This window comes from Bellilinea sp. (genome assembly GCF_053501535.1).
This window is the reverse complement of the sequence record NZ_JBRCOK010000048.1, coordinates 1-57,671: the sequence shown is the minus strand read 5'-3', so window position 1 is coordinate 57,671 and position 57,671 is coordinate 1. Positions and strand designations below refer to the sequence as shown.

The following is a 57,671-nucleotide window of genomic DNA, read 5'->3' as shown; positions in this document are numbered from 1 at the left end:
AGTGACTGCCGGGGTTGTTCCGGCGGATATCGGCATACTTCGGAAGTATTCCACAGGCAAAACAACCCTGACGGCAATCGTTTTGGGTTTTTTCTATTAAAGATGCGTGGTACTCACTTAAGAGATAGGCCTTCCGTACACCGCTGAAAATGTGATCCCATGGGAAAATCTCGTCTTCGCTTCTTTGGCGATGCGTGTAAAAAGCCGGGTCAATTCCATGCATAGCAAAGGCCTGCTGCCAGACAGCGTAGTTAAACTGGTCTTGCCAGGCATCAAACTTTGCTCCCAATTGCCATGCAGTTTCGATAACCTTCGCCAAACGACGGTCACCGCGAGAAAGCCAGGCTTCCATCAAAGTTTCGTAGGGATTATTCCAGGTCAATTTCAACCCTGGACCGCGCAATTCCCGCTTTAAGAGAGCTTGCTTGGATTCAATCTGGTCGAGGGTGTCGCAGGCAACCCATTGAAACGGAGTATGCGGCTTTGGCACAAAGGTGCTGACTCCCGCGTGCAGGGTGGCACGTTTACCAATGACTTTTTTACCCTCTGCAAGTACGGCTTTACACAAATCGGCGATTGCCTGAACATCTTCGATGGTTTCGGATGGATGTCCGATCATGAAGTAGAGTTTTATGGTCGTCCAACCGCGGGCGTAAATTTCGCGTGCTGTATCCAGCAATTGCTGGGTGGAAATGGGTTTATTGATCATGTTTCGCATCCTCTCGGTAGCGGCTTCTGGCGCAAGGGTAAAGCCGCCTTGCCGGGAACCGCGCAGTTTTTCCATCAAATTGACCGAAAAGGATTCGATCCGGAGAGAGGGAAGCGAAATGGTCAGATAATGATCGCTGGTTTCGGCAGCAACGCGACTGACCAGATCAAGGATATGGGTATAATCGGATGAAGAGAGGGACAGTAGCGCGACTTCCTCAAAACCGGTTGCTTCCAAAGCTTCTCGCACAGCTGAGACGATTTCATCTACATTGCGCTCGCGCACCGGCCGAGTGACCATGCCGGCATGGCAAAAACGACATCCTCGTGTGCAGCCTCGCATGATTTCAATGGAAACGCGGTTATGCACCACACTGATTGAAGGTACTATGAAACGTGTTGGAGGTTTGGGGAGACGCGCAACCAGTCTTTTTTGCACTTGAGCCGGTGCGTTGGGATGCAGCCGATGAATAGTACGAATTGTGCCATCTTCTTTGTATTCAGGTTCGTAAAAGGAGGGGACATAAATACCCTCAATCCTGGCCAGCTCTGCCAGTAAATCCTGCCGGGAGGTTGGGTGTTCTTTCCAGGCTTGATAGGTATTTACAATGTCGTGGATAATTTCTTCGCCTTCACCAATCGCAAAGGCATCAAAAAATGGTGCAATGGGTTCAGGGTTAAATACGGCATGTCCGCCAGCAATTACCAATGGGTCACGAATGGTGCGCTGGCTGCTGTGGAGCGGAATTCGCGCCAGATCAAGCAGGTTGAGAACATTGGTGTAAAGGGTTTCATAGGGCAGTGTGATACCGAGAATATCAAATTCTGAAACAGGGGTTTTGGATTCAAGCGCGTAAAGCGGAATTCCGTTTTGGCGCATGGCGTTTTCCATGTCCACCCATGGAAGATATACTCGCTCTGCAAGTACATCTTGCCGTTCGTTGAGCAGATGATAGAGAATGGTCAAACCCAGATTGGGAACGCCAATATCATAAATGTCGGGAAAGGCAAGGGCTACATGTGTCTTAACGGAATCCCAGTCTTTATAAACCTGATTTAATTCACCACCAACATAACGACCGGGTTTTTCAACTGTCGGTAGAATTCGCTCTAACCGGCTGACCAAAGTGCGTTTATCCATGGATTTGTCTAATCCTCTCAAACCTGTAATATGGGGACAATGCTTATTTTAACCCATTTTGTCCAATTTACAGTGTGCCGCGATAAAAACCACCATCCACTGCGATCATGCTGCCGGTGACATAACTGGCGGCCGGTGAGACAAGAAAGGTTGCAACACGGGCAAATTCGCGAGGTTCGGCCATGCGCCCCAGCGCGGTTTGAGAGGCAATTTTTTGTCTTTCTTCTTCCACACTGGTGTTGTTGGAACGAGCGCGATGCTGTAATAACTGTTCCACACGCTCGGTGGCTGTCCAGCCGGGTAAAATGGAATTGAATCGAATCCCCTCTTTGCCTAATTCGAGCGCAAGGCTTTTTGTCAAACCAACGGTGGCGGCGCGCACGCTGTTGGAAAGCACCAGTCCATCTATAGGCTGTTTGACAGAAATGGATGTAATCGTTAAGACCGCCGGTGAGGAGGACTTGCGCAGGTACGGTAAAGCCGCTCGAATCAAAAACACTGCGGAGAAAAAGTTGAGATGGACTGCGTTTTGCCAAGCCTCAATGTCAAAGGTTTCAAATTTGCCTGCCGGTGGTCCACCTGCATTGGTGATGAGGATGTCCAAACCTCCCCATTCATCAACGACCTTTTTGACCAATGATTCGGCGATTTCAGGGTCAGACACATCGCCGGGAATTGGCAGGGTGGGAATACCGGTTAAACTTTCAATTTTTTTACAGGCTTTTTCCAAATATTCTGAATTTCGACTGTTCAGGGCTACTTTTGCCCCTTCATGTGCCAGCAATTCGGCTGTAGCATATCCTAAGCCGCGGCTTGCGCCGGTGATCAGAGCAATTTTGTTGTGCAGATTCAAATCCATAGAGAAAGTTCCTTTCTGCTAAAAACATTCAATGCGGTGATCCACAATGGGCATGTTGGGAAATTGATTTTCGACAAAGGTATGCACTTTTTGTAAAGATTGGGTTGCAAAAGTGCAGTCATTACACACCATTGCACAGGCAATCAGAGTTTCCTGCCAATGGTCATTCAATCCAATTTCGGCGACCGATATGTTGAATTCCTTATGCAGCCGAGTCAGAAGGGGTTTGAGCAGACCTCGTTTCTGCTTTAAGGAGAGAGCAACAGGCAGGTGAATATGGAGAATTAGTAATCCAATCGCAGGCATGGAGCAAACCCTGTTCTTATTGTAATCGGGCAAGTGTGGACGTCAAGCAAGTTAATCTAAATCTTGTGAAAAAGGTTTTGCTTGAGTACAATACAGTGAAGTCATTAAGAAATACTGGACAGCTGATGAACTTTGACCCGCAAGAATACCAAAAAACTCTGGATTTTCTATACAGTTTTGTTGATTATAGCCTTACTCGAAATTTGCAATTTTCAGCCGAAAAATTCGATCTCAGCCGAATGGCTGCGTTGTTAGCCTGGCTGGGAAACCCTCACCGGAAATATCCGGTTATCCATGTTGCCGGTACGAAGGGGAAAGGTTCGACGGCAGCAATGATTGCAGCCGGCTTGCAGGCTGCCGGCTATAAAACGGGCTTTTATATTTCGCCGCATTTGGAGGATTTTTGCGAAAGAATCCAAATCAACCGCCAGCATATACCTGGTTCGCGGCTGGTTCAGGTGGTAGAAAAACTTAAGCCTGCCGTCCGCCAAATTGAGCGGCTAACCACATTTGAATTAACCACTGCGGCAGGTTTTTTGTACTTTGCCGAAGAACAGGTTGATATTGCGGTTATTGAAGTTGGATTGGGTGGAAGACTGGATGCTACCAATCTGGTAACCCCTTTGGTTTCTGTGATTACTTCGATCTCATTGGATCATACGAAAGTGCTAGGAGATACACTGGATAAAATTGCTGCAGAGAAAGCCGGCATCATCAAACCAGGCCGGCCGGTGGTCAGTTCACCGCAAAAGCCAGAGGCGATGCAAGTCATTGAACGAATTGCTGCCGAAAAGGAAGCCCCACTGATCATTTCTGACCAGCCATATCATGTTGAGGTAATCGAACGGACATTAGCCCATCAAAAGTTGCGAATAATACCCCGAAAAACGCAAGATCACGACGATTTTGAAATCGTTTTGCCACTATTGGGTGACCATCAAATTGAAAATACTCTTACCGCACTTTGTGCCTTAGATGTCATAAAAAAGTACGGATGGAAACTTGAGCGTTCCGCTGTTCAACGCGGTTTGTCACAAGTCAAGTGGGAGGGCAGATTTGAGATTCTCAACTTACAACCGCCAATCGTTGTGGATGCTGCACATAACCGCTATTCAGCATTAAAATTAATTGAAACCATTAATCAATATTTTCCGAAGAACCGCTTGATTCTGGTTTTCGGCGCTTCGGACGATAAGGATATACCAGGAATGTTTGCCGAGTTGCTACCGCGGGCGGATGAAGTAATCTTTACTCAATCCATTCACCCTCGTTCTTATCATGCCGACCAACTGGTTGAGATTGCTTCGAATTATTCATTGCCCAAAATGGTATTTCTTCCGTTGGAAGCAGCAATTGAGCAAGCAATTAAACGCTTGACTTCGGACTCGATTTTACTGGTTACTGGAAGCATTTTTGTTGCAGCCGGTGCGCGAAAGTTCATCGGTGAAATCTCAAGAAAACCAGAGATTATTAGACGACTCGGCAACCGTTTGCCAATTTCATGAGTACAGGTGTATGAAAAAAGATAACTGGTTACCAAATGATTTTGAGGAGTTTTCCTCCTCTTTGCATCAGCGCACGGAGGAGCTGTATCAGGTTCCGGATGCGGAACCAGATAAAAATGGGCTGATTGAGTGCGCGGCATTAATCATGCGGGATATGGTGATTTATCCGCGCATGGTTTCCCCCATATTTATCATCCCGGGATCGAACTTACAGGCCATCGAAGACGCTCAATTTAATTTTGAGACGATGATTGCGTTAGTGTTGAAAGATTCTGAAATTGAAGACCCTAAACCGGAAGACTTTTTACCCATCGGGGTTGAAATTGCGGTGGGGCGATTGTTGAATATTCCGGATGGGAATAATTCGGCCTTGATCCAAGGCCGGCGCAGGGTGGAGATTGTCGAATTCGTTCAAACCGAGCCGTATTACCGGGTTCGCGCCCGCCCGATAGTTGAACCTTCCAAAATTGGGCGTCAAACCGAGGCGTTGATGCGCACAACTCGCGATTTGTTTGAGCGTTGTGTTCAACTGGATCGCAGCCTGCCGGAAGAAGCGCATTTGTTTTCTTTAAACATTCACGAACCGGGCTGGCTGGCCGATATGGTCGCGACGGCAATTTCATTACCCCAAAGCGAACGGCAAACACTGCTTTTACTGGTTGATCCGATTGACCGCCTGAAACGAGTCAACTGGCTGCTGGCACAGGAATTGGATGTGTTGCAGTTGGAAGATGAGATTCAAAATCGAGTTCAAAGTGAAGTAGATCGCAGTCAGCGTGAATTTTACTTGCGCGAGCAAATGAAAGCTATTCAGACAGAGCTGGGAGAGGGGGATATTTTCAGCCGCGAAGTAACCGAATTGCGCGACAAGATCCTAGCGACCCCAATGCCTGATGAAGTGCGGGCAGTGGCTTTAAAAGAAGTTGACCGCCTTTCCCAAATGCCTTCTATGGCTCCCGAGGTGGGAATTATCCGCACCTATCTGGACTGGATTTTAGAGTTACCATGGGTGCAAGAAACCGAGGATAATCTGGATGTTGCCAACGCTGCCAAGGTTTTGGAAAAATACCATTACGGTCTCGGTAAAGCCAAAGATCGAATTTTAGAATATATTGCTGTTCGCAGCCTGAAACCCAAACGGTTGAGACAACCAATTTTATGCTTTGTTGGAGCGCCGGGCACCGGTAAAACCTCACTGGGGCGGTCAATTGCGGAAGCACTTGGTCGTAAATTTGTGCGGGTTTCGTTAGGTGGAGTGCGGGATGAGGCTGAAATCCGCGGCCACCGGCGCACCTATATTGGGGCAATGCCGGGACGCATTTTACAAACGATGCGCCGGGCAGGAACCATTAATCCCCTGTTTATGCTGGACGAAATTGATAAACTGGGTTCAGATTTTCGCGGCGATCCATCTGCTGCCCTGTTAGAAGTGCTGGACCCGGAGCAGAATCACGCCTTTTCGGATCATTATCTGGAACTTCCTTACGATCTTTCCAAGGTCATGTTTATTACTACGGCGAATACACTGGCTACAATACCACCGGCTTTGATGGACCGTATGGAAATTATTGAGTTCCCTGGTTACATTGAAGAGGAAAAGTTGGAAATTGCCTATCGCTTTCTGATTCCCCGCCAACTGGAAGAAAGCGGATTGGAGGGGGAAGACATCAAATTTCAAGAAAAAACACTGCGAAAAATTATCCGAGAATATACCTATGAGGCTGGCGTCCGTAATTTAGAACGTGAAATTGGCAGAATGTGTAGAAAACTTGCAAGGTTAAAATCGGAAGGTAAATCCTTCCCGCACCGATTGCAGCCGGAACTTGTGGAAAAGTTTTTAGGTCCGCCTCAATTTTTTATGACCGAAGCGGAGAAAAAGGATGAAGTTGGAGTGGCAACCGCAATAGCGTGGACCGAAAACGGCGGAGAGATCATGCCGGTTGAGGTGGCTATATTGGAAGGGAAGGGTAATTTGCAAATTACCGGCCAGGTTGGAGAAGTGATGCAAGAATCGGCTCAGGCTGCTTTGTCCTATCTCAAGTCGCGCGCCAGAGATTTAGAAATTGACCCCGAAGCCTTTGAGAGATTGGACATTCACATTCATATTCCTGAAGGAGCGATTCCAAAAGATGGTCCGAGCGCAGGCATCACAATTGCCACGGCCTTAATCTCTGCCTTTACCGAACGCGGTGTTTCAAAAGATGTTGGAATGACCGGAGAAATCACCCTGCGGGGGCGTGTCCTGCCGGTAGGAGGGGTTCGCGAGAAGGTGCTGGCGGCTCACCGAGCGGGATTGAAAGTCGTCATTCTACCCGAAAGGAACTTAAAAGATTTGATAGATTTACCCAAGAAAGTTCGGCAGGATTTACAAATAAAACCGGTTACTCACATGGATGAAGTGCTGGATATAGCACTGGGACCCAAACCCCACAAAGAGGCTGTGCGGGTACGTAAACATGCTGCGAAGAAAGCGGAGAAAAGCGAAGAGGGAGAAGCAAAAGAAACTACCCAGACATAAAAAAATGCAGCCGCGAGGCTGCTTTTTTTGCTGTTTCAATCTTTTTCGGTTTGAATCGGGGTAGATGTCAGCGACTGTTGCCTTTCGCTTTGTAAGGCTCTTACCCCGTTGCGTACCTGATTAAGCATCTTTTCCAATTCAACTTCCAACCGCGAAAGAGACTCAAGCACGTATTCATCGGCGTCACGTTTGGTCGTTTCGGTTTCCAAACGCGCTTGTTGAATGATTTGCTCAGCCCGAGCATGGGCAGCCTGAATAATGGCATCCCGTTCAATCATTTGCTCGGCTTTTTCACGAGCCAACTGGATGGTACGATTGGCTTCTTCTTGAGCCTGAGCAAGAATCCGGTCGCGTTGAGCGAGGATTTGCTGGGCTTTTTTGATTTCTTCCGGAATGGATACCCGCATCTGGTCAATCAAGTCCAACATGCGGTCCTCATCCACCATTACTGAATGGGTGAACCAAATTGGACGGCTCTCATTGAATAATTCTTCCAAACGATCTACCAAATGCAGTATGTCCATTTTTTTCCTCCGCTTTCCAAGCCTGAGAAAGGGTGGTGCAATTTTCAAGCCAGTTAATTAAATATTATACGCATTTCAATCTCTTAGTGCTGTAATTGGCACCACAGATTGTCCATCCCCAAGTTCATTGAATTTTTTCTTCAAGGCTTCAGCAACATGAAGCGGCACCATGCTACTGATATCTCCTCCCAGTGATGCAATTTCGCGCACGGTTGATGATGAAAGGAAGGTGTGCTGCTCGCTGGTAATTAAGGCGATCATTTCGATATCCGGATAAAGGCGGTGATTGGCGAGCGCCATTCGGAACTCATGCTCAAAGTCTGAAAAAACACGTAATCCGCGAATAATTACCTGAGCGCCGACATTTTTACAAAATTCAACAGTCAAACCGCTGTAACCCACAACGGTAAATTTCGGTTCAGCGAAAAAAGTTTGTTGAACAAGCTTCAATCGTTCTTCGGGGGTAAAAAGCAGATTCTTAAGTGGTTTGTTATACACTGCAATGATAACTTCATCGAACAGGCGGGCAGCGCGGCGGGCAATATCCATGTGTCCGTAATGAATTGGATCGAAAGTTCCGGGGAATACGGCTCTGACCATGATGTTTTCCTTAGCTGATATCTCCTCGTCCTTCCCCCCAGAAAGCATTTAACTTTTCAAGAAGAGGCTGATAACGAGGGTCACTTAATTGCGGATCTTTTTCAAACAATTGCTGAGCAAGATTGCGGGCCTTTTCGATGGTGTGGACATCGGTGAGGTTGGCAATTCTTAAATCGGCAAAACCAGCCTGCCGAGTGCCTAAAAATTCTCCGGGGCCGCGTTGTTGTAAATCTCTTTCGGCAAGTACAAAACCGTCATTGGTTTCGACCATTGCAGAGAGACGTTCATTCTCTGCAGCGTCCTCATTGTCCGGAATGAGGATACAGTAGGATTTGGCATTGCCACGCCCTACGCGTCCGCGGAACTGATGCAATTGAGCTAACCCGAAGCGGTTGGCTCCTTCAATTAACATTACTGTTGCATTCGGTACATCCACACCCACTTCAATAACTGATGTAGATACCAGAATGTGGTATTCCCGATCCCGGAATTGGCGCATGACCAGTTCTTTTTCTTCGGGGCGCATTCTGCCATGCAACAGTCCAATTTTCAAGTCAGGAAAGACCTCTTTTTGAAGACGTTGTTGTTGTTGAACAGCTGCAAGAGCGTCTTCGGTTTCGGATTGCTCCTGGTCAACCAGGGGATAGATGATAAAAGCCTGATAACCCTGGCGAACCTGAGCACGGATGAAAGAATATGCCCGTTCGCGTTCTAAGGGGGTGAAGATGCGCGTTTCAATGGGTTGCCGTCCGGCTGGCATTTCATCCATCACAGAAAGATCCAAATCCCCGTAAATGGTCAAAGCCAGAGAGCGGGGAATTGGTGTAGCGGTCATTACCAGCAGGTGAGGGTTATTGCCCTTGGCGCGTAAAGCAGAGCGTTGAGCAACTCCAAAACGGTGTTGTTCATCAATCACTGCCAGTTGAAGGTGCTTAAACTCGATAGGGTCTTCGATAAGAGCATGAGTACCTATTAACAATTTTATTTCACCAGAGGCCAGCGCTTCGCGAATCTCCTGTTTTTCTTTTTCGGGTGTATCACCGACCAGCAAGCGTACCTCTGCGGCGCTAAAAGGGGCTGAGTCATCCGTATCAGAGCGGACGAATAATTTTTGAAAACTGCGGTAATGTTGTTCTGCCAGGATGCTGGTTGGCGCCATAAGGGCTGCCTGCATGCCAGAAGCGGTCACCATGGCTATTGCCAACGCGGCTACTACCGTTTTACCCGAGCCAACATCACCTTGAAGCAGGCGATTCATGGGGCGGCCGGAGGATAAATCGGCACGAATTTCGCGGATGGCTCTTTGTTGCGCATTGGTGAGGGGAAATGGAAGCCGGTTAATTTGAGCGGTAAGCCAGTCTTCGCTAATCTCAAATATGTGAGCCGTTCGGTTCTGCCAATTTTGTTTTTGCCTTAACACCCCCAACTGGATGAGGAATATTTCATCAAAAGCCAATCGCTGGCGGGCTAAATTGAGATTTGCATCGCTGTCGGGAAAGTGGATTTGACGAAGAGCCTGTGGGAGGGGAAGAAGATCGCCAGCCGACCGAATCTCATCCGGGAGAAAATCTGCAATCCGTGTTGCCCAAAAGCTGACTGTCTGATACATCAAACGGCGTAAAACTTTTTGGCTCACACCAGCGGTCAATGGATAAACCGGCACAATACGATTGGTGTGCAGGTGTTCCTGATCCAGCAATTCCCATTCGGGATTATTCATGCATAATCTTCCAAGATACATGTCTACTTTACCGGAGAGGACAACCTGAACACCGGGACGAAGGTTTTTCTCAAGCCATGGCTGATTGAACCACGAAACACGCAATGAACCGGTACCATCTGAAATCACAGCTTCAAACAGTGTTCGGTTGCCTTTGATTTCCCGAAGCTGGGATTTTTGCACTGTACCGGCTACGGAGAGTTCCTCACCGAAGCGCACCTGGTTGATTGGCTTCATTTTTGAAAAGTCATCATACCGGCGCGGGAAGAAATACAATAAGTCTTCCAGCTTGTGAAGCCCCAATTTTTCGAGATTTTGGGCGTTTTTTGGCCCGATTCCAGGTAAAACTTTTAGACTCGCCTCCAAACCAGTTGGTTTGTTTTTTGACTCATGTGGGGCAGGATTTGCCGGGTTAACCGAAAAGGTGGTTTTTTTTGCATTATTTAGAAGTGGGTAATCAATTTCTTCACCTGGTGGGGGAGAAAACGCGGGTTCCGGCGCAAAATTCGATGAATTTACTGCAATTTCAAGGATTTCTTGAATAATTTTTTCTCGCAGGTCAGTAGAAAGTGAAGGGTATTGGGATAATTTATCGCAAATTTGGCGGACTACCGTAGAGGGCAGGCCGTCTTGATGGGCTTCCTGTTCCCATGCGGGGATAATTTTATCCAGTCCGCCAACAACAGCTCGATTGTCGTAACCGCGCTCAATTTCCAGTTTGAGGAATTTTCTAATTTTTTCCAGTGCAGATGACATGAGATTATTTTACCCTATTCTGGAAAGCAGGCTATGGATCGGGTGTTTGAAAAAAAGTTATGCTATCCGTCTTCGGATACCGTTTCTGCAACAATCAGCCCAACCATTTTGGGACTGAAAAGAATGGCCGTGGTCAAATTGAGATTATGTTCACTGTAACTGGTCGTTGGATAATTTTCCAGGAATATCTGGCGCATGCTACGGGTTTCGTGCAGTAAAGGAGGGACACTTTGGACGACCGCAATGTGTTGTAAATCATCAAACTCTTCAACAAATTCGATGAAAAACTCCGTGATATTTCGGTTATTGCGCATTTTTTCAATGGGCGTCAGGCGTTCGTCTTCAAAGGAAAATACCGGCATCATTGAAAGGAATTCTCCAACAACGGCCTGAGCCGGATCAACAATCCCGTTTTGAGACAGATAGGAAAGCCCCGGGCAGCAAACGATTGTGTAGGTATGAGCAGCTTGTTGTCTGACGATGTGCTCAACCTCGGCGAGATCAGCCCCCTGCTGAATAACCTGAGCAGCCAGTTGCGCCAGCATTCCCAACCCAGCCGAAAAGGTGTTGGTATCTATTACATTAACCTGCAGCCTGCCTTGCAGGCTTGAGGCTGCCAGACTGGCATTGTAAAATGTGCTGCTCAGGTGAGAGGAATGTACCAATACCAGCACTTCGTCAAATTCGGTGCCCATTCCGGTTAAAATCTGGTTGAATTTTTCTGGAGAAGGTGAAAGCAGTTTAGGTGCATCTTGTTCTCTTGCAAACGACGGCAATTCGGAAACCTTCAATCCATCTCCCGCCGGATAGATTGCCCCACGAAAGGCTACATCATGGGTTGCAACTCGGATTAAATTCTGTCCCGGAAATGAATGGCGAGGAAATTGAGCAGTATTGTCAACCAGGACGCCAATCTTGCGCATATCGTTTATTCAATCGAAATGATTAATTGATAGTGGGGCTGCCCGCCTTCGTGAATCTCCATTTCGTGGTCGGGGTATTTCTGCTGTATTTTCTCTGCAAGTTGATTTACTTCATCCAGGGTAATGTTCTGACCATAAAACAGGGTAATTCGTTCTCTTTCTTCGGTTTTTGCGGCATTGAGCAGTTCAAAGCAGGCTTCTTCCAGATCGCTGGCTGACGCAACCAATTGTCCATTCAAAAGGGCAATGACCTGTCCTTCTTTCACCTTTACTCCATTAATTTCAACCGAGCGGGTTGCTGTAGTGATTTCACCGGTCTCCACTTCCAGAATGGACTGTTCCATCTCTGCAGCAATTTCATCCAGGTCTCCATCAGGATCATAACGCAGCATCACATTGAGCCCTTGAGGAATGGTCTTGGTGGGAATGACTTTTACCTTTTTAACTGAAAGGGAAGCGGCATTCTGAGCTGCCAGAATAATGTTTTTGTTATTGGGCAAAATAATAATTTGATCAGTTGGCAGGTTTTCAAAAGACTTTAAGATTTCTTCGGTGCTGGGATTCATGGTCTGACCACCTTCAACGATGGCATTTACTCCCAGACTCGCGAAAATTCGAGAAAGCCCTAGACCGGGAGACACCGCTACAACCGCAATTTTTCCGGGTTCACATGGTGGAAATTCAATTGGTGGAGAGGAATTCTTTTTCTCTTCCATTTGAGCCAGAAGATTCTCGATGGCCACTTTGGTGATTGTACCCAGGCTCATGGTGTACTCAATTGGTTCATAGCGTTTTTCGGTGGGGACATGAATGTGCATACGATACATGCCGTCACCTTCACCAACTTGAATGGAGGTTCCCATTTGAGAAAGATGCTCATAAAAACGGTCCAAATCCAGCGGTTGATGAGGTCGAAAATCTACCACAACCTCAAAATCCTGACCCGGCTCAATTTCTTCCATGGTTTCCTCTAAGTTCATTGCAGATAGCGGTTGTACGCTGGTAGTGGGCGTTTCCAGAGATTGTCCTTTTAGGTAGCGCAGCATTCCTTCCAATATTATGAATAAGCCTTTACCACCGGAATCTACCACACCGGCTTGTTTGAGAATGGGCAGCAGTTCAGGGGTTTTTTGTACGGATAAATCTGCTTCAAATACAATTTTTTCCAGCCATTCCAAAGTCAGAGGTTTATCTTTAAATGCTTCAATCGCGGTGGCAATATCTTTGGCAACCGTTAAAATAGTGCCTTCAACGGGTCGGACGACTCCTTTATAGGCAGTGTTCCTGGCTTCTACCAGCGCTTTGATAAGAATTTCGCCATCTACTTCTTCAAAATTATCCAAAGCACGCGCAAATCCTCTCCAAAGCTGAGATAAGATCACGCCTGAATTGCCTCTGGCCCCCATCAGAGCGCCCTGTGCAATGGCGTGGGCAACTTTTCCAACATTTTTTTCTTCGGAATGCAGGATTTCATTGTACGCGGCCTGCATGGTCAACAACATGTTGGTACCGGTATCGCCATCGGGGACAGGAAAAACATTCAAAGAATTGACCAGCTGCTGGTTTGTCTTCAACCAAAGTGTGCCGGCTTCCACTAATTTTTTCAAAGCAATTCCATCAAGTTTCCCTGCCTGTGCAATTTCCCTAGCCTGAGGCAGGGTTGTTCGATTCACATCATCACTCATAGTGCTCCAAACCAATTCAGTAGATTTCTAATCCGTGTCGCTGATGCGTAATCCGCGCACGTGAACATTGACTTCCTTCACCGGTAACTCAAGCCATTTTTCGATTTGATAACGGACGTTTTCAGCGACACTTGAAGTTACCATTTTAATCCGAGTTCCGTATTCGACAATGATGTAGAGGTCAATAATGATGCCATCCTCTTTGAGCTCAACCTCGACTCCTTTGGAAGGATCTTTGACAATTTTATTGGCAAGGTCTTCCGCCAGATTTTTTCCGGCAAGACCTACAACTCCGTAAGACTCAATGGCTGCCATATGGGCGATGGATGCAATTGCCCGGTGTGAGATAAAAATATTGCCCAGTGGATTTGGTTCGCTCATAGTCGCAATCCCTCTTTTATAAAACAATTTAAGTTGAAAAAAGATGCGCTGTGTGGTAAAATGTACCCTTGCGTCCGGTCAATGTGCGGCTGGAAGATAGTTTTGTTGCTGGAAAGGATTTGAAGATCATGGCTAAATGCGAACGGTGCGGTAAAACAACGACTTTTGGTCATAACCGAAGTTTCTCCATGCGCGCTACAAACCGCTCCTACAAACCCAACCTGCAGCGGGTGACGGTGATGGAAAGTGGGCGTAAAGTGCGCCGTGTTTTGTGTGCAAAGTGCATTCGGACATTGGTTAAGACCAAGTAGTTCAATCCTTTCGAGATGTGCGGCGTTAGCCGCGTTCTTGAATTTGCGGCGAAAGCCGCATTTTTTTTTGCAGTGCCAAACGAAGAGATTTGGCACCCTCCGCGATCCCCTGTGGGTGCTTGAATATGGCTGTAGCTGCCACAAAACAATCCGCCCCAGCCTCGGCTACAGCCGCGATGTTTTCAGGGTTAATCCCACCATCTACCTGAACTATAGCCTTGGGGTTGGATTCATCTATTAATTTTCGAATTGAAGTAATTTTGGACAATACCTGCGAAATGAAGGTTTGACCTGAGAAACCGGGATTGACCGTCATGACCAGGACTAAGTCTATGAAGGGAAGAACAGCTTCTATTGCTTGTGAAGGGGTTCCCGGATTCAGAACGATGCCTGCTTTTGCCCCTAATGAACGAATCAGTTGAAGAGTGCGGTGGACATTGGGGTTACCTTCAATGTGAATGCTTACCCAGTTTGCACCTGCATTCACAAAGGATTGGATGTGATTCTCTGGCTTTTCAATCATTAAGTGAACATCCAGTGGCAAAGAGGTGATTCTTCGGCAGGTTTCGACAATAAACGGCCCCATGGTAATATTGGGTACAAAATGTCCATCCATCACATCAATGTGAATCCAGTCCACACCGGCATCTTCTGCCTGACGGATTTGATCCGAGAGGTTTGAAAAATCTGCAGAAAGAATTGACGCCGATAGGTAATACAACCTGATGAACCCTTTCAGATGGGAGGATTAAAGGAAAACCAGACATATAACCAAAAGGGTATCAAACCACCCACAGCTAAAATTGCCAGCAGAGCCAAAAAAATGGTCAGCCAATCAATGTTCAGGGCAGCATCATCACTTTCCTGAGTTGCCATAGATGGTTGAGCAGCTGGAGGGGTTTGCAGCGGGATCAGTTGGGGTTGAGTATCTGCCTCGGAGGAGTTTGGGCGTACAAGAGGGTGAGCCTGTTGAGTTTCTAAGAAGGTGGATAAAACCCTTGCAAATTGATCTGCGGTTCGATAACGGGCAGCCGGTTCCTTTGAAAGCACTTTGAGGATGATTTGTTCAAGGGTGGGGGGGATTTCAGGGTTAAAACGGCGGGGATGAGGGGGTAAAACTTCCCGGTGCATCCGCGCCAATTCAACCGGGTCGTTGCTTTGAAAGGGAAGTCTGCCTGTGACCATTTCGTACAGGACGATGCCCAAGGAGTAAACATCAGAGGCGGGTGAGGGAGGTTCGCCGGCAGCCTGTTCAGGTGAAAAGTAAAGGGGAGAGCCCCACACAACGTCCGACCTCTCTTCAGGGTGAATGCTGGCCATTGCGCGGGCAATACCGAAATCGGTAACTTTGATGCGTTGATCGGGGGTCACCAGGATATTGTGAGGTTTGACATCGCAATGGATCAATCCGGCTCGGTGCGCATAGCCAATCCCTGCTGCAGCCTGAACAATAATATTCACCGCTTCCTGGATAGGCAAACGGGTTCTCTCCCGCAAGATGGTTTTCAGATCTGTTCCTGGTAAATATTCCATGACGAGGTAAAGACGGTCGGAATCAAAACCAAAGTCATGGACGGTGACAATGTTTGGATGGGAGAGATTAGCAGCCGCTTTTGCTTCTAATCGGAATCTTTCCCGGAAGGCTTCGTTTTTGGAATAATCTTCCCGGAGGATTTTGATAGCCACCGGTCGTTCCAGCATGGTATCGCGACCTAAATATACAACTGCCATACCCCCAGTTCCAATGGTTTGGAGCAGTTGATACCGGTTGCCTAAAATGGGTACAACGGTTTTTGAATCTTCCATGTCCGAATTTTACTGGTTGAATTATATCACACCCTCTGATGTCAAATTTCTTGTCAGGTATCGGAGTTATAATCTACATAATCTTGTTGAGGAAAATCATTATGAAATCGTTGATCTCCTATATCCAAAAACATCCCGTTCATATGTTGTTATTTGCAATACCGGTTAGTATTCTTTCAGAGCTTTTACATTGGCAACCCATCTGGATTTTTGGTTTTTCGGCATTGGCTGTTGTACCTTTGGCGGCCTTGATTGGGGAATCGACCGAGGCGCTGGCTGCTTACACTGGACCAAAAATCGGTGGATTGCTGAATGCCACCCTGGGGAATGCGGCGGAATTAATCATTACCATTATGGCAATCCGCCAGGGGTTGTTGGAATTGGTGAAAGCTTCCATCACGGGTTCGATTATAGGGAACTTATTGCTGGTCATGGGTCTTTCCATGCTTCTGGGAGGACTAAAAAATGGAATTCAAAAGTTCGATCGGCAACAAGCCGCAAACCATGCTGTAATGCTGGTTGTGGTTATTGTAGCTTTAATAATTCCTTCTTTTTTCAGCCACTCCATTGGTGCTGAGGGGAGTTGGGGGGTCGAATCGTTGAGTCTGGGGGTGGCAGCGGTTATGATTGCCCTGTATATTGCTGGCCTAATTTATACCCTCAAAATGACCAGGAGTCCGATTGCGGTAGCTTCGGTTGCAGTAGAAACTGAAGTAAGCCGGCACCGGAAACCATCACAAGCCATAGCGGTACTGACGCTATCCACCCTGGGAGTGGTTATCATGAGTGAATTTTTGGTCGGTTCAGTTGAAGAAGTGGTGGTTTCCCTTGGTGTATCGGAATTCTTTTTGGGTGTGATTTTAATCCCCTTAATTGGTAATATTGCAGAGCATTTGGTGTCCGTAACGGTGGCGGTCAGGAACAATATGGACCTTTCCATAGAAATTGCTGTTTCGTCCAGTTTGCAGATTGCCCTGTTTGTTGCTCCTTTGCTGGTATTTGTCAGTTTATTAATCGGCAATCCCCTGACTTTAATTTTCAACCGCTTTGAATTGCTCGCCCTGGGAGGAGGAGTTGTGATAGCGGCGATGGTGGCCTTTGACGGAGAATCGAATTGGCTGGAAGGAGCCACATTACTGGGGGTGTATCTAATTCTCGGAATTGGTTTTTTCCTGCTGCCAACGGGAGGATGACCGATGAGGAATTTGCCGGCATCTGGCTGTGGGACGATTATTTTGTCGGCTTTGATAGCCCTGTTAATTGGTGCTGCCATAATTGCTGGAACACTGTTATTAAGACCCACACAGGTTGAATTGACACAGGAAGCGACAGCTGTACTGACCATAGTGCCAGCCCCAACCTCAACCATCGGTGGGCAAATGTCCCTTTTTGCTACCCCAACCGCGACCCAACCGGCGCTTTCTATTACAATAGACGGCATCCGGGTTGGTTTGTTTGTGCAAATATTCGGTACGGGTGGAGATGGATTGCGCCTTCGGCGGGAGCCAGGCACCAATACGGATATTTTGTTTCTTGGGTATGAATCGGAGGTGTTCAAAGTAGTGGATGGACCCAAAGAAGCGGATGGTTTTACGTGGTGGTATCTCACCGCGCCTTATGATGAGAAACGCAGCGGCTGGGCAGCCTCTCGTTTTCTCAGAGTAATTGATTTAGGTACCGAATCTCAACCTTGAGGGCGTAAAATAAAATGGAATATTCTCCAAAAAAGATTTCTGCAAATCGCACAACTCGTGTCTTGACCATTGAATGGGAAGATGGACATCTTTCTCGATATCCGTTTGGGCTGTTAAGGGCTGCCTGTCCATGTGCATCCTGCCGTGGCGGCCATGAAAACATGCGTTCAGAACCGGATGAAGAAGTCTTTGAGATTGATCTTCCCGAATCTGCGGCCACACGAATGAAAAAGTTGGAAGCTGTAGGCAGTTATGCTATCACCATTGAATGGGAAGATGGCCATCATTTTGGGATATTTAACTGGCAATATCTACGAAAATTGTGCCCCTGCGCAATTTGCCGCCCGTCAAATTAATCATCATAGGTCGAAGTACAATTCGATTTCGTAAGGATGGGGTCTGATCCGAATTTGAGATTCCTCGCATCGTTTGCCTCGAATCCATTCTTTAAGCATTTCCTCGCTGAAGACGCTGCCTTCAAGAAGAAACTGGTGGTCCTCTTCGAGGGCAGTTAATGCCATATCAAGGGAGGTCGGTAAGCTGAGAATTGACGCGCGTTTTTCCGAAGGCCAGGAAAAAATATCCTCGTCGATAGGTCCAAAACCGGCTGCTGATGGGTCTATCTGTTTCTTGATCCCGTCAATTCCTGCCATCAACATGGCTGCCATTGCTAAATAGGGATTGCAGGTTGCATCTGGTGGTCGGAATTCAAAACGGACTTTGTCTGGCTCAGTTGCGTATTTTGGCACCCTGATGGCTGCGCTGCGATTGCCACTGGAAAAGAAGCAGTTTACAGGTGCTTCAAAACCGGGGACTAACCTGCGATAGGAGTTGGTGCTGGGATTTGTGATGCCTAAAATGGCAGGGGCGTGGGTAAGTAATCCGCCAATGTAATATAGGGCGGTATTGCTGAGAAGGTGAGGGCCGGCAGGGTCATAAAAGACATTGGTTTCCCCTTTTCGAAGGAGTTGGTGAAAGTGCATTCCGTTTCCCGCTTCGCCAAAAAGTGGTTTTGGCAAGAAAGTGGCGGTCTGCCCCTGTTTCAGTGCCACCATTTTGGTAACATACTTTATCAGCATTGAGGCATCGCCGGCTGACATTATATCTAATAAAGGAGTTTCGATTTCGCATTGGCCGGGTCCACCCACTTCGTGATGATGATACTTGATCTTTAACCCAATTTCTTCGAGAGTTGTGACAATTTCAGAACGAAGATTATACAGTTGATCGCGCGGCGGGATGGCGTGATAACCACCGTGCAGGGGAATGAAATGGCCATGACCACCCTGAGCGCTGTTCCAGTTGGATTCGATCGAATCGACACGATATGCAGATACATTAACACCGTTTTCAAAGGTTACTTTGTTGAAAATATAAAATTCAAATTCCGGTCCCCAAATGGATTTATCTGCAATTCCTGATTCGATTAGATACTTTTCAGCCCGTCGGGCAATCTCGCGGGGATCAAAAGCGAAAAGTTCTTTGGTGTCTGCTTCCATGGTGTTGCAAATAAAACTGAGGGTGGGGGTTTCCCAGAATGGATCCATAAAACCTGTAGAAAGATCTGGAATGAGTACCATATCGCCGGCCCGAACGGACTTGAATCCGACACTTGAACCATCAAACCCCACGCCGTTTTCCATGAGCGAAGGGTTAAATTCGGAAACCGAAATGGTTACATGATGCCAGCGCCCCCATAAGTCAATGAATTTTAAATCAACCATGCGGATGCCGTGTTGTTTGACGAAAGCCTGAGCCTGATCAATGTTAGCAAACATTTCCCTCTCCTGATTGGATTCTTGCCTTTTGATAATAAATACGACTTTCCCTCAAGGTGAAATCCTTGAGAAAAAGCCGTTTATTTCCACTGATTGATCGCATCGTTGATTAAATTCTAACCAAAAGTTTAGGGGAAGTCCAGTTTGCTTGACAGGCAATTTTAAATTTGTTTGGTGAATGCAAGGGCTATTTTTGTTGCAAAAAGAAGTTTTGTAGATATAATTTTAACAATACGTAAGGCTGTCAAAAATCCCAACAAAATACGAAAATCATCAGGGTTATACTTGTTCATTATTACTGAAAAATTCAGGTTTTCGGGGGAAAGGTGATTTAGGTCCCGGGAGGTCAAACTGGATACTCATCGTATCACTCAAAGTTTTAGTGGCGGACAAGGACCTGTCAAACAATTGCAGACAGGTTTCGTTCTGGTTGATCGGTATTTGATTCAGGACGTAATTGGTGTTGGGGGTATGGGCTCTGTCTATCGGGCGCGCGATCTGCATTTTCCTAATGTGATCAAACTGGTAGCAGTCAAAGAGATGATCAATCAGGCGCGGGATCCGCTGGTGCGCCAAACGGTTGTGCAAAATTTTGAACGGGAAGCCAATATTCTCGTCACGCTAAACCATCCCTCGATTCCGAAGATTTTCGATTACTTTTCTCACGAAGAACGTTCATATCTGGTGTTGGAATATATCAATGGCAAGGATTTAGAGGCGATACTCAATGAAAGTGAAGGGCCGATTGCCGAAGATAAGGTAATTGCCTGGGCTATTGAAATTTGCGACGTGCTGGAATATTTACATAATCACAAACCCGAACCGATCATTTTCCGCGATATGAAACCTTCGAATGTCATGATCAATCAGCAAGGTCATGTTGTGCTGGTTGATTTTGGGATTGCAAAAATGTTTCGTGAAGGTCAAAAAGGAACCATGATCGGAACGGAGGGGTACTCTCCACCTGAACAGTATCGAGGTGAAGCTTCACCACTGGCGGATATCTATGCACTTGGGGCAACCCTGCATCACCTGCTGACAAAGCGAGATCCGCGCATGGAACCGCCATTTTCATTTGCCGAACGGCCAATCCGTCAAATCAATCCGGCGGTAAGTATTGAGTTGGAAACCGTCATCCAGACTGCCTTAAAGTATTCCCCGCAAGAACGTTTTCAATCGGCGGCAGCGATGAAAGAAGCGCTTTTAAATGCTGCTAAGAAAACTGGCGCATTGTCCAGAATCAGCTTGCCGGCGGTGGTTTCTGAACAGGTTGTCAAACCGATATGGATCTTTCGTTGCGAGGATGAAATTCGAGGTTCGGCTTCCTACGATAACGGTATCATTTACGTGGGTTCTTATGATCACAATTTATATGCCCTGGACGCAGCCAGTGGTGAATTCAAGTGGAAATTTCCCACCAATGGGGGAATTGTTACCCGGCCAGCGATTACGAACGATTTGATTTTTGTGGGTTCGGAAGACGGAAATTTATATGCCATTCTCCCAAAGACGGGCAAAATGGCATGGACCTTACCGCTGGAGAGTCCAATTCGCAGCTCTCCAAGAATCGTTGAAGGGCATGTCTTTTTTGGATGTGATGATGGTTTCTTTTATGGTGTGAACATTGTGTCCATGCGGCGGGTGATGAAAGTGGATGCCGGTATGGCAATTCGTTCCTCCCCAGCCGTTGCGAATGATTTGATTTATTTTGGTAATGAGGGTGGTGATTTCCTGTGTGTGGATTTTCGCGGTCAGCTAAAATGGCGGTTTCGCGCCAAAAGAGCAATCACCTCTTCTCCTCTTGTTACACAGGGAATTGTGTATTTCACCTCGCTAGATGGCTCGGTTTATGCTCTGGATGCGAAAAGTGGTTGGGTAATCTGGCGGTATCGAATGATGAAAGGTTCGGTTTCTTCGCCATACCGGGTTGACCATTACTTATTATTTGGGTCAGCGGATGGAAATATTTATTGTATTGACGCCAATAATTCCCGCGAAATCTGGAAGTACCAGACCAATCATCAGGTCAGTGGTTCACCGATGGTACATAAGGACATGGTTTTTTGCGGTTCCGCGGATGGAAACCTGTACTGTTTGGAACTGAAAACTGGGCGATTAAGGTGGAAGTTTGCGACCGAGGGTCCGATTACCAGTACGCCCTTGATCTTCAACGATACCGTCTATTTTGGATCTGCAGACCATATTTTCTACGCTATTTTGGTCTAAATGGCGAGAATTTTTTGGAGGAATTGTGCTGAAATTTATAAAGAACCTCTTTGTTCGAGAAAAAAATCAAAATATTCAGACCCGCCCTTTAGCGGAAAATATTCAAACCGCTCCTTTGACTGAGGAACAGTTACAGGTTGTTTCAATACCTACCGTTTCCATGTCTCCGCCGCATTTTCTGGTAGGTTGTGGTCAGTCTGTTGGCAGACAGCGAGAACATAACGAGGACGCCTTATTTTCGCTTTCGGCAACGCTGGCAGATGGAAATAATGAGATTCCCTTTGGTTTGTTCCTCGTTGCGGATGGAATGGGAGGTTATGAGTATGGCGAGGTGGCGAGCAGTGTTGCTGCAAAAGCTGTTGTTGAAACCATATTAAGCAAAATTTATCTTCCCTTCATTGGGATTGATGGGGAATCAAGCGGTGAAAGCCTCCAGGAAATCATGGAAATTGCAGTTACAAGGGCGCAACAAGCGGTTACCCGCCGCGCGCCTGGCGGAGGGACAACGCTTACGGCAGCACTGGTGATTGGGGAACAGGTAACGATAACTCATGTGGGGGACAGCCGGGCATATTTCATTTTTCCTGATGGACGAATGCAATTGATCACTCAAGATCATTCTCTTGTACGGCGTCTGGTAGAACTGGGGCAAATTACCGAACAGGAAGCCTCCGTCCATCCCAATCGAAATGTGCTCTATCGAGCGCTTGGGCAGGCAGAGCCATTTCGCCCCGATATCCAATCTTTGCCCATGCCTCACCCGGGATATTTAATGATTTGCAGTGATGGTTTGTGGGGAGTAGTACCAGAGGCTGAAATTTTCCAAATTATCGCCAGTGCGAGAAACCCCTCTGTGGCTTGTAAAAATCTTGTAGATGCAGCAAACCTTGGTGGAGGACCGGACAACATCAGTGTTGTGTTAGTGCAGTATTTCTAAGAGTTTTGGGATGAAGACGAGTTTTTATCAGATCCTTGAAATTCCTTTTAATGCCAGTGCGGAAGATATCCGAACGGCATATTTCGAGGCTGCCCGGCGTTTTCATCCGGATGTGAACCCCGATCCATTTGCCAAGCAAAAATTTTTACAAATTCAAGAAGCCTACGAAGTACTCTCCAATCCCAAAAAACGTTTGGCTTATGACGAACAACTACCGGCGGAGTTTAAAGAACTACCCGAGGTTAATATTTCCATAACCTACGGGCGGTCGCAAATTCCGCTGTTAGATGAACCTCAACTCTTTTATGTTTTACTGGAATTGGATACACCCAAACAACCAGACCCCAAAGATCTGCCACCCATCCATGTGTGTTTAATTGTTGATCGGTCCAACTCCATGCGCGGTGAGCGAATTGAGATGGTGCGGCAGAATATCGTCCTTTTAACCCGAAAATTAAGACCCAAAGATCGGCTATCCATTGTAGCTTTCAGCGATCGGGCAGAGGTGATTTTACCTCCGAAGGAACTTGAAGATCCAGCATCTGTAGAGAGTGTGCTGGGTAAATTACAGGTCGGTGGAGCAACCGAAATTTTTCAAGGACTTTCTACCGGTTATGACTTGATTCAACGATTTAGCCGGGAAGGAATGATCAAGCAGTTGATCTTGATTACAGATGGCCATACCTATGGGGATGAACAAAACTGTATCGATCTGGCTGCCCAGGCACGCGAGGAAGGGGTGCCGATTAATGCCCTGGGGATAGGGGATGAGTGGAATGATATTTTTTTGGATCGAATAGCGGCATTAAGCGGAGGTAATGCGGTATACGTCAACCGCAATGAAGACCTTACCCAATTTATCGAAAGTAAAATGCAATCCATTTCGGTCAGTTATGCAAGAAAAATTGAGTGGTTCTTCAATTTGGAAGAAGGGATAGAACTGCGGTATGTTTTTCGTATTCATCCCGACATCACCCCGCTGGGCAACGAATCGCCCATACCTTTGGGCACAATTGAATATGGAAAAAAAACCAGTATTATATTAGAATTCAAACTACCCCCGCTCGCCAACAATCGAACCGAAGTTGAACTCTTGAAAGGTTTTATTCAAATGCAAGTTCCATCCCTGGCCAATCCATTTGGGCGCTATGGGGTGCATCTTTTCCGTCAAACCAGAGAAAACTGGCAGACGGAAAAGCCACCCACGTCAATCCTTCAGGCAATGTCAAAAATTACGCTGTATCGTTTGCAAGAAAAAGCCCGGTTGGAAGTGCAATCAGGAGATATTGGGAAAGCAACGCGGCATCTGCAGCATTTAGCAACTCATTTACTTGCCCAGGGTGATCGTGAACTGGCAAAAACCGTTCTGGTTGAGGCCGATCACATCCAGAGAACTCATTCTTTCAGCAAAGAAGGGGATAAGAAAATTAAGTATGGTACACGCGCGTTGTTTTTGTTGCCCAGTCCGGCGAGGAGGGAGCCATGATTCGTTGCCCTAATTGTCAGCATCAGGAATTACCGGGTGCTTTGTTTTGTAGCGAATGCGGCGCACAATTGACCTCGGTTGATACGTTAACTACTCAGAATTTAGAAAAAGTCAATTCTGATATGCTCAACGGAAGCGCTGTTTTTTCCAGCGTCCCTATTCCGGAGGTGAAAATTGAAACGGCGGTTGTTGAAGGTGCTGAGCCGGTCGTTTCATTGCACATGATCGATTCGGGGAGAACAATCCACCTCACTGGCCGCTCCGAGTTTTCGCTCGGACGAATTGCTGAAGGGCAGCCTATTTTACCGGATGTTGATTTGTCTGAATTTGAAGCTTATACTCAGGGAGTATCCCGGCTGCATGCTGCAATCAAAATCGGATCGCAGCGCGTTTCGATCATGGATTTGGGGTCGGCGAACGGGACACGGGTAAATGGGCAAAAAATTGTCCCACATGTGGATTACCCTGTGAAGCATGGGGATGTAATTGCATTGGGAAAGCTAAAATTTCAGTTGATCATTCATAAATAAATGGAATGGTGCAATGCCAACCTTAATTCTCCACATCGTAAATGAAGATCCTGTTGTTGGTGAGGTGGATACTTTGCCGTCACCGGCTGACAATTTGGTAATCCTCAAAAATCCTAGAAAGAGGGACGGGAAAGATTTACATTACCTTGAACCAAATGTAACCATGGTCATGTGGCCTATGAGTCGCGTAACCTTCATCGAGGTTTTACCAACCAGCGAGGAAGAGGAAATCATTACCTTCGTAAGGGAATAAACCCATGTCTCAAGATGAGGATTTTAAGAATCGCGTAATTCTCGTAGTGGATGATGAGGAACGCATGGCGCGCTTCATCCGCTTAAACCTGGAACACGATGGTTTCAGGGTGGTAGAAGCGCATCGGGGTTTGGAAGCCATCCATCAACTGCGAGATGCGATGCCGGACGTTGTCATTCTGGATGTGATGATGCCGGATTTGGATGGGTTTGAAGTGTTAAAAATGATTCGTGAAATCAGTAATGTTCCGGTGATCATGTTGACCGCTAAGGGAGAAGAGGATGACCGCGTGCGGGGGCTTGAATTAGGGGCGGATGATTATGTAACCAAACCATTCAGCCCAAGAGAATTGGTTAGCCGTGTGCGGGCCGTCTTGCGTCGAACTGAAGCCAGTGGTTTTAGTTCGAAAGAAGTTTATGAGATTGATGATCGGTTGAAAATTGATTTTGGCAGGCGTGAAGTCTGGGTGGATGGCAAGCTGGTTAAGCTGCGACCAACCGAATACCGTCTGCTTTATCACCTGGTGCAAAATGCTGGCTGGGTGATGACCTATGATCAATTGCTTTCAAAGGTTTGGGGTTATGAATATCGAGATGAACCCCACTATGTACGACTTTATATCAATTACCTTCGTCAAAAATTAGAAAAAGATCCGGCAAACCCAAAGTATATTCTTACAGAACGAGGGGTAGGCTATCGGTTTGTGGATTTTACCCGCGAGGGATCCAAAAAAGATTCAGATTAAGCCGCAATGTTTTTATAAATCTTTAATATTTCGTTTGTCATATTCTTATCTTTATGTTTTATACAAAAGGATAAGCCGACTTTAATGATCAAGGAGGTGGAGTATGGCAGACTTGACCCTGTTTGATCCCTTCCGAGAGATGGCAACTTTACGTTCGATGGTAGATCAAGTTTTTGACAACATGTTAAGCCGTCAACTGGAAGGTTGGCGCGGATATGATTGGATGGCTGTGGATATGTACCAGACCAATGATGAAGTGGTAGTCAAAGCCGTCTTGCCGGGTGTAAAACCGGAAGATATCCAGGTGTCCGTGGCTAACCAGGTGTTAACCATTCGCGGAGAAGTCAAGGAGGAAAAAGTCCGGGAGGATGCCACCTACCATATCCGCGAACGGCGCAGCGGCTTGGTTACCCGTTCCATCCAATTGCCGGTGGATGTGGTTGTAGAAAAAGCCAAAGCCGAATATGAGAATGGTATTCTCACGCTGGTATTACCCAAAGCTGAGGAAATGCGTCCGAAGACCATTTCGGTAAAAGTCAAGTGATTTTCAGGATCAGGTTTTAAGGATTGTTTTCAGACCTCTCGAAATCTGAGAGGTCTGATATTTTATGCAACTTTTGAATTCACTCAGCATCAAAATTAGCATGAATTTTTTTCGAATGGTATACTATATCAAAACTGATGAGAGGAGAAAGGAATGATTAAAGAACCAGTACACGTAACGGATGCAGCATTTGAAAAAACGGTACTTCAGTCAAATTTGCCGGTTATTGTTGATTTCTGGGCACCCTGGTGCGGTCCCTGCCGCATGGTTGCCCCAATCCTGGATAAAATTGCTGCGGAATATGCTGGAAAATTAATTGTCGCGAAAGTAAATACCGACGAAAATCCCGAATGGGCAATGCGTTATGGGGTTCAGGGCATTCCTACGATGCTATTTATTGCCAACGGCAAGGTGATTCACCGTCAGGTTGGCGCCTTACCCGAGGGAATGCTGCGCGAAATACTGGATCAATTTTTAGAGGTAGTACAAAACGCTTCTGCCAAGAAGAACTAAAACAGATGATCATCAAAAAATCCCGGAGGTTCCGGGATTTTTTGATTTGTTATTCAACCACTCGTTGGATGTTAGCGCCTAAGGCTGCCAGCTTCTGATCTACTTTCTCATAACCACGGTCAATCTGTCCGATATTGCGAATGACCGATGTGCCTTTCGCCGAAAGGGCAGCCAGTACCAGCGCCATACCGGCGCGAATATCGGGACTTTCCATTTTTTCGCCGTAAAGTTCGGTAGGTCCCTGAACAATGCATCGGTGCGGATCACATAAGACAATTTGAGCACCCATACCAACGAGTTTATCGGTGAAGAACATACGGCTGGGATACATCCAATCATGGAAAAGTACGGTACCTTTGGATTGGGTGGCTACCACAAGAGCAATGCTCATCAAGTCGGTTGGGAAGGACGGCCAAGGCATTACGCTGATTTCTGGAATTGCATTCCCCAAATCGGGCTCAATAACCAGTTTCTGCTTCGAAGGGACGAAGATATCATCTCCACTGGTTTCCCAGTGTACGCCCAAACGTCCGAAAACCAATCGAATCATATCCAGGTACTGGTTGCCGGCATTGCGAATCCAGATTTCACCATGGGTAACAGCAGCAGCCCCAATGAAACTGACCACCTCTAAATAATCCGGTCCAATAGTAAATTCACCGCCATGGAGTTTTTCAACACCGGTGATGTGCAACGTGTTTGAGCCGATATTTTCGATTTTTGCGCCAAGCGTATTGAGAAAATGACACAGTTCCTGAATATGGGGTTCGGAAGCAGCATTGCGGATGATGCTTTGTCCCTTGGCGGTTACACAAGCCATAATGGCGTTTTCGGTTGCAGTAACACTGGCTTCATCCAGTAAAATGTCGGCCCCGGTTAAGCCGTTGGCTGAGAAGTAAAAATAACGATCGTAGGTAACCTGAGCTCCAAGTTTGGTAAGCGCAAGGATGTGGGTATCCACCCGCCGGCGCCCGATGACATCACCCCCCGGCGGGGGCAGGCGCAATTCACCCATGCGGGCAGTCATTGGTCCGGCAAGCAGGATGGAGGCGCGGATCTTTCGAGTCAGGTCGGGATCCAAATCGGCAGGGCGGATTACTTTTGCCTGAATCCGCCAGGTGTGCGGTTCGAGTGGGTTGATTTCTACACCCAGGCTTTCCAACAGGGCGCGCATGGTGCGCACGTCCAGAATATCAGGGACATTGCGTAAAACAATCGGTTCATCAGTCAACAAACAGGCAGCCAGTAAAGGCAGTGCGGCATTTTTATTGCCGGCTGGGGTTACTTCACCGTGTAAGGGATGTCCGCCTTCAATAATAAATTTTTCCATTTGTTCCTCCATAGGTGTTGATAGTATTATAAACTTGATGAAGCAAGATACGAGCTTAAAATTGTGAAAAACAACGCAATGGGAGGGACTGCATGAATATTATAGACGAGGGTCAACAAAACGGCTTCCCAGTTCTTTTACTTCATGGTTTAGGGGCCAATGCTGAGTCGTGGTATCTTCAGATTCCCGCGCTGGTGGAAGCGGGTTATCGTGTTCTCGCGCCAGATTTACCGGGATTTGGCAAATCCCACTTTGATGGGAAGCGCTGGGACTTCGATTGGGTTGCTGAATCTTTGATTAAACTTCTACGTTCAAAACAAATTGAAAATATCGGGGTGCTGGGAATTTCGATGGGCGGGGTTGTGGGGTTAAAGTTGGCAGCTGAGCATCCTGAATTTGTCAAAATGTCTATTTTGGTGAATACCTTTGCTGCGTTACGACCTAAAGGATGGAGCGAATTCCACTACTTTACACGCCGGGGACTGCGGGCGTTTTTTCTTTCACCACAGGCTCAGGCAGAACTTGTCGCGAAGCGGGTCTTTCCAGGCGAAGATAAAAGTCTTTACAGAGCGATTTTTATCGAAAGTATTAGACTGGCTGATCCAAAGGTGTATCGAAAAGCGATGCTTGAATTGAGTCGTTTTGATGGTCGTAAACTGGCAGGCAAAATCACCAATCCGGTGCTGGTAATCAGCGGTGAAAGTGATACAACCGTCCCGTTGTATTTGCAGCGCCGCCTGGTTGAGTTATTACCCAATTGTGGGCATGTCATTATTAAGAATGCTGGTCACGCCTTACCAGTCGATCAACCACAAGTATTCAATGAAGTGATGTTGCGCTTTTATGCAAACCCTTCGGAAATGGTGCGGCTGTATTCTTCTAAATCTACCAAAGGTTGTTTACAGGCAAAGTTTTGACAGATATAGGCAGTCGGGAGACCCTGTAAAGCCGGTTTGTGTTCCAATACGCCGGGTGCATTTTCTGCAAGGGGCAGGGAAGAATGTACCAGAATGCGGCGGGGATGATAAGGGGTCACTTCGGGGTCAAACCATTCTAAATGGGGTTGATTTTTCGAGGTTGGGTATACCAATGCAATTTGTTGAATCGGGCCAGCAGCATAATCCTGAACTTGCAGCCAGTAAGCAAAGGCTGTGGGATATTCCGCTGCGGTTTGTTGTAAGGTGGCCAGCAATTCGAGGGCTAAATCCATATAAGGGGAATTTTCCTCAAATGCTGAGTAGAGCATGATGGCATGAGCTGCCAGCGCATTTCCCGATGGAATTGGATTATCCTGTGGATATTTTGGCAAGACAATGGTGTTTGAAGATTGAGAGGAGGTATCAAAGAATCCGCCGTTTGGATCTCTGAAACGGGTGATCATCCATTCCAGAATCTTCTGCGATTCGGAAAACCAGCGGGAATTGCCGTCAAATTGATAAAGAGTCAACAGGGCAACTGTCAATCCGGCGTAATCTTCCAAAAAAGCAGGGGTTGCAGATTTTTCATTGCGCCAGGTGCGATAGAGAAAATCTTCAGAAACAAGGTTTTCCAACAGAAAGGCGGCGTTTCTTTGGGCTGCTTGTAAAAAATCGGGCCGCTGCAAAAAATGACCTGCCTCAGCGAAGGCGCGAAGAGCAAGGGCGTTCCACGAAACAATCACTTTGTCATCCGTTTGAGGTCGAACACGATTTTCGCGAAGAATGCGCAATTTTTCCAAAGGCTGGTCTAAGTGCTTAAGGTAATCCTGGATTGAAAGACCGAACTGATTAGCCAGCGTCTTGAGGGGCAGCACACTTTGTAAAATGATTTTGCCCTCAAAATTACCTTCTTCAGGGAGGGAAAAAGTGGATTTGAAAATTTCTTGTTCTGGAAGTTTTGAAATAGTCTCCAGAATCTCTGCCTTTGTCCAGAGGTAATATTTGCCTTCCTCACCTTCCGAATCGGCGTCCAGACTGGAGTAGAAACCTCCGGATGGGTGGGTCATTTCACGTAAAATAAATTCCAAGGTTCGTTCGCAGGTGCGGCGGTAGGAGTAATCACCCGTTAACAGGTAAGCATGAAGGTAGGTTTGAGCAAGCAATGCATTGTCATAGAGCATCTTTTCAAAATGTGGCACTAACCACCGGCTATCTGTGCTGTAGCGATGAAAACCACCGCCAACCATATCCCATAAACCACCGCTTTGCATAACGTCCAAAGCGTGGCGTGCAGTTTCCATTGCTTGTGGTTGGTTTCTCAAATGACGGTGGAGAAGAAATTCTATGACCATTGGTTGGGGAAACTTTGGCGCTCTGCCCCAACCACCGTTTTGGCGGTCATAATGCTGGATCAGTGCGTGAGCAGCTTGTTCTAAAAGGTCGGTTTGGATTTGGGGTTCGGCGAAGGTCTTCCATTGATTCGTTTCCTGCAGATATTCAGTGACTTTTTGGGCAACTGAATCAATATTATGTCGGTTGGTTTGCCAAACATGCTGTATGCCCTGTAAAACTTCCAAAAATGATGGCATACCGTAGCGTGGAACCGGTGGAAAATAAGTTCCACCATAAAATGGTTTCAGGTCTGGAGTTAAAAATACACTCATCGGCCAACCACCCTGACCGGTCATGGAAACTACTGCGCTCATGTAGAGGTTATCCAGATCCGGGCGCTCTTCACGGTCAACTTTTATGGGGACAAAATGTTGATTGAGATAACTGGCAGTAATCGGATCTTCGAAGGATTCCTCTTCCATGACATGACACCAGTGGCAGGCTGCGTATCCAATGGACAGAAAGATGGGTTTATCTTCTAATCTGGCTTTTTGCAAGGCTTCATCGCCCCAGGGATACCAGTCCACCGGGTTTTGGGCGTGTTGCAGGAGGTAGGGGGAAGTTTCGTGAATTAAACGATTGGTCATGAGAATACCTTTTTTATCAATAATACCAAAAATATCTAACAAATTACAGGGTAAAAATAATTTCGAATGATTTTTCATCTTGTTGATTAGGAGAATCGGAGTATACTCAATCATTAGTTTTTCATTCATCATTTATACCCGCGAGGTGAAAGATGATTTCAATTGAAAAAGTGGATTTATCCAGCAAGAAAGCGATCAATGAATTTGTGGAATTCCCATTCAAAATTTACCGAAACATTCCTCAGTGGGTTCCCCCGATACTGAGTGATATCAAGTTAATGCTGAATCCCAAAAAACACCCTTTTTATGAGCATTCTGAAGGGGAGTTTTTTGTTGCCCGTATGAACGGCGAGATGGTCGGCCGGATCGGTGCGCTAGAGAACAAACCCTTTAATGAGTATCATGACACTCGTCAGGCTCAGTTTTATTTATTTGAATGTGTTGATGATCAGGAAGTGGCAGATGCACTTTTCAACCGGGTGTTTGAATGGGCGCATGCGCGCGGCTTGAATGAAGTCGTCGGCCCAAAGGGTTTAAGTCCATTTGATGGCTACGGTATCCAGATTGAAGGATTTGAACACCGTCAGATGATGGTGATGATGAATTACAATCCTCCTTATTACGTCAAACTGGTCGAGAACCTTGGTTTCCAAAAGGAAGTGGATTTTGTTTCCTGCTACCTTCATCGAGATTCTTTCAAAATGCCCGAAAAGGTGCATCTGGTTGCTCAACGTGTGAAGGAAAAGGGTACTTTTAGGGTGGTAACCTTCACCAATAGAAAGGAATTGAAAGCATACGCCTATCAGATCGGAGAGGCTTACAATAAGACTTTCGTAAACAATTGGGAGTATTACCCCCTGACTCAACGGGAAATTGATTTTGTGGTTCAAAATTTGTTAACCATTGCCGACCCACGTTTGATCAAAGTTATCCTTTACGGGGAAAAAATTGTAGGTTTCCTGTTCGGTTTCCCGGATGTTTCTGCTGCCTTGCAGCGAGCCAAAGGACGACTTACGCCGTGGGCAATTATTGATTTACTGGCAGAAATGAAAAGAACCAAGTGGGTTTCATTAAATGGTGCTGGAATTTTGCCAGAATATCAGGGGCGGGGTGGAAATGCCCTGTTGTATTCTGAAATGGATAAAACCATTAAAGAATTTGGATTTGAACATTTTGAGTTAACCCAGGTAGCGGAAACCGCGGTTCAAATGCGGAAGGATTTGATCAATGTGGGCGGTATACCCTATAAAAATCATCGGGTTTACTATAAGCATATTTGATAGGCGAGATGATTTAGACTTCAATTGTTGGGGATTGATTTTCTGGCATGGTTTCAGGTTTTGAACCATGCCTGTTTTTATTTATATCTACCATTTCTTACTTTTGGCGCTATTCACGCTTAGATGAATTCCGCTGGTGATAGCGAAAGCCATAAATATGGTCAGGAAAGGTAACAAGGGAATATAGTAGCGTTGAAACGAAAGAGGGATGCCTGTGACAATACCGGCTAGTTGCAATGCGAATGTAATCAAAAGAAGGATAACAGGATTATCAAGTTCTTGCCTTGAACGCCATGCATCACGAATCATCCAAATCAGGCCAATTAGTGAAAGGGCAAAAAAGAATCCCCCAATAAAAAATCCATTGGTTAAGTTGTTCCATGGGCGGGAAAAGTAAATTTTGGTTTGCGTTTCGGTAGCTGCCAGATAATTACCTACATCCGCAATGGCTGGCGGGGCAATATACACCTGAGCAATGAATGCTAAAAGGCGGGCCGGAATGGTTTGCGGGGTTTGGGCTGGATTGTATCCGCCAATGGCTGCAGTTTGGGCAAATAACAAAGACTGGCGTTCTGTGAAAGCAGCCTTAATGGCTTCAAAGGGAGTGGACCACAGTACGGGGTTGAGAAGTAAGGTAATCAAAACAAAGATGATTGAGTATAATACAACGCTTTTCAGGATTTGACGAATAGGAACTCGCAGTTTTATGGGGATCAAGAGGCAACCAATCAAACCCGCCAGGAATAATGGTGCTGCGGAGTATTTTGCATTGAATGCCAGCGCAACAAAACAAGCAGTTACCCATGCAGACTTTTTCTCTTTAATAAAAAAATAAATTGAAAGACTTGTGAAAAACAGGAGCAGACTCTCCGCCATCGCGCGGCGGGTGTGAAGTAAGATAAGCGCATTGGTTGCAGTAAAAGTGAGATTCAGCCATGCAGTTGACTTGCCACCAATTCTTTCACCTGTGCGAAAAGCGAGAAAAAGTAATAAAGGGAAAACGAAAGATACTGATAAACGAGAAATAAACAGGTTGTCTTTGGATGGCAATGCTCCATTTTGTAAATTTTCTTCCCAGGTTCTTGACCAATCCCAATCGGATGGAAGCGGCGGTAAATTAAAAATCAATTGCGCAATACCGATGACCCATCGGCTGAGAGGTGGATCGATCAATCGGTATTTTTGGCGCAAATATTCGGGGTGGTCTGGATTGTAAAATAATAATGAAGGTTGAGATAAGAATATCTGGACATCTCGACTCATGAAAATTTGGGTGCTTTCGTCCGGATGAAAAGGCACTTCATTGATTCCCAAAAAGTACAAGATGCTGAACAGAAAAATGATGAAGATTAGTGGGGCGTTGGTCTGAAAGTTTTTACTCATCCGATTTTGCCCTGACAAATGTGTTTGGCGTAGAAACCCAAACCTGAATACAATAATATAACCATCTTTCTAAAAGGGAATACTCGAGTTTTCCATTATTCCAATGAAACGATATTTTCTTTTAGGTTTTGTAATTTTGCTTGGTTTATCCTTAAAAATTGCTTTGCTCCTGGCGGATGTCTTTCCGTTCAACGCAGACGAGGCGATTGTTGGTCTCATGGCGCGCCACATTTTGATGGGGGAAAAACCAATCTTTTTTTATGGTCAGGCATACATGGGGAGTTTGGATGCTTTTCTTGTGGCGGGTGTTTTCAAGATATTTGGTCAGGGTGTGTGGGGAATCAGGCTTGTTCAGATAATTTTATATCTTTTTACCATTTTAACTTCCTATTGGGTGGGTTATCTATTTTTCGATTCTTATCGCGCGGGATTGATCGCGGCCTTCCTAATGGCTGTTCCGCCGGTAAACACCACACTCTACACCACAGTAAGTCTCGGCGGTTATGGAGAAGCATTATTAATTGGGAACTTAATCCTGATCAATACCCGTATGTTGCAAGAGAAGAATAAAAAGAACTCGGCTTGGCTATGGTTTACATGGGGTTTTCTGTGCGGCTTTGGATTATGGGCAAATGGATTAACCCTTGTTTACAGTATTCCAGCGGGGGCGTGGTTATGCTTTCATATTCTACAGGGTAGGAAATGGCGATTTGAAGTTGCCATTATCCTCCAGCTGGTGGGAGGATTATTACTTGGGTCTTTACCATGGTGGATTTTTGCTATACAGAACGGGTGGAGCAACTTAATTACTGAGCTGTTTGGCGCTGCGGTAGCGGTTGAAAGCGAACCTTTTTTTCTGCGGTCACTCAACCATCTTTTCTACTTCATTGTGTTAGGGTTGCCGGCGGCTATGGGATTGCGTCCGCCTTGGGATGTCAGCTGGCTTGGCTTACCTTTAATTCCCTTTGTATTGATTCTGTGGGGAAAAATATTGTGGAATTGGTTTAAATTGCCTCAGAGCTCATCATTGAAGTGGATACTTGAAGGTGTTTTTCTGACTTTGTTCATTGGTTTTGTGTTCACTTCTTTTGGGGTTGACCCAAGCGGCAGATACTTTTTACCCTTATGGATGATTATGAGTCTCTCGGCAGGGAAGGTTTTCGATGAGTGGGGGAAGAAAAAAAACTCAAGTCTTGCTTTGATCGGCGTGATTTCGCTGTTTAATTTTTGGGGAAATATTCAATGCGCGTTAATAAACCCTCCCGGTCTGACAACGCAGTTTTATGCGCCCGCACGGGTAGATATGCGGGCAATGCCTGAAGTGATTCAATTCCTGAAGGAACAGGGAGAAGTAAGAGGTTACTCAAATTATTGGGTGGCTTATCCTCTGGCATTCCTCACGAACGAGGAAATTATTTTCAGCCCTCGATTTCCATATCACCCCGATTTACGATATACCGAGAGGGATGATCGTTATCCTCTCTACACCAAGCAAGTTGAGGCATCCGATAAGGTGGCGTTAATCACTACCCGTAATCCTGCATTGGATGAAAAACTGCGTTGGCTATTAAAAGACAAAGGAATCGGGTGGAATGAAAAACAAATTGGTGATTTTCTGATTTATTATGACCTATCTCGTCCCCTGAAAATTGTTGAATTTGAAAAACTATTTGTTCAGGCAGGTAACCAGAATTGATGAACCCCACTGAGGCCAATCAAAAAAATCTAGAAAATCTAATGTTTTGGGTGACACTCTTGTTGGTTTTCATTATTGCGATTCGCGTACCGTTGGATAGCGACACATGGTGGCATTTAAAAGCTGGGGAATACATGCTGCAAACGGGGGTTCCACTTCTAAGAGATATATTTTCCTTTTCAAGGCAGGGGGAAGTGTGGATTAATCATTCGTGGTTAGGGGAGGTAATCCTCTACTGGTTTTATAAAAATGGCGGCTTTTGGGGGTTGGGATTTGTTGTTGCCCTGACAGCGACCGCTACGATGGCTATCCTGTACCGCACCATACGGGGAGGGGCTATTTTCAAGGCGTGGTTTGTCATACTGTCTGCAATCATCAGTTCCTTCATCTGGTCACCTCGACCCCAAATTTTTTCTCAATTGATGTTCACCATTTTACTGGGATTAGTTTTGAAATACCGCGATCGATCAGGCGGCCCTGCGCTGGGATGGATGTTTGCTCTGTTTGTTCTTTGGTCGAATCTGCATGGTGGCTATGGTTTGGGTATTCTATTGTTGATTTTCCTTTTTGTTGGAGAAATTTTTCAAACTTTTATATTGTCTCCTCGCCGTAGCCAGGAAAATCTCCACAGACTGAAAAAATTCTTTACCTGGATTTTATTGGCTGGTATTGGGGTTGTGATCAATCCTAATGGGTTTAATACCTTGATCATTCCATTCAGGACCGTGGGAGTAGAAGTGCTGCAAACCTTAATTGACGAGTGGGCTTCTCCCAATTTCCATCAACTTGCGATGCAGCCATTCGTTCTGTTGTTATTTGCGGTTATTTTTTCCTTTGCGCTTACCCATAAGAACGTAAGTGGTTTTGAGTTAGCTGGCTTTTTAGGGTTTGCTTATCTGGCTCTGGTTGCGAAGCGCAATTTTGCCCTATTTGCGGTTTTTTCTACGCTGGTTGTTGCCAATCACCTGCCGGAAATTTTGACGGATATTGGTAGTAACCTGAAGCAAATATGGCTTGATAGGTTTGGCCATAAAATCATTCGTCAATCAACCCTGTCAGCGGGCTTTCGTTATACGGTAAATTTTTTGATTGTCGGATTGTTGGGAGTGATTGCAATTCTGAAATGGTATTATGTTACTCATCCAATTGTAATGACAACCTATGAATCTCAATTTTATCCTCAACGAGCGGTTGCATACTTGAAGGCAAAAGGTATTCCGACAGGAAACATGTTGAATAGTTACGGATGGGGTGGTTATTTGATCTGGAATTTACCTGAAACTACGGTCTTTGTGGATGGAAGGACTGATTTATTCGGTGACGACATTCTCATCGAATGGCTGAAGATTGTCAACGCCAATGATGGGTGGGAAAAACTTGTGGAAAAATGGGAAATTGGATGGTTTTTGATCGAACCTCAACAACCAGTTGTAACAAGGCTGATCGAAAACGGATGGAAAGAGTATTATCGGGATGCGGTCAGCGTTGTGATTGTTCGTGAACAGAGTTCGACACCTTAGATAAATTGATTAAACCAACGCTTATATAAATCATCCCTGCGATCCTGCCCGGAATTTAAGTGTTGTTTGACCTCCTCGATGAGATCAAAGTTCATTTCGGCAGTAATTAATTCTTCTTTGTCGGGGCTACCTTCCACCAGAACATCTCCCCAGGGGGAAATCACCGCGCTATACCCAGCCAGAGAATTGTTGCCAACCATTCCAATGGCATTGACCGCTCCAATGAACAATTGATTTTCAATTGCTCTGGCTTTGAGGAATGTTCGCCAGTGTTCCGCTCGTTTTGCCCCCCATTGGGCGACAATCAAAATGCAAAATGCACCGCTTTTTGAATAGAAGCGAAACAGTTCAGGGAAGCGAAGATCGTAACAAATTGCCAGGCCGGCCTTCCCCCAGTCAAAATCAACGCTTACGAATTGGTTGCCCGCCTTAAAATACTGATGTTCATCCAGCAGACGGAACAAATGGACTTTATGGTAAGGAGAAGTTACGGATTCATCGGGCAAGGTAATCAGAAAAGTATTGTGGCAGCCCGCTTCGTCGCAGGTGATATAAGAACCACCGATGGCGATATTAAACTTCCGCGATAGCAATTTCAGCCGATTGATGATATCTTGATTGATGTCCACATAATCCCGGCTGTTTTGAAGGTCGTAACCGCTGCTCCACAATTCAGGCAATAAAATTAATGAAGATCCATAACTGGCAGCCTGTTCTATGTGTCCCAAAGCAGTTTGAAAGTTTTGCTCGGGCTTTCCGATTTGAACTTCAAATTGGGCAAGTGAAATTTTGGTATTCATTCTGGCGTGAATTATAATTGATCAGGGGATGTTGAGCACTTTGAGGAGAATCCAATACAATGTCACGAAATTCATCCTTCTTAATTATAGTGCTTTTGGTTCTGGGCATTGGCTTATTTGGTTTGTTGGTGTGGGGTAATTACCGTTATACGACACAAAATCCAGGAGGTAATGATTTCCTGGTTCATTGGATGGGGACAAAATCATTTTTTGAGGACGGGTTAAGCCCCTATTCGGATGAAGTAGCTCTTCGAATTCAAACAATGGTGTACGGTCGAGCCGCACAACCAGGTGAACACGAATTACGGGTTGCCTATCCGCTTTATTCGATTTTTATCTTTTTGCCCTTTGCAATGATATCGGATTACAACCTTGCCCGCGCTGTGTGGATGGCAGTTCTCGAATCTGCTTTGATTTTAATGGCATTCCTTTCTTTAAGGTTGGTCCGCTGGCGACCCAGACCGCTTATTCTGACTATCTTTTTGCTCTTTTCGGTTTTTTGGTACCACGCCTTGCGACCTGTGATTTTGGGAAATGCAGTCATATTGATTGCTTTGGCAATTGTGGCAATTTTACTTGCCGTTCGTGCGGGCAACGATGAATTGGCTGGCATTTTAATGGGATTAATTACCATCAAACCTCAGGTAGTATTGCTTGTTATTGTTTTTTTGTGTATTTGGGCTGCCAGTCATCGGCGTTGGAAAATTATCGTGTGGTTTTCGATCAGTATGGGTTTTTTGATTGGGCTTGCGGTAATTTTGATTCCAGACTGGATCCTCCAGAATTTACGGGAAATACTGCGATATCCATCCTATAATCCGCCCGGCACCTTACCGGCTGCGATGGAGGCAATCATTCCGCAGGGTGGTGAACGCCTTGGCAGGGTCATTTCGGGGGTTGCCGTGTTGATTCTGATCTTGGAGTGGTTCATTAACCGGAAAAGCGAGTTCCGGGCTTTTGTGTGGACTGTTTGCCTTACCTTGACACTCAGTTTTTGGGTTGGGCTGCAAACCGATCCGGGTAATTTCATTGTGGCTTATCCGGCACTGGTATTGACTTTCGCGGTTTGGGTTGAACGATGGCAGAATCGGGGAGTTGTGATTTCCGTCATTGCCATGTTCCTGCTTTTTATTGGAATCTGGGAGATTTTTCTCTCTACTGTAGAGATGAATTATCAACCGATCCAAAGCCCGGTCATGTTCTTACCTTTACCAATATTTTTATTAATCTGTCTTTACTGGAATCGTTGGTGGGCGGTCAGGCCGCCACATTTATGGTTTGATTCGCTTCAACAACAAAACGCCCCCTAACCAGTGGCATGAATAAAAAAGAGCAGCTTTTCTTCATTTTTGCTTTTTTGCTGGCAATTGGATTGCGTCTGGTTGGAATTAACAGTCGGGAAATCCAATATGATGATGCATTCAGCATCTTTCTTGCCCGTCAGAGTTTGGGAAACATCATTCAAGGGACAGCGGCTGACACCATGCCTCCCTTGTATTATTTTTTACTTCATTTTTGGCTGGGTTTGAGCAGCGAGCTGGCGGTTTTAAGATTGCTTAGTGTTGGCTTATCCCTAATTGGTTGGGTGATAGCCGTTGATCTTTGCCGGCGGATGTTTGGAGTGCGCGCTGCGCTTGTCGCCAGCCTTTTACTCGCCTTTTCGCCTTTACAAATTTATCACAGTCAGGACCTGAGAATGTATGCCTTACTGATGGTAGGGCAGATGGCCTATTACTGGTTTTTCTATCGAATATTCGAGGAGAAAAATTCACGAAAATTACTTTGGATTGGGTTGATTATCAGCGGAATCATTGCCCTTTATAGTCATGCGCTGGCAGGGTTTGGTTTGATATGGGGTAACATTTACTTGTTGGGGAAGAAGCGGTGGAATGATCACACTCAGCTGATCAAAGCTCAACTGTGGATTGGATTGGTGTACTTGCCATGGGCTTTCTTTCTACCCGGTCAAATTGCCAAAGTTCAACGAGCGTTCTGGACTCCACGGCCGGGGATTGTAGAAATTCTTCAATCGGTGATCTTGTTTCATGCTAATCTGCCCCTGAAGGGTATTTTACTTCCAATTGTTGCGGTAGTCAGCGCCCAATTATTTTTTGTTATCCTCTGGGAATTGTGGAAAGATCGGAATAATCATTCTTTCATTGACTTGGTGGGTCTGCTTGTGATAGGGTTTCCACTGACATTATTTATTCTTTCTTATCTAATGCAACCAGTCTTTGTTACGCGGGTTTTTATTCTTTCCAATGTCATTTACTGCCTTGCTGCTTCACGATTTATTATTCTGAAATGGAAGCGAGGAATCGGCGCGTTCCTTCTCGGTGGTTATCTGTTAACTGCGCTTATTTCCTTGCCTTCTTTTTATACGTTCAACGAATTTCCGCGTTCACCTTTTCGCCAGGCAGTGTATTATCTAAATCTTCCGCAAAACAGCAGTCTGTTTGTTTTGCATGATAATAAACTCAGTTATTTTCCGATGCGATATTATGATGAGGAGCGTGAGGCTGCCTTTCTGGCAGATGAGCCGGGTTCTCCTAATGATACTTTGGCTATGGCTACTCAACATGCGATGGGAATCTATCCGGTCAAAGATTTTTCAAAGGCAATTGAGGGGAAAGATAGTTTCTTTTTTGTGGTCTTTAAAAAAGCGATTGAAGAATTTGAGCAAACTGGACAACAACATCCAGTGCTTGAAGCGCTATCCAAAAATTACCTGCAAACTAACCTTACTCTGATCGGTGATTTGGAAATTATTCAATTCAGGGAAAAGCCATGAGGGGTTGGAAGGTTGTAAAAAGAATCCTTTATACCTATTGGTTTTGGTATTCAGCGGGAGTGTTTTTTGTCGCAATCAGTTCGCTGTTTCAACAGGGACCGGGTTACATGGATGTGGCTTATTACACGGTTGGCGGTCTGCAGATCTTTGAAGGAAAAGGTTTTGTCGAACCGTATCTGTGGAATTATTTGTCCGAGCCAAAAGGTTTGCCATTTCCAGCCTTTACTTACTGGATGCCGTTGCCCTCTTTGCTTGCTTTTTTCGGCATGTGGATTGGGCGTTCGGCTCTATTCTTCTGGGCTAAACTGCCATTTATATTATTGACCGGTTTGCTGCCCGTGTTGAGTGTTTATATGGCAAGATGCTTATTAAAAAACCCGGGGTATGCATGGATTGCAGGCGGGCTGGCGGTAATACCCGGAATTTACATAATCTACCTGCCGCTGCCGGAAACATTTGTTCCGTACATGATTGGAGGAGGTCTGTTCGTCATCGTTGCCTTCCTGGCGAATTTCAGGTGGTTGGGAAATTGGGATAGTTTACAAAGATTTTTCCTGTTGGGTTTGATAGCCGGATGGATGCATTTGACGCGGGCAGACGGCTTGCTCTGGTTGTTTGCAGCAGCGGGGATTGTGATTGGGAGGACATATCCGTGGAATTTGCCAGATAAATTGCGCGTAGCCATAATGGGGACTGTTGTTTTACTTGCTGGATATCTTGTTTTGACCGGAGCGTGGTACTATCGAAATTGGTTGTTTTTTGGGGGATTGTTCCCGCCCGGCAATACTAAAAGTCTCTGGTTGACTGATTACAATGAACTTTATTCTTATCCAAACGATCATTTGAATTTTTCATACTGGCTGAAATCGGGATGGGAAGCCATCTTCAAGGCGAGGGTGAATGCGTTGGGAATAAATCTTCAGAACTTCCTAGCGGTTCAGGGGTCAGTAGTCCTTGTTCCACTCATTTTATTGGCGATTTGGAGCAGAAGAAAACTGGCCATGGTAAAGTTTGGAATACTAATGTGGGGTGTAATTTTAGGAATCATGACGATTGTTTTTCCCTTTGCGGGTTCCCGCGGTGGTTTTTTACATTCTGGTGCAGCGACTCAGATTTTCTTCTGGGTCATGGCAGTTGTTGGTCTTGAACAATGGATTTTGTGGATGAGAAAGATCCGTGGCTGGAATTTATCCTTTGCGATTTCCTTGTTTGGCCTTTTTCTGATTTTGGTAAATACCGGCATCTCAATCTGGTTTTTCCAACAACGTGTATTGGGGGGTGGGAATGATCCGATCTGGAATCGAAGTATTGAGCGATATCAGAAGGTCGCACAAAGATTAGGCGAACTTCGTATAACCAACGATGCGTTGGGTATGGTCAACAATCCGCCCGGTTATTACTGGGCGACCAGGATGCCCAGTATTGTCATCCCTGATGGGGATATAAACCATTCGCTTGCAGCGGCCAGCAAATTTGGCGCCAGCTATCTTTTATTGGAACAGGATCAGGAAAATTTGATTGACCTGTATCAAAACCCGAAAGATTCCAGCAACTTGCAATACCTTGAAACTTTTAATAATGTCCATATTTTCCTAGTACTTCCGCGCGCGGATTGAGTTTCATCTGGCAAGGAATTATTCTAAAAATTTATAACACCAATCGCAGGTTATGCTATACTTGGCATGATTTTCAAGTTGTTCAGAAAAGAGGTTTTCTATGAGTGATCATTTGAGCAGCCAGGATTTTCAAACTGAATATATTTCTGAATTACAAGCGGTGGACAGCAAATACCAAGAAAAATTAAAAGAAAATGAGTTGATGCTCAATCAACTAAATTTAGAACTCAATAAGTTAAGTGAATTAAACAGGCAAAAAACGGCCCAATTGAACATGGTTAAAGCCCAACTTGACAAAATGTCAAAAGAAGATATTACCAGGGCGTATGATGAAATGATCGATTCGCAGCGAAACATGTTCATCAAAAAAAACCAGTTTGAAAAACTGCAAATAGAAAAGAAAAATTTGGAAGAAATCCTGGCTTTTATTGAGAATACAAAAAAATTCCTGGAAGAAGGTACTGGCAGTTTTGGTGCCCAACGAGGTACTGCATTGCTGGAAAAATTAATTGATGCTCAGGAAGCAGAGCGTCAGCTACTTGCAAGGCAAATGCATGACGGGCCTGCACAGGCACTTTCGAACTTTATCGTTCAAACCGAGATTGCCAGCCGATTGTTTGAAATTGATCCGACTCGGGCCAAACAGGAATTAGAGAATCTCAAGGCTTCTGCATTGAGCACATTTCAAAAAGTCCGTTTGTTTATTACGGATTTGAGACCAATGATGCTGGATGACATTGGCTTATTCCCAACGCTGAGGCGATACATCGAGAATTTTCAAAACGAAAGCGGAATTGAAACAAAACTTGATGTCATGGGGTCAGAAGGGCGTTTAGAACCCTATATTGAAGTGTTGATTTTCCGTTCCTTGCAGGAAATCATTGGAAATGCCGCACGGCATAATGCGGATTTACCCCGTAAATTGAAGATTGAAATCTCAATCATAATGGAACCAAAATTGATCAAGGTACAGGCCCGAGATGACGGAAAGGGATTTGATCCTTCCAAAGCAATGAGCGGCAGGGGGTTGGGGCTGAAGCTGATCAAAGAACGAGTTGAGATGCTGGGTGGTTATTTTAATCTTGAGTCTCGTATTGGGAGCGGCACAGTTGTAACCTTCCAGATTCCTTATTCTCACCAAAAGACATCATAAGACATTATTATTTTTCCATGTGGAGGTAAACATGACAAAGACTCTCGGTATTCTGACCGGCGGTGGTGATGTGCCGGGATTGAACCCCTGCATTAAGGCGGTTGTGATGAACGCTTTAGAGCAGGGTTACCGTGTAATCGGTATTCGACGAGGATGGGCAGGATTACTGCATTACAACCAGAACGAGCCTTCCACACGCGAGTATTATGTGCGGGAATTGCATGAGGAAGATGTTCGCACCATAGACCGAACAGGTGGAACTGTTTTACATACTTCCCGTACGAATCCTCAGCGAGTATCACCAAAAGATGCACCGGACTTTCTCAAAAACTCCAGTTACGGCAAAAAAGTTGCCGGTGAAGAAAAAATTGATTACACCGATTATGTGCTTGAGGTGTTGGGAAATTTAGGGATTGACGTGTTGGTGCCGATTGGCGGGGATGATACCTTATCCTTTGCAGTCCGATTGCACAAAGAGGGTTTTCCGATTGTGGCATGCCCGAAGACGATGGATAACGATATTTTTGGCACTGATTACTGTATTGGCTTCTCAACTGCAGTAACCCGTAGCGTTGAGTTTATCACCAATATGCGTACCTCGGTTGGCTCTCACGAGAGAATCGGCGTGGTTGAATTGTTTGGGAGAAATTCTGGAGAAACCAGTCTTATCACAGCCTACCTGGCTTACGTTGACCGTGCGATTATTTCTGAAGTACCGTTTAACATGCAAAAGTTGGCTGATTTCCTGATGGCTGACAAGCGCCGTAACCCCTCCAATTATGCAATAATGACAATTTCCGAAGGGGCAGTCATGGAAGGCGGGGAAGTTGTCGAAAGCGGAGAAGCGGATCCCTTTGGGCACCGCAAATTGGGGGGGATCGGTCAGATTGTATGTGAGGAGATCAAACGCCTGACCGGTCAACATACCATGTATCAGCAACTGGCATATTTGATGCGTTCAGGTGCCCCTGACTCTTTAGATCGAATGGTGGCAATGTCTTTCGGCACGATGGCAGTGCAACTGATTCGACGCAATGAAACCGGTAAAATGGTAGCCTTACATGGTGGAAAATACACCACCGTACCGATTGAGATGGTTCTGGCGGGCAGAAAACGAGTGGATGTTCCTGCCTATTACGATATTGAAAATTACAAACCAAAAATTCGGGATTTTATGGGCGTTCCCATGTTCTTGAGTTAAAACTCATCATGCCCAAAAAAGACCAAGGTGTCAGCAACAATCGGTTTCGTATAATCCCGCGTACATTGATCTTCATTACACGGGGAGACCGATTGTTGCTGATTAAAGGCCATCCACAAAAGCGAATTTGGGCGAACCTGTACAACGGCATTGGGGGACATATCGAGCGCGGAGAAGATGTTCTCGCCGCAGCCAGGCGCGAACTGAAGGAAGAAACCGGACTGGATGTAGCGGAACTAAGGCTGTGTGGAATCGTGATGGTTGATGCAGGGGAGGATACTGGGATCGGATTATTTGTTTTTCGGGGGGAAACCGATCAACAATCTCTCCAAAATTCCGAAGAAGGTAAATTGGAGTGGATACCCGTGGATCACTTGACCGAATATCCTTTGGTGGAAGATTTGCCGATTCTAATCCCCAAAGTATTAAAAGCCGAGCAGGGTGGAGAAATCTTTTTTGCGCATTACTGGTATGATGAGCACGAGCGTCTGAGAATCGATTTTTCGAATTGATTACTTCTTGCTTTTTTCATAAAAAACAAGCAGCGTGCTGCCGTAACGACGCTGATCAAACTCGCTGAAGTTATTGAGAGCCAGTTCTTCATACTCCACAGGATCTATTTGAACGATCACCCAGCCATCACTGGCCAGCCATTCGTGGTTTTGATCCAGTTTGAATAAAATTTCTTTCCAAAGATTTTTATATTGCGGGGGGGCGATAAAAATATAGTCAAATGGTTGTGAAGGGACACCGGAGAGAAGGGAGAAAGCATCCTGCTGGCTTACTTTTGCGTTTTCTTTGAGCCGGGTGTGTTCCAGGTTGGCACGAATGGTTGCAACAGCCAGCCGATGAATATCATTCAGGTGAACAAAGGATGCCCCTCGACTCAGAGCCTCTATGCCTACACTGCCGGTGCCGGCAAATAAATCCAGTAATGATGCGTTTTGGATGTCCGTTCCAATGATATTGAACAGGGCTTCTTTCACGCGGTCAGTGATCGGCCGTGTGATGTTGCCCGGCACACCCTGCAAGCGCATTCCTCTCGCTTTCCCGGAAATAATGCGAGGGTTACTCATTGCCTTTGCGTTTCGACTGCGCGCCGGGCGGCTAATATATTGCCATGAGGAGTTATTACAGGAATTACACAGCCTGTACCCAGAATAAAACGCCTGGCTGAAGTTTGGGAAATAGCCTCTTTCGCTTCCTGTAATACTGCTTCGGGTGTACCTAAAACCATCGTTTCCCATTGTTTTAATCCCCCACAAACAATCCCCTTAAAATGATTTTGGGCTTCGCTCAGTGAGGGTAGGGTTTGGCGATCATGCCAGTTGAGTACTTGCACAGGGTAATCGTCAACCTGATCAAACATGATATTTTCGCCGTGAATATGACCTATGTTTAACCAGAGGGATTTAGCTGCGTCGAGAATCTGTAAATCGTAATAACGCCCAAAGGTTTGAAATTCTGCAACCGATAAGATATTGTATTGAGCATGTTGAACGGCATAAAAAATCCCATCTATACCAATTTTCTTCAATTCTTCCACAAATGCCAGCGTCGTCTGCGTGATAATTTCAAGACCCTTTTCGACCGCCTCTGGGCAGGCGCGGATATGATATAACAAATCGTGCTTGCCGACTAAATTTTTGGCTTGCGAAAGAGGGCTGAAAATGGTTTGGATGATTGGGGTTGACTTTGAAAATTCCTTGATGAGCAATTTGAGACAATCAAGCATTTGGCCCAAATATCCCTGGCGCGGATTTAACACCTCTAATTTTTCCCAGTCTTCAAAATTCTTAATGACTGGTTCTTGATAATCGCGGGTGCCTTCCGGGTTGCCGCGCCACACATCCGAAACCCCCCAATCCTTGATACAGTATGAAGAAGCCGGCGTCACCTTGATAAAATCGAAATCATAGATGTTTTGAAATTGGGTAATTGCAGCTGCAAGAGATTCGGGTTTCTGATCATCCACAGGAAAATGCCGCCACAGAGCTACCGGAGGACGATCGGCAAGGTCGCCGCTTAGACAAATTTCCATCCGATTTCGATGTGAAATTTCGCTCATTCTCAACCCTCTCTAATCGATTCTTTTATTACTTCACTAATTTGCTTTTCAATTTCCTGTTCTTCTTCTTTTCGTCCCTGAAAGTAATCATTCATAAAACGGGAGCGGCGCAAACGCAATGCCATTGGGGCAACCTGACGCAAATCCTCACTGGTTACTATCATTCGATTATCGGCAGCTGCGTAAGCACGGGCCGCTTCAAATAATGTGATTTCGGCGCGGAGTGAGTCTATTTGCATTTTTTGAATCAGTTGAATGCCCTGTCTGGCAACCTCCTCTGGCAGTTCAACACTGGAGAGAATTTGTTTGGCAAGTGCAATTTCTTCGGCTGCCAATGCCGATTCGGCTTGATAGAGGGAAACCATCTTCCGCGGATTTTGGCGGTATAGATGTGTACGGCGATAGGCTTCCAGTCGTTCTTGGGGTTCATCCAATCCTTTGACGATCACTCGCAATCCAAAGCGATCCATGATTTGTGGGCGTAGATTGCCTTCTTCTGGATTCATGGAACCAATCAAGGTGAATCTTGCCCGGTAAGTGGCGCTGACCGGGCCGCGACGAACGGTGTAATTGCCGCTGGCCGACGCATCTAATATGGCGTCAATAATCTCATCTGCCAGAAGGTTGACCTCGTCAGCATAGAGGATGTTCAAATCGGCATGGGCGAGGATGCCGCGCTTTAATTTCAATCGGTCATGTACTGCGGCCCGTTCATCAATACCGCCAATCACGTCTTCCAGCTTGGCATTGAGCGGTAGTTCGACCAGTTTTACGCGGTCTTGAATGGTTAGCGGTTTACCCTCGGCAAATTTTTTGGCACAATCGGGACAAACGCCATCCATTCCAAATGCCTCAATGTCCTCGGGCAGGCAGCCATAAAAACAGGCACTTCGTTCAACTGGCGGCAACAAATCGATCAGGGAGCGAACGGCGGTTGTTTTACCAGTACCACGCGGACCAATGAGCAAAACCCCGCCAATCTCCGGATTGATAAGTGTGAGGCAGAGGGCAATTTTCATTTCCCTTTGACCGACCAATGCCAGAAAGGGAAACGGTAAAACTTCGGCGTAGCCAGCATCTTCTTGGGGAATCTGTTCTTTGATGCTCCTTCCGGAAACAAGATCAATTAATTCCCGCAAGGAGCGAATATTGGTAGGGGTGAAAGAAGAATTATCAGCTGGCGCTTCCGTCATTTTGATCTATTCTTTAAGCATTGACATCATTGTAAGTCCAATATCGGTTGGCAATGAAGTTCCATATCATTACCGTTCCAATAACGACCGCCAAAGCGATATTGTGTGCAATCACAACAGGCGTTACCGTATCTTTTGGAAACCAACCTGAAATCAAGCGTATCAAGAAGCCTTCTAACCATAAGAAGATTGGAGTGCGGATCGTTAAACCGATTACACTGACAATCACAAATTGTGTCCATTGTCGAATGAGAGATTTGCTACGAGAGTCCGGGTAGGTCCACAGCCGATTCCAGGTAAAGTTACTGAAAACGGCCAGAGTAAAGGAAATTGCCTGTGCAAAGACCGCGTTATCGCGAAAGTAAGGAAAAGAATGGGTGAGAAAATTAAAAACGCCAAAATCAATGACTGCCCCAACCGCTCCAACAATCGCAAAACGAATGAAACGGGTCCGTTCACGGGTATTTGTCAAAATCATTCCAATCCCAGTTTCTTTTTGAAGTAAGGAATTGTTTTTTTGATGCCTTCTTCCAATGAAATTGTTGGCTGCCATTTCAAAATTTCCTTTGCTCGGGTAATGTCGGGGCGGCGTCGTTGGGGATCATCCCCTAAACGCAAGTGATCTTTCCTGATGATGCCAGCCTGGTTGCCGACCAAGCGGTTTATGGTTTCTGCAAATTCTAGTATTGTAATTTCAGCAGGATTGCCAATATTAACCGGTAAATGTTCATCGGACATTAATAACCGGTAAATTCCCTCAATCAGGTCGTCCACATAACAGAAACTACGCGTTTGTGAACCATCCCCATAAACCGTGAGGGGTTCTCCACGTAAGGCTTGCTGGATAAAATTCGGAACAACCCGCCCATCGTCCAATCTCATCCTTGGGCCATAAGTATTAAAAATGCGGACAATTCGGGTATCAATTCCGTGGTAGCGGTGGTAGGCCATGGTCAGTGCTTCGGCAAAGCGTTTGGCTTCGTCATATACTGAACGGACTCCAATTGGATCTACATGTCCCCAATAGGTTTCTTTTTGGGGATGTTCAAGGGGATCACCGTAGATTTCACTGGTTGAAGCGAGCAGGTAACGTGCATTTTGGGCACGTGCCACTCCAAGTGTATTGTGAGTGCCCAACGCTCCAGCCTTCATGGTTTGAATGGGCAGGTTGGTATAACCGTAAGGGGAAGACGGGTTGGGGCTGGCAGGTGAGGCGAAATGTAAAACGGCATCAATTTTACCCGGTACGAAAATAAAATTTGCCACATCGTGACGGATAAACTCAAAACGGGGGTTGTTGGCAAGATGGGCAAGGTTATCCGGACTGCCGGTAATAAAATTGTCCATTCCAACTACTGAATGACCTTCATTGAGCAATCGTTCACAAAGATGGGAACCTAAAAATCCTGCTGCTCCGGTTACTAAAATTCTCATGGGTTTGAAACCTTTCTGATCATAAATTATTTCCAGTCAATACGGGTAATCAGGTTATCACCGGTAACCTGTCTGGGCTGCCAATCTTCCGTGGAGATAAGCCAGACATTTCCTTGATAGATAAAGCCGACAAATGATTGAATCGAAGAAGATGTTGCGGGTGACCAAACGACTTTTTGTGGATCTAATCCGGTACCCCCTTCGGTTGGGAAAATTACCTTACGGTTTGAGCCATCAGGTTGCATGACAACCAAACGATAACGGCTGTTTTCGCTCTGCTCTGGAAAAATTGCTTCCAGGTATGCGAGCCAGGTTTGGTTTTCTTTCATGACTTTAGACATGCTCGGGTAAGCGAACATACCCGTTTGTGAAACTAATTTTACCAGTGGTCCTGATGGAAGGATGTACGCATTCAAATCAAAAAGTGGAGAGGATTCAGGTTCGTTGATGCCAGACATTGGGGCATGGTTGACCAGAAAGAGGACTTTTCCATCTGGACTCCACTCTACACCGGGCACCCATGCCCAGTCGGAGCGCGTTTGAAAAGGTAATAGGGTGATGAGAGGGTCGAGGGTGCCATCGGATTCGTTAACCAGTCCAACAGCATCTGGCCGCGAATAAGCAATTGAATTTGCCGACGGAGAAATATGGAAAGAAGTACCCCACCATCCGTAAATACCCCCTGCATTTGTTTCGATGATGCTTTCATCACGAACTACCCTGCCAGAAGCGTTGAACACCAATCGTCTCAAATCATTGTTGGCCTGCCAGCCGGGTGCGGTTGGGCGGGGTTCAACAGTAGAGTACAAGATAGTAGCCGTCCGATTAGGCAGCCATTCTGCAAAGTGAATGATATTTGCTGCATTGAGATTAATGGGTTGGGCATTTTCCTGGTCTAAATTGATTACCCAGAGAGAGTTAATTTCATTTTCTGTGTTTGATTTACGGGTAAATAAAAGCCATTCCCCATTCGGGGATAAGCTGAATACCCGTCCGTCTAAATCGCCAAAGGTTATAATGGGACGCCGCTGACGAGTGTCTCGTTCAATGAGCCAGGCATTACCTGCGGTCAGGTAGGCAAGTTTTCCCGGAATTTCTATTGGAACGAATGGTGATTGAATGCCAATCATTAAAATTTCTGGTTTGGCTTCTTTGATAATTTCGATCTTAAAGATGGAACGAGAGGTTTCTACCTCGTTTTCAATCAAACGACGATAAGTTACTTGCTGAATGCCATTTTCACCCGGTTGAACCAATAAGGATTCACCCTCCGGGAGGTTTTCATTTTTTACGGTTTGCCGTTCAAACGGAATAACAATTTCTTCCTGCTCAAATTCTTCGCGAACGCGGGTAATTGTGATGGTCACCGGTTCAGTTATAAGTGAAAATGAAGGCGGGTCAGTTCGATCCAGTGCACCCAGCTCAATTTTTGCAATTTGCAAGGCGTCTAAAACAGATGACCCAAATGGAACACCTGCTTCAATGCGATTGTTGATGTCCACAACCGTAACCGAAACCCTATCAGCGGCATTGGTTTGAGGTGAGTTACACGCCGTCAAGGAAAATAGCGTAACTACCACTCCGAAGAAGTGGAAAAGGAAATAATTCAGCCCTCTGTTGAGTTGAGTTTTGGTCACAAGACTGGCAATCGTATTCGTTTTTATCTGATTCAAGTATAATCAGCCAAGATTAATTGAACAGGCATATTATAGCATGAGTGAAGCGAACCTACCCAAGGATCAATATCCGTTGGAATCCAAACTGGAAGCCTTGTTGTTCGTTGCACCTTCGCCAGTGAATGTCCATCAGCTTGCTGAGGCGATTGGGGTAAGCACAGAAGAAGTGGAACAGGGTTTACGAAGGTTGTCGCAAACTTTTCAGCAAGGGCGTGGGTTGCGTATTCAATTTTTTCAAGGAAAGTATCAACTGACGACAGCTGCGGATCTGGCATCCTTAGTCGAGCGATTTTTAGGTTTAGAGGCAACCAGTCGCCTTAGCAGGGCGGCCTTAGAAACCCTGGCGATCATTGCCTACCGTCAGCCAATTACACGTCCGGGAATCGATGCAGTGCGAGGGGTGAACAGCGATGGTGTGTTGAAAAGTCTGCTTTCAAAAGGGCTGGTCCAAGAAATTGGCCGGGCAGAAGGTCCAGGACGCCCGATTCTTTACGGCACGACGATGGATTTTTTGCAGCACTTTGGTTTGAATTCATTAGATGATTTACCTCCCTTCGAGCTGCTTGAGCAAGAAGGTGTCAGTCCAGAAGAACAAAGATTGTTGAAGGATTAATCAATGGCGGAAGAAAGAGTGCAAAAAATTTTATCCAGAGCAGGTTTCGGATCAAGGAGAGCCTGTGAGGTATTAATTGCCGATGGTAGAGTAAAGGTCAATGGAGAATTGATTTCGCTTGGTGCAAAAGCAGATGTTGAAAAAGATGAAATTACTGTAGATGGACAACCAATTCCAAAACCAAGTGGAAAGAAAATTTACATTGCCCTGCACAAACCGCGCGGAGTGCTCTCGGATGATGTGAAGGGTACCGAAAGAAAGACGGTGTTTGACCTTGTTCCTTTGCCGGAACATTTATTTGTGGTGGGGAGACTGGATTACGACAGCGAGGGATTGATTCTCTTAACCAATGATGGTGAATTGGCCAATCGGCTTACTCATCCGCGATACGGACATGAAAAAGAATACCGGGTTTTGCTTTTCACTAAACCCGATGAAGAGCAGCTGGAAATCTGGCGACGAGGGGTTGTTCTCCCGGATGGAAGCCGTACCGCTCCCGCGCAGGTTACTGTTGAAGGGGAAGCAGGAAAAGGGGTCTGGCTGCGCGTAATCATGCGTGAAGGTAAAAAGAGACAGATTCGCGAAATCGGGAAAACCATCGGTTTGCCTGTGAATCGGATTCTCAGGGTTCGGATTGGCAACCTGAAGTTGGGAAATCTCAAACCGGGCGAATGGCGATACCTCAACCCGGCTGAGGTGAGAGAACTTACTGGAACCATTCAACAAAGACGAGAAATCCCCCAAAAAGAGGGATCTCCGAAATACAAATTTACGAGAGAAAAAAAGCAGACTCAGTCCAGATCCTCCTCTGGTAAACCTTTTTGAATTTGCTGGATAAGAGAAAGTACAACCGGCTTTTCCTTCCCTTTTTTACGAATGAAATCTTTGAGTTTTTCTAATGACAGGGCGGGAATTGGAGAATCGCTGGTTTCTAATTTGGCTTTGGGGTTGGTGAAAACCAGGATGGGTTGAATTTCTGGAATTTCCAACTCGGGAAATTTTTTCTTGAGGAATTTGGCTAAATCGCTCGTGGTGTATTGAGCATCCACCTCGGGTCTTCCCAATCCTTCCTGACCAAAAATTTTCAGGTAAAGGTTGCCACCCTTTTGACGAAAGCGGTTTTTACTTTCATCATAAATAATTGTTCCCCCAACCGAAACAGGAATCAGCGCAATAATACCGGCCGGGCCGATGAGTGCGTGCGGGATATCGGTGACATAATGATAGAGGGTGTACTTGTCTTCAAGACCCTTTAATCCAGAGGTGAGTAATTCATCCGGACGGGGGGATCTTCCCCACCGATTGCCAAAGTAGATTCCGATTTGGGTCATCAGAAAGCCGAATAAAAGAGCCCCAAACGTTATGGTAATTTGTTCGGGTTGGGTGAAAGAAAAGTACAAGCCGATGGCAAGTACCAATAGGGCTCCTATGGTCAAAAACTGTCCAATTTTTTTGTTGCGTTTAATCAACTTGGTGTTGGAAACTATCTTCATGGATAAACCTCGATTCAGGATTGGTTCAAAGTATTTCTGGAAATATTTTCGACCATTTCAAGGCGTTCCTGGATTGCGGAACGTAAAGCAGGTAACAGATCTGATTGGACAGCCTGTTGAGCAATTCGAATGGCGCTGTACATGGCGCGGCTGTCGGAGCGTCCATGACCCACAAAAACCAGTCCATCAATGCCTAGCAGTGGGGCAGCGCCAACTTCGGACGGATCCATCATGGCTTTTAGTTTTTGGAAGGCGGGTTTGGCTAACAAAGCACCGATTTTGGTTATTGGAGAGGAAATCAATTCTTCTTTCAAAGTATCCGTGAGTAATTTGGCAACGGCCTCGCTGGATTTTAGGAGGATGTTGCCTGTGAATCCGTCCGTAACAACTACATCGGCACCACCACCAAAAAGTTCCTTGCCCTCGACATTACCAATGAAGTTGAGACCGGATTTTTCCAAAATTGGATAGGTGTCTTTGATCAATTGATTACCCTTGCCTGCTTCTTCTCCGTTGGATAACAACCCAACTCGCGGATTCTGTTTCTTGAGTACCTTTTCTGCGTAAATGCTGCCCATGACTGCAAACTGAAGCAGAAACTCGGGACGGCAATCCGCGTTGGCGCCAATATCCAATACTACACAATGCCCACCTTTTACAGGAAATAAGGCGGTCAGTGCCGGGCGTGCCACACCTTTGATTCGGCCAAGTGTGCGCAACGCGTTGAACATTGCTGCTCCAGTGTTGCCGGCAGTGACAAATGCATCTCCTTGACCTTCTTTGACAAGGTTAAGCCCAACTGCCATCGAGTTTCGAGGTTTACGTTTGGCAGCTTCAACTGGTTTTTCCCCCATTTCCACTAGATCGGGGGCATGTTCGACTCGGATAGGAAGATTTCCCGCATTCAGCTCCTTCAATCTGGGTGTGATTAAATTTTCATCTCCAACCAGAATAATTTCTTCTGAAAATTCTCGAGCTGCAATGACAGCCGCCTGAATTTCCGGATGTGGGAATTGATCTGAGCCCATTGCATCCAAAATTATGGTCATAGCTTCCTCCGTTGGGTTGGGTGTTTATTGGCGGATTTCTTGACATACCACCAGAGCAGATTATAATATCGAAGCCGATTGCGCTGGTGCTGGAATTGGCAGACAGGCATGGTTGAGGGCCATGTGCCGAAAGGCGTGTGGGTTCAACTCCCACCCAGCGCACAAGCCACCTCTAGTTTTAGGTGGCTTTTTTCATTCTCGGGTTATACTTCCCGCCGGGTGATGTAAAGGGTCAGTTCTTCGAGATGGGTTCTTTCAGGACAATGCGGGAGTTTTTGCAAGCAGTGAAATGCTTCTTGACCATAACGTTCCGCTTCTAGAATGGATTGCTCAATAGCATGGCTGTTGCGGATGCGCTCAACCAGTCTTTTGATATCCTCTTCGTAATGTGGGCAATTCCCTTCCAGAATTTGTTGAACCAGTTCATCTTCTTGATGTTCTTCTATATAGTACAGAGTTGGCAGGGTAATCAATCCCTGTCGTAAGTCGCTGCCAACGGGTTTTCCTAATTTGGAAGGATCACTGATAAAGTCCAGAACATCATCCATGATCTGGAATGCCATACCGATGTTGAACCCATACGAGCGGATGGTTTGAATCGTATCTGCCGAAACTGGACTGATCAGCGCGGCACAAGTGGCCGAAGTTTCAAATAAGGAAGCGGTTTTGGCGTATATGCGCTGATAGTAGCCTTCCCGGTCAGCCTGACAACGGCTGGAGAACAATTGGGAAATTTCTCCGTTAACAATGACGCTTAGCGTATTGGAGAACAGACTCATTACCGGTATCGATTCGGTATCGGCAGCTAGTTTTGCAGCCCTGGCGAAGAGAAAATCTCCAGTCAGTACAGTTGCGCCGGGTGACCACTGAGAATTAAGGGTCGGAATCCCACGCCGGAGCAATGCACCGTCAATCAAGTCGTCATGGACGAGGGTGGCTGTATGCAGTAATTCGATGGCTGCAGCCAGTGTAATTAATTTTTCCTGAGGTGCTCCAAGCATTCTGCCCACCAATAAAGTTACTGTTGGCCGAATACGTTTTCCTCCGGATGCCAGCAAGTGTTTGAGGGCTGCCTGTAAGTCAACGTGGTGACCTTCTGCTTGAAATTGCATCAAGTTCTCAACTTGATGAATTTCCTCCTGTACGGGTATGAAAAAGGATGTTGTAGTGCTCAATCGGACGATCTCCATCCAAATAATTGATTACCGTTATTTGTTAGCGTGTTTGCAATTTCTTCCAATGAAAGTGCTTTAAGTTTTGCGATTTTTTGAACAACCAGACTGACCCATGCCGGTTCATTTCGTTGACCTCGATGAGGGTGCGGAGCGAGAAATGGAGAGTCGGTTTCTGCGATCATTGCCTGGGAAGGAATTTCCCGCGTGATTTTCTGGCGCTCTTTTGCATTGTTAAAAGTGACCGGACCGGCAACCCCGATATAAAATCCCAACTGAATCGCTTGATTGGCAGCAACTACGTCGCCCTCATAAGAGTGAAGGACTCCCGGCTTGTTTGCCAGTTTATTGCCCGTTCTCTGTAAGGACTTTACCCATTCTTCGAGAAGCGGCATTAAATCGGGCAGAGCATTTCGGTTATGAATCACCAACGGTTTTGAACTTTCGGCAGCCAGCGCCATTTGAGCCGCCAAAATTTCCTTTTGAAGTGCCGGTTCTACGTAATTCCGATAGTAATCCAAACCAATTTCTCCAATTGCAACCACCTTTGGGTGGCCGATAAGTTCCTTCAAATTTTCGATACTATTGCTTTGCCAGGTGGAGGCACTGTTAGGGTGAACACCTACTGCCGCGTACACGAATTCATATTTCTCGCTGATTTCAACTGCCTTCCGACTGGTTTCTAAATCAATTCCCGGAACCAGAATTCGATCAACGCCTTCCTGTTGAGCGCGGTAGATGACCTGCTCCAGGTCATTTTCGAATTGGTTAAGGTTCAGATGACAATGAGTATCTTGGTAGGCAATCAATTTCGCAATCCAACCAGCTTGAGTCCATCTTCCAAAATCGGTTTTACACGATCTTGATGGGTGGTCTCGCAATAAACACGGATAATGGGTTCTGTTCCGGAAAAACGAATTAATAACCAGCCGCCATCCTCCAACATAAACTTAAAGCCATCCATTGTGTTTAAGCCTGTGACCTTCAGGCCTCCAATGGTTTGAGGTTTGGCCTCGAGAATCATTTTTTCCTTTTCGGATCGGTCGCCAGTAAAACGTGAGTCAACCCGGTCATAGTAGTGTGCACCCACTTTGGAGAAGAGCATGTCAATTAATTCAGATGGTTTTTTATTCAAGCGTACCATCATGTCTAAAATGTACAAACCGGCAAGGATCCCGTCTCTTTCGGGGACATTACCGCGAAAGGCATAACCGCCCGACTCTTCACCCCCAATTAAGGCATTGGTTTCAAGAAATTTGGGGGCAACATACTTGAACCCAACACCGGTCTCATATACGGGAATATCGTAAATCTTCCCCAGCTTTTCGAGCATGCTGGTGGTCGAAAGTGTTTTGACGATTGGTCCGCGCTCTCCGCGAACCTCCAATAAGTACAAGGCGAGGAGCGCATAAACCTGCAACTGATTGATGAAATGACCTTTTTCATCACCAACCCCAACCCGGTCTGCATCGCCATCGGTAATAATCAAGACATCGGCAGATTGTTTGACTGTTTCATTCAATCCAGCGTCAATGTTCGGCGGGATTGGTTCCGGGCGGGTCATTTCCGGGAAAATGGGATTGCGCTGGTTGTGAATTTCGATTACCTGAGTCTTACCGCCGCTCAGGAGGTGAGTGAACCAACCTGCACCATTTCCCCACATGGGGTCAACGAGAATTTTCAAGCCGGCATCGCGAATGGGCTGTAGATCAATTAAGGATTGCAGATGCTTGATGTAATTTGGGGCAGGATCAAAGCGCAGGAGTTGACCGTTCTTTTCGGCCTCTTCGGCAGAAAGATGCTTTACTTCTGCTTCCGAATCTGGAATCAGTGCCTCAATTTGTTTGAGGCCTTCAGGATCAATTGCACCGCCGTTTTGGTCTCTGACCTTGAATCCGTTGTCTGTAGGCGGGTTGTGAGAGGCGGTGATGTTAATTGCTCCTGCAGCCCCTTTATTAACAACCGAAAAAGCAATCACTGGTGTCGGAGTGGCTGATTGCGTCAGATAAACCTTTAGACCATTTCCGCAAAGCACTTCTGCAGCTGCGAGAGCAAAGTTCTCTGATAAAAACCGTTTGTCATGACCGATTACGACCCATTGCCCTTGCTTGCCCTTTTCGATTAAGTAACGGGCAAATCCTTGTGCGCAGCGACGCACGTTAGCAAAGGTATAATCTTCGGCAATAAAACCTCTCCAACCATCGGTTCCGAACTTGATTTTTTGCGGCATGAAGTTCTCCTCCCGAATCAAGCATGTGAGAATAATAACAATCTTCCTCAATTATAACAGGTGATTAATCAGACACAAAATGAATGTCTAAGAATAAGCGTGCTATAATCTACACGGATTGTCTGAATTAGGATGTGATTGATGAAACCATCAATGAAAAAGATTTACATGGATTACGCCGCCACAACACCGGTTGATGAACGGGTGCTTGAAGCGATGCTTCCCTATTTCAGCGGTCAATTTGGCAATCCCTCCTCAATTCATTTGTATGGCCAGGAAGCAGAGGCAGCGCTTGAGGATGCCCGGGAAATCATTGCTCAACAGATGGGTGTTCATTCCAGTGAAATAGTATTTACCGGATGTGGCACAGAAAGTGATAACCTGGCTTTGCGGGGTGTGGCACTGGCTCGAAAATCTAAAACCAGGGCTGACCGCATCCTCATTTCACCGGTTGAACATCATGCGGTTAGTCATACTGCTGAGCAATTAGCCGATCATTTTGGTTTTCGCTTGGAATATTTGAAAGTGGATTCTTATGGGATAGTTGATCCTGATGACTTGCGTAGAAAGATAGACCGGGATGTGGCTATCGTATCGGTAATTTATGGAAACAATGAAATTGGCAGCA

The 57,671-nt window shown here is 45.9% G+C and carries 54 protein-coding genes and 1 tRNA gene (1 of these 55 running past the window's edge); 28 read left to right on the top strand and 27 right to left on the bottom strand.

Going from position 1 to position 57,671, the window contains the following annotated elements; translation table 11 throughout:
* The 3 genes from ACWIZX_RS05535 to ACWIZX_RS05525 all read right to left on the bottom strand — a co-directional run.
* Positions 1–1,849 carry the 5' portion of a TIGR03960 family B12-binding radical SAM protein gene (locus tag ACWIZX_RS05535; RefSeq protein ID WP_448335073.1) on the bottom strand. It extends 59 nt beyond the left edge of the window, so 1,849 of the gene's 1,908 nt are visible here — the first part of the coding sequence; it begins with the start codon at positions 1,847–1,849; its stop codon lies beyond the left edge, outside the window.
* Between the two features lie 67 nt (positions 1,850–1,916).
* On the bottom strand, positions 1,917–2,708 hold the full coding sequence (locus tag ACWIZX_RS05530; RefSeq protein WP_322793647.1) for an SDR family oxidoreductase: 792 nt from the start codon (positions 2,706–2,708) through the stop codon (positions 1,917–1,919).
* A gap of 18 nt (positions 2,709–2,726) precedes the next feature.
* Complete coding sequence (locus ACWIZX_RS05525; RefSeq protein ID WP_448335072.1) at positions 2,727–3,014, bottom strand: DUF503 domain-containing protein; 288 nt, start codon at positions 3,012–3,014, stop codon at positions 2,727–2,729.
* A gap of 35 nt (positions 3,015–3,049) precedes the next feature.
* On the opposite strand from ACWIZX_RS05525, the gene ACWIZX_RS05520 reads away from it, so the two are divergent.
* On the top strand, positions 3,050–4,519 hold the full coding sequence (locus tag ACWIZX_RS05520) for a bifunctional folylpolyglutamate synthase/dihydrofolate synthase (protein ID WP_448335071.1): 1,470 nt from the start codon (positions 3,050–3,052) through the stop codon (positions 4,517–4,519).
* 10 nt (positions 4,520–4,529) lie between these two features.
* Positions 4,530–7,037, top strand: a complete 2,508-nt coding sequence (lon, locus tag ACWIZX_RS05515; RefSeq protein WP_448335070.1) for an endopeptidase La — start codon at positions 4,530–4,532, stop codon at positions 7,035–7,037.
* Between the two features lie 35 nt (positions 7,038–7,072).
* Here lon and ACWIZX_RS05510 read toward each other — a convergent pair whose 3' ends face one another.
* From ACWIZX_RS05510 to ACWIZX_RS05485, 6 genes are all read right to left on the bottom strand, one after another.
* A complete protein-coding gene (locus tag ACWIZX_RS05510) occupies positions 7,073–7,561 on the bottom strand; it encodes an ATP synthase F0 subunit B (protein ID WP_322793643.1) in 489 nt (162 codons plus the stop codon).
* A gap of 75 nt (positions 7,562–7,636) precedes the next feature.
* Positions 7,637–8,161: a pantetheine-phosphate adenylyltransferase gene (coaD, locus tag ACWIZX_RS05505; RefSeq protein WP_416181045.1), complete on the bottom strand. Its 525-nt coding sequence runs from the start codon at positions 8,159–8,161 to the stop codon at positions 7,637–7,639.
* 10 nt (positions 8,162–8,171) lie between these two features.
* Positions 8,172–10,637: an ATP-dependent DNA helicase RecG gene (gene recG, locus ACWIZX_RS05500; RefSeq protein WP_322793641.1), complete on the bottom strand. Its 2,466-nt coding sequence runs from the start codon at positions 10,635–10,637 to the stop codon at positions 8,172–8,174.
* A gap of 62 nt (positions 10,638–10,699) precedes the next feature.
* Positions 10,700–11,560 (bottom strand): DegV family protein, encoded by an 861-nt coding sequence (locus ACWIZX_RS05495; protein WP_322793640.1) that lies wholly within the window; start codon positions 11,558–11,560, stop codon positions 10,700–10,702.
* 5 nt (positions 11,561–11,565) lie between these two features.
* Positions 11,566–13,233, bottom strand: coding sequence for a DAK2 domain-containing protein (locus ACWIZX_RS05490; RefSeq protein ID WP_448335069.1), 1,668 nt, complete (start codon positions 13,231–13,233; stop codon positions 11,566–11,568).
* 39 nt (positions 13,234–13,272) lie between these two features.
* Complete coding sequence (locus ACWIZX_RS05485; protein ID WP_322793638.1) at positions 13,273–13,626, bottom strand: Asp23/Gls24 family envelope stress response protein; 354 nt, start codon at positions 13,624–13,626, stop codon at positions 13,273–13,275.
* 128 nt (positions 13,627–13,754) lie between these two features.
* Here ACWIZX_RS05485 and rpmB point away from each other — a divergent pair, with 128 nt between their 5' ends.
* Positions 13,755–13,937 carry a 50S ribosomal protein L28 gene (gene rpmB, locus ACWIZX_RS05480; protein WP_448335068.1) on the top strand — a complete coding sequence of 61 codons (183 nt, stop codon included), beginning with the start codon at positions 13,755–13,757 and terminating at the stop codon, positions 13,935–13,937.
* Positions 13,938–13,962: 25 nt separating this feature from the next.
* Here the strand turns inward: rpmB and rpe are convergent, their stop codons facing one another.
* Positions 13,963–14,658: a ribulose-phosphate 3-epimerase gene (gene rpe / locus ACWIZX_RS05475; RefSeq protein WP_322793636.1), complete on the bottom strand. Its 696-nt coding sequence runs from the start codon at positions 14,656–14,658 to the stop codon at positions 13,963–13,965.
* Between the two features lie 14 nt (positions 14,659–14,672).
* Positions 14,673–15,743, bottom strand: coding sequence for a protein kinase domain-containing protein (locus ACWIZX_RS05470; protein WP_322793635.1), 1,071 nt, complete (start codon positions 15,741–15,743; stop codon positions 14,673–14,675).
* A gap of 86 nt (positions 15,744–15,829) precedes the next feature.
* Between ACWIZX_RS05470 and cax the strand changes: the two genes are divergently transcribed.
* The 3 genes from cax to ACWIZX_RS05455 are packed head-to-tail and all read left to right on the top strand — an operon-like array spanning position 15,830 to position 17,793.
* Positions 15,830–16,936, top strand: a complete 1,107-nt coding sequence (cax, locus tag ACWIZX_RS05465) for a calcium/proton exchanger (protein ID WP_448335067.1) — start codon at positions 15,830–15,832, stop codon at positions 16,934–16,936.
* 3 nt (positions 16,937–16,939) lie between these two features.
* Entirely contained in the window at positions 16,940–17,437 is a 498-nt protein-coding gene (locus tag ACWIZX_RS05460; protein ID WP_322793633.1) for an SH3 domain-containing protein, read from the top strand.
* Positions 17,438–17,451: 14 nt separating this feature from the next.
* Positions 17,452–17,793 carry a DUF971 domain-containing protein gene (locus tag ACWIZX_RS05455; RefSeq protein ID WP_322793632.1) on the top strand — a complete coding sequence of 114 codons (342 nt, stop codon included), beginning with the start codon at positions 17,452–17,454 and terminating at the stop codon, positions 17,791–17,793.
* 3 nt (positions 17,794–17,796) lie between these two features.
* Here the strand turns inward: ACWIZX_RS05455 and glnA are convergent, their stop codons facing one another.
* The gene (gene glnA / locus ACWIZX_RS05450; RefSeq protein WP_448335066.1) at positions 17,797–19,215 is read right to left on the bottom strand and encodes a type I glutamate--ammonia ligase; all 1,419 of its coding nucleotides are present in this window, start codon (positions 19,213–19,215) and stop codon (positions 17,797–17,799) included.
* A gap of 351 nt (positions 19,216–19,566) precedes the next feature.
* Here glnA and ACWIZX_RS05445 point away from each other — a divergent pair, with 351 nt between their 5' ends.
* The 8 genes from ACWIZX_RS05445 (at position 19,567) to trxA (ending at position 26,449) form a co-directional block, all read left to right on the top strand.
* Complete coding sequence (locus tag ACWIZX_RS05445; protein ID WP_448335100.1) at positions 19,567–21,441, top strand: outer membrane protein assembly factor BamB family protein; 1,875 nt, start codon at positions 19,567–19,569, stop codon at positions 21,439–21,441.
* Complete coding sequence (locus tag ACWIZX_RS05440) at positions 21,401–22,378, top strand: PP2C family protein-serine/threonine phosphatase (RefSeq protein ID WP_322793630.1); 978 nt, start codon at positions 21,401–21,403, stop codon at positions 22,376–22,378. Before ACWIZX_RS05445 ends, ACWIZX_RS05440 begins: the two co-directional genes overlap by 41 nt.
* Positions 22,379–22,388: 10 nt before the next feature.
* Positions 22,389–23,864 (top strand): VWA domain-containing protein, encoded by a 1,476-nt coding sequence (locus ACWIZX_RS05435; protein WP_448335065.1) that lies wholly within the window; start codon positions 22,389–22,391, stop codon positions 23,862–23,864.
* Positions 23,861–24,394 carry an FHA domain-containing protein gene (locus ACWIZX_RS05430; RefSeq protein WP_322793628.1) on the top strand — a complete coding sequence of 178 codons (534 nt, stop codon included), beginning with the start codon at positions 23,861–23,863 and terminating at the stop codon, positions 24,392–24,394. Before ACWIZX_RS05435 ends, ACWIZX_RS05430 begins: the two co-directional genes overlap by 4 nt.
* Positions 24,395–24,407: 13 nt before the next feature.
* Entirely contained in the window at positions 24,408–24,647 is a 240-nt protein-coding gene (locus tag ACWIZX_RS05425) for a hypothetical protein (protein WP_322793627.1), read from the top strand.
* A gap of 4 nt (positions 24,648–24,651) precedes the next feature.
* Positions 24,652–25,392 (top strand): response regulator transcription factor, encoded by a 741-nt coding sequence (locus ACWIZX_RS05420; protein ID WP_322793626.1) that lies wholly within the window; start codon positions 24,652–24,654, stop codon positions 25,390–25,392.
* 103 nt (positions 25,393–25,495) lie between these two features.
* Positions 25,496–25,936: an Hsp20/alpha crystallin family protein gene (locus ACWIZX_RS05415; protein ID WP_322793625.1), complete on the top strand. Its 441-nt coding sequence runs from the start codon at positions 25,496–25,498 to the stop codon at positions 25,934–25,936.
* A gap of 153 nt (positions 25,937–26,089) precedes the next feature.
* Positions 26,090–26,449 (top strand): thioredoxin, encoded by a 360-nt coding sequence (gene trxA / locus ACWIZX_RS05410; protein WP_322793624.1) that lies wholly within the window; start codon positions 26,090–26,092, stop codon positions 26,447–26,449.
* A gap of 49 nt (positions 26,450–26,498) precedes the next feature.
* Here the strand turns inward: trxA and murA are convergent, their stop codons facing one another.
* Positions 26,499–27,779: a UDP-N-acetylglucosamine 1-carboxyvinyltransferase gene (gene murA, locus ACWIZX_RS05405; protein WP_448335064.1), complete on the bottom strand. Its 1,281-nt coding sequence runs from the start codon at positions 27,777–27,779 to the stop codon at positions 26,499–26,501.
* Between the two features lie 92 nt (positions 27,780–27,871).
* On the opposite strand from murA, the gene ACWIZX_RS05400 reads away from it, so the two are divergent.
* Positions 27,872–28,696 (top strand): alpha/beta fold hydrolase, encoded by an 825-nt coding sequence (locus ACWIZX_RS05400; protein ID WP_448335063.1) that lies wholly within the window; start codon positions 27,872–27,874, stop codon positions 28,694–28,696.
* On the opposite strand, the gene ACWIZX_RS05395 is transcribed toward ACWIZX_RS05400, so the two are convergent.
* On the bottom strand, positions 28,621–30,675 hold the full coding sequence (locus ACWIZX_RS05395; protein ID WP_448335062.1) for a thioredoxin domain-containing protein: 2,055 nt from the start codon (positions 30,673–30,675) through the stop codon (positions 28,621–28,623). The genes ACWIZX_RS05400 and ACWIZX_RS05395 overlap by 76 nt on opposite strands.
* A 152-nt stretch (positions 30,676–30,827) precedes the next feature.
* On the opposite strand from ACWIZX_RS05395, the gene ACWIZX_RS05390 reads away from it, so the two are divergent.
* Positions 30,828–31,955 carry a hypothetical protein gene (locus ACWIZX_RS05390; RefSeq protein ID WP_448335061.1) on the top strand — a complete coding sequence of 376 codons (1,128 nt, stop codon included), beginning with the start codon at positions 30,828–30,830 and terminating at the stop codon, positions 31,953–31,955.
* An 87-nt stretch (positions 31,956–32,042) separates the two neighbouring features.
* Here ACWIZX_RS05390 and ACWIZX_RS05385 read toward each other — a convergent pair whose 3' ends face one another.
* On the bottom strand, positions 32,043–33,338 hold the full coding sequence (locus ACWIZX_RS05385; RefSeq protein ID WP_448335060.1) for an ArnT family glycosyltransferase: 1,296 nt from the start codon (positions 33,336–33,338) through the stop codon (positions 32,043–32,045).
* Positions 33,339–33,441: 103 nt separating this feature from the next.
* Here ACWIZX_RS05385 and ACWIZX_RS05380 point away from each other — a divergent pair, with 103 nt between their 5' ends.
* Complete coding sequence (locus ACWIZX_RS05380) at positions 33,442–35,034, top strand: glycosyltransferase family 39 protein (RefSeq protein ID WP_448335059.1); 1,593 nt, start codon at positions 33,442–33,444, stop codon at positions 35,032–35,034.
* Complete coding sequence (locus ACWIZX_RS05375) at positions 35,034–36,554, top strand: hypothetical protein (RefSeq protein ID WP_448335058.1); 1,521 nt, start codon at positions 35,034–35,036, stop codon at positions 36,552–36,554. Before ACWIZX_RS05380 ends, ACWIZX_RS05375 begins: the two co-directional genes overlap by 1 nt.
* Here the strand turns inward: ACWIZX_RS05375 and ACWIZX_RS05370 are convergent.
* Positions 36,551–37,354, bottom strand: coding sequence for a nitrilase-related carbon-nitrogen hydrolase (locus tag ACWIZX_RS05370; RefSeq protein WP_322793616.1), 804 nt, complete (start codon positions 37,352–37,354; stop codon positions 36,551–36,553). The genes ACWIZX_RS05375 and ACWIZX_RS05370 overlap by 4 nt on opposite strands.
* Before the next feature lie 59 nt (positions 37,355–37,413).
* On the opposite strand from ACWIZX_RS05370, the gene ACWIZX_RS05365 reads away from it, so the two are divergent.
* The 6 genes from ACWIZX_RS05365 (at position 37,414) to ACWIZX_RS05340 (ending at position 44,627) form a co-directional block, all read left to right on the top strand.
* On the top strand, positions 37,414–38,664 hold the full coding sequence (locus tag ACWIZX_RS05365) for a glycosyltransferase family 87 protein (protein ID WP_322793615.1): 1,251 nt from the start codon (positions 37,414–37,416) through the stop codon (positions 38,662–38,664).
* An 8-nt stretch (positions 38,665–38,672) separates the two neighbouring features.
* The gene (locus ACWIZX_RS05360) at positions 38,673–40,145 is read left to right on the top strand and encodes a glycosyltransferase family 39 protein (RefSeq protein ID WP_448335057.1); all 1,473 of its coding nucleotides are present in this window, start codon (positions 38,673–38,675) and stop codon (positions 40,143–40,145) included.
* A gap of 107 nt (positions 40,146–40,252) precedes the next feature.
* Positions 40,253–41,761 carry a hypothetical protein gene (locus ACWIZX_RS05355; protein ID WP_448335056.1) on the top strand — a complete coding sequence of 503 codons (1,509 nt, stop codon included), beginning with the start codon at positions 40,253–40,255 and terminating at the stop codon, positions 41,759–41,761.
* A gap of 100 nt (positions 41,762–41,861) precedes the next feature.
* Positions 41,862–42,914 carry a sensor histidine kinase gene (locus tag ACWIZX_RS05350; protein ID WP_322793612.1) on the top strand — a complete coding sequence of 351 codons (1,053 nt, stop codon included), beginning with the start codon at positions 41,862–41,864 and terminating at the stop codon, positions 42,912–42,914.
* A gap of 31 nt (positions 42,915–42,945) precedes the next feature.
* Positions 42,946–44,115: a 6-phosphofructokinase gene (locus ACWIZX_RS05345; protein ID WP_448335055.1), complete on the top strand. Its 1,170-nt coding sequence runs from the start codon at positions 42,946–42,948 to the stop codon at positions 44,113–44,115.
* Positions 44,116–44,123: 8 nt separating this feature from the next.
* Positions 44,124–44,627 (top strand): NUDIX hydrolase, encoded by a 504-nt coding sequence (locus tag ACWIZX_RS05340; protein ID WP_322793610.1) that lies wholly within the window; start codon positions 44,124–44,126, stop codon positions 44,625–44,627.
* Here ACWIZX_RS05340 and rsmD read toward each other — a convergent pair whose 3' ends face one another.
* From rsmD to ACWIZX_RS05310, 6 genes are read right to left on the bottom strand one after another with little or no spacing between them, the layout of a single operon-like run.
* Positions 44,628–45,191, bottom strand: a complete 564-nt coding sequence (gene rsmD, locus ACWIZX_RS05335; RefSeq protein ID WP_322793609.1) for a 16S rRNA (guanine(966)-N(2))-methyltransferase RsmD — start codon at positions 45,189–45,191, stop codon at positions 44,628–44,630.
* A complete protein-coding gene (locus ACWIZX_RS05330) occupies positions 45,188–46,156 on the bottom strand; it encodes a uroporphyrinogen decarboxylase family protein (RefSeq protein ID WP_448335099.1) in 969 nt (322 codons plus the stop codon). Before ACWIZX_RS05330 ends, rsmD begins: the two co-directional genes overlap by 4 nt.
* A gap of 29 nt (positions 46,157–46,185) precedes the next feature.
* Entirely contained in the window at positions 46,186–47,376 is a 1,191-nt protein-coding gene (locus tag ACWIZX_RS05325; protein WP_448335054.1) for an ATP-binding protein, read from the bottom strand.
* 13 nt (positions 47,377–47,389) lie between these two features.
* Positions 47,390–47,929, bottom strand: a complete 540-nt coding sequence (locus tag ACWIZX_RS05320; protein WP_322793607.1) for a GtrA family protein — start codon at positions 47,927–47,929, stop codon at positions 47,390–47,392.
* Positions 47,851–48,810, bottom strand: coding sequence for a UDP-glucuronic acid decarboxylase family protein (locus tag ACWIZX_RS05315; protein WP_448335053.1), 960 nt, complete (start codon positions 48,808–48,810; stop codon positions 47,851–47,853). The genes ACWIZX_RS05320 and ACWIZX_RS05315 overlap by 79 nt, the downstream gene beginning before the upstream one ends.
* Positions 48,811–48,836: 26 nt before the next feature.
* Positions 48,837–50,177, bottom strand: a complete 1,341-nt coding sequence (locus ACWIZX_RS05310; protein ID WP_448335098.1) for a G5 domain-containing protein — start codon at positions 50,175–50,177, stop codon at positions 48,837–48,839.
* A gap of 346 nt (positions 50,178–50,523) precedes the next feature.
* Here ACWIZX_RS05310 and scpB point away from each other — a divergent pair, with 346 nt between their 5' ends.
* Together scpB and ACWIZX_RS05300 are read left to right on the top strand one after the other, a co-directional pair.
* Positions 50,524–51,099 carry an SMC-Scp complex subunit ScpB gene (gene scpB, locus ACWIZX_RS05305; RefSeq protein ID WP_322793604.1) on the top strand — a complete coding sequence of 192 codons (576 nt, stop codon included), beginning with the start codon at positions 50,524–50,526 and terminating at the stop codon, positions 51,097–51,099.
* A gap of 3 nt (positions 51,100–51,102) precedes the next feature.
* Positions 51,103–51,924, top strand: coding sequence for a pseudouridine synthase (locus ACWIZX_RS05300; protein ID WP_448335052.1), 822 nt, complete (start codon positions 51,103–51,105; stop codon positions 51,922–51,924).
* On the opposite strand, the gene ACWIZX_RS05295 is transcribed toward ACWIZX_RS05300, so the two are convergent.
* Positions 51,891–52,592 (bottom strand): hypothetical protein, encoded by a 702-nt coding sequence (locus tag ACWIZX_RS05295; RefSeq protein ID WP_322793602.1) that lies wholly within the window; start codon positions 52,590–52,592, stop codon positions 51,891–51,893. The genes ACWIZX_RS05300 and ACWIZX_RS05295 overlap by 34 nt on opposite strands.
* 14 nt (positions 52,593–52,606) lie before the next feature.
* A complete protein-coding gene (gene plsX / locus ACWIZX_RS05290) occupies positions 52,607–53,641 on the bottom strand; it encodes a phosphate acyltransferase PlsX (RefSeq protein ID WP_448335051.1) in 1,035 nt (344 codons plus the stop codon).
* Between the two features lie 80 nt (positions 53,642–53,721).
* On the opposite strand from plsX, the gene ACWIZX_RS05285 reads away from it, so the two are divergent.
* A tRNA-Leu gene (locus ACWIZX_RS05285) sits at positions 53,722–53,803 on the top strand.
* 41 nt (positions 53,804–53,844) lie between these two features.
* Here ACWIZX_RS05285 and ACWIZX_RS05280 read toward each other — a convergent pair.
* The 3 genes from ACWIZX_RS05280 to ACWIZX_RS05270 are packed head-to-tail and all read right to left on the bottom strand — an operon-like array spanning position 53,845 to position 57,043.
* Complete coding sequence (locus ACWIZX_RS05280) at positions 53,845–54,753, bottom strand: polyprenyl synthetase family protein (RefSeq protein WP_322793600.1); 909 nt, start codon at positions 54,751–54,753, stop codon at positions 53,845–53,847.
* A 59-nt stretch (positions 54,754–54,812) separates the two neighbouring features.
* Entirely contained in the window at positions 54,813–55,694 is an 882-nt protein-coding gene (locus tag ACWIZX_RS05275; protein WP_448335050.1) for a TatD family hydrolase, read from the bottom strand.
* A complete protein-coding gene (locus ACWIZX_RS05270; RefSeq protein ID WP_322793598.1) occupies positions 55,619–57,043 on the bottom strand; it encodes a phosphoglucomutase/phosphomannomutase family protein in 1,425 nt (474 codons plus the stop codon). Before ACWIZX_RS05270 ends, ACWIZX_RS05275 begins: the two co-directional genes overlap by 76 nt.
* 141 nt (positions 57,044–57,184) lie before the next feature.
* Between ACWIZX_RS05270 and ACWIZX_RS05265 the strand changes: the two genes are divergently transcribed.
* Positions 57,185–57,671 (top strand): cysteine desulfurase family protein (locus tag ACWIZX_RS05265; protein ID WP_448335049.1); only part of this gene is annotated, 487 nt, incomplete at its 3' end.

Coding starts and splice junctions, on each gene's coding strand:
- ACWIZX_RS05530 (WP_322793647.1), bottom strand. CDS start 2,708: ATGGATTTGAATCTGCACAACAAAATTGCTCTGATCACCGGCGCAAGC.
- ACWIZX_RS05525 (WP_448335072.1), bottom strand. CDS start 3,014: ATGCCTGCGATTGGATTACTAATTCTCCATATTCACCTGCCTGTTGCT.
- lon (WP_448335070.1), top strand. CDS start 4,530: ATGAAAAAAGATAACTGGTTACCAAATGATTTTGAGGAGTTTTCCTCC.
- ACWIZX_RS05510 (WP_322793643.1), bottom strand. CDS start 7,561: ATGGACATACTGCATTTGGTAGATCGTTTGGAAGAATTATTCAATGAG.
- coaD (WP_416181045.1), bottom strand. CDS start 8,161: ATGGTCAGAGCCGTATTCCCCGGAACTTTCGATCCAATTCATTACGGA.
- recG (WP_322793641.1), bottom strand. CDS start 10,637: ATGTCATCTGCACTGGAAAAAATTAGAAAATTCCTCAAACTGGAAATT.
- ACWIZX_RS05495 (WP_322793640.1), bottom strand. CDS start 11,560: ATGCGCAAGATTGGCGTCCTGGTTGACAATACTGCTCAATTTCCTCGC.
- ACWIZX_RS05485 (WP_322793638.1), bottom strand. CDS start 13,626: ATGAGCGAACCAAATCCACTGGGCAATATTTTTATCTCACACCGGGCA.
- rpmB (WP_448335068.1), top strand. CDS start 13,755: ATGGCTAAATGCGAACGGTGCGGTAAAACAACGACTTTTGGTCATAAC.
- ACWIZX_RS05470 (WP_322793635.1), bottom strand. CDS start 15,743: ATGGAAGATTCAAAAACCGTTGTACCCATTTTAGGCAACCGGTATCAA.
- ACWIZX_RS05460 (WP_322793633.1), top strand. CDS start 16,940: ATGAGGAATTTGCCGGCATCTGGCTGTGGGACGATTATTTTGTCGGCT.
- ACWIZX_RS05455 (WP_322793632.1), top strand. CDS start 17,452: ATGGAATATTCTCCAAAAAAGATTTCTGCAAATCGCACAACTCGTGTC.
- glnA (WP_448335066.1), bottom strand. CDS start 19,215: ATGTTTGCTAACATTGATCAGGCTCAGGCTTTCGTCAAACAACACGGC.
- ACWIZX_RS05435 (WP_448335065.1), top strand. CDS start 22,389: ATGAAGACGAGTTTTTATCAGATCCTTGAAATTCCTTTTAATGCCAGT.
- ACWIZX_RS05430 (WP_322793628.1), top strand. CDS start 23,861: ATGATTCGTTGCCCTAATTGTCAGCATCAGGAATTACCGGGTGCTTTG.
- ACWIZX_RS05425 (WP_322793627.1), top strand. CDS start 24,408: ATGCCAACCTTAATTCTCCACATCGTAAATGAAGATCCTGTTGTTGGT.
- ACWIZX_RS05420 (WP_322793626.1), top strand. CDS start 24,652: ATGTCTCAAGATGAGGATTTTAAGAATCGCGTAATTCTCGTAGTGGAT.
- ACWIZX_RS05415 (WP_322793625.1), top strand. CDS start 25,496: ATGGCAGACTTGACCCTGTTTGATCCCTTCCGAGAGATGGCAACTTTA.
- trxA (WP_322793624.1), top strand. CDS start 26,090: ATGATTAAAGAACCAGTACACGTAACGGATGCAGCATTTGAAAAAACG.
- murA (WP_448335064.1), bottom strand. CDS start 27,779: ATGGAAAAATTTATTATTGAAGGCGGACATCCCTTACACGGTGAAGTA.
- ACWIZX_RS05400 (WP_448335063.1), top strand. CDS start 27,872: ATGAATATTATAGACGAGGGTCAACAAAACGGCTTCCCAGTTCTTTTA.
- ACWIZX_RS05395 (WP_448335062.1), bottom strand. CDS start 30,675: ATGACCAATCGTTTAATTCACGAAACTTCCCCCTACCTCCTGCAACAC.
- ACWIZX_RS05390 (WP_448335061.1), top strand. CDS start 30,828: ATGATTTCAATTGAAAAAGTGGATTTATCCAGCAAGAAAGCGATCAAT.
- ACWIZX_RS05385 (WP_448335060.1), bottom strand. CDS start 33,338: ATGAGTAAAAACTTTCAGACCAACGCCCCACTAATCTTCATCATTTTT.
- ACWIZX_RS05380 (WP_448335059.1), top strand. CDS start 33,442: ATGAAACGATATTTTCTTTTAGGTTTTGTAATTTTGCTTGGTTTATCC.
- ACWIZX_RS05375 (WP_448335058.1), top strand. CDS start 35,034: ATGAACCCCACTGAGGCCAATCAAAAAAATCTAGAAAATCTAATGTTT.
- ACWIZX_RS05370 (WP_322793616.1), bottom strand. CDS start 37,354: ATGAATACCAAAATTTCACTTGCCCAATTTGAAGTTCAAATCGGAAAG.
- ACWIZX_RS05365 (WP_322793615.1), top strand. CDS start 37,414: ATGTCACGAAATTCATCCTTCTTAATTATAGTGCTTTTGGTTCTGGGC.
- ACWIZX_RS05360 (WP_448335057.1), top strand. CDS start 38,673: ATGAATAAAAAAGAGCAGCTTTTCTTCATTTTTGCTTTTTTGCTGGCA.
- ACWIZX_RS05355 (WP_448335056.1), top strand. CDS start 40,253: ATGGATGTGGCTTATTACACGGTTGGCGGTCTGCAGATCTTTGAAGGA.
- ACWIZX_RS05350 (WP_322793612.1), top strand. CDS start 41,862: ATGAGTGATCATTTGAGCAGCCAGGATTTTCAAACTGAATATATTTCT.
- ACWIZX_RS05345 (WP_448335055.1), top strand. CDS start 42,946: ATGACAAAGACTCTCGGTATTCTGACCGGCGGTGGTGATGTGCCGGGA.
- ACWIZX_RS05340 (WP_322793610.1), top strand. CDS start 44,124: ATGCCCAAAAAAGACCAAGGTGTCAGCAACAATCGGTTTCGTATAATC.
- rsmD (WP_322793609.1), bottom strand. CDS start 45,191: ATGAGTAACCCTCGCATTATTTCCGGGAAAGCGAGAGGAATGCGCTTG.
- ACWIZX_RS05330 (WP_448335099.1), bottom strand. CDS start 46,156: ATGGAAATTTGTCTAAGCGGCGACCTTGCCGATCGTCCTCCGGTAGCT.
- ACWIZX_RS05325 (WP_448335054.1), bottom strand. CDS start 47,376: ATGACGGAAGCGCCAGCTGATAATTCTTCTTTCACCCCTACCAATATT.
- ACWIZX_RS05320 (WP_322793607.1), bottom strand. CDS start 47,929: ATGGCAGCCAACAATTTCATTGGAAGAAGGCATCAAAAAAACAATTCC.
- ACWIZX_RS05315 (WP_448335053.1), bottom strand. CDS start 48,810: ATGAGAATTTTAGTAACCGGAGCAGCAGGATTTTTAGGTTCCCATCTT.
- scpB (WP_322793604.1), top strand. CDS start 50,524: ATGAGTGAAGCGAACCTACCCAAGGATCAATATCCGTTGGAATCCAAA.
- ACWIZX_RS05300 (WP_448335052.1), top strand. CDS start 51,103: ATGGCGGAAGAAAGAGTGCAAAAAATTTTATCCAGAGCAGGTTTCGGA.
- ACWIZX_RS05295 (WP_322793602.1), bottom strand. CDS start 52,592: ATGAAGATAGTTTCCAACACCAAGTTGATTAAACGCAACAAAAAAATT.
- plsX (WP_448335051.1), bottom strand. CDS start 53,641: ATGACCATAATTTTGGATGCAATGGGCTCAGATCAATTCCCACATCCG.
- ACWIZX_RS05280 (WP_322793600.1), bottom strand. CDS start 54,753: ATGCAATTTCAAGCAGAAGGTCACCACGTTGACTTACAGGCAGCCCTC.
- ACWIZX_RS05270 (WP_322793598.1), bottom strand. CDS start 57,043: ATGCCGCAAAAAATCAAGTTCGGAACCGATGGTTGGAGAGGTTTTATT.